Origin of the sequence: Stenotrophomonas sp. SrG (assembly GCF_050031795.1) — a bacterium.
Lineage (GTDB): Bacteria > Pseudomonadota > Gammaproteobacteria > Xanthomonadales > Xanthomonadaceae > Stenotrophomonas > Stenotrophomonas rhizophila_A.
In genome coordinates this window covers 17401-73730 of sequence record NZ_JBNBBE010000016.1, presented here as the reverse complement: position 1 = coordinate 73730, position 56330 = coordinate 17401, and the positions used below count along the sequence as shown (strand labels likewise).

Genomic DNA, 56330 nt, shown 5'->3' with positions numbered 1-56330 from the left:
AGCGGCGGGGCGGTGTTGAGTGGGCCGAGCGCAACCAGGGTGTCGGGGTTGGCGATGATCACGCCGGACTTCTGCAGGGCGATGATGGCCAGGAACAGGCCGATGCCGGCGACGATGGAGGCGCGCAGCGAGGCGGGAATACCGGCCACCAGCCAGGCGCGCACGCCGGTCAGCGACAGCGCCAGGAACACCAGGCCGGAGATGAACACGGCGGCCAATGCCTGCTGCCAGGGCAGGCCGGCGGCACCGACCACGGTGAAGGCGAAGAACGCATTCAAGCCCATGCCCGGCGCCATGCCCACCGGGAAGTTCGCGGCGAACGCCATCACCAGCGAGCCCAGCGCGGCGGCCAGGCAGGTGGCGACGAACACGGCGCCCGGGTCCATGCCGGTGGTGGACAGGATGTCGGGATTGACGAAGACGATGTAGGACATCGTCAGGAACGTAGTCAGCCCGGCCAGCAGTTCGGTCCGCACGGTGGTGCCGTGCTGTTTGAGCTGGAACAGGTTTTCAAGCAGCTTCATGGCGGGGGTCCATGTCTCTTTTGGTTGGATCACAAGCGAAGTCAAAGGCCTTCGTTTGATGCGGCCCTCCCGGATACGGTCGGTGGCCATGGAAAATCAAATGCCGTTTCGATCATTTCCATGCGTGCTGCGTAGGGACACGCCATGCGTATCTGCTCTTCCTGTCCGCACGCGACCAATCTTCGAGGGAGGCCGGCGGGCAGCCCCTGTAGGGACTGTCAAAAACATGGATGTTTTTGCCAAGCCCCCAAGGATGGGTTTACGGCGTGTCCCGTAAGGGGCTGCCCGACTGCCTCCCGGCCCGTAGGACTGGAAACGCTGCCGTTGCCGTTGCCGTTGCTCTAAGAAAGCCCGTCCAGCGCAGCGCGCAACCCAGCCACGGTGTTGGCATCCGTCTGCGTCCAGTCGTTGTCCAGCCCGCGCAGGTCAGCATTGCGATAACGCATCCCGGAGACGCGGACCGCCTTTGCAGACGCGTGCAGTTCACGGCATCCGGTAGCCGTGGCAATGTCCGCGACGTTGCCCGGACCAATACCCGCGCCGGCCATCACGCAAAGGCGCTCACCCGCTTGTGCGACCAGCCTGGCCAGCATGTCGCTGCCCGCTTCCGCGCTGGCCTGGCCACCGGAACTCAGCACCCGCTGGCAGCCCAGCGCGATCACCTGCTCCAACGCGGTCGGCAGGTCACGCGCAGCGTCGAACGCCCGGTGGAAGGTGACGCCCAGCGGCCCCGCGGCGGCGACCAGTTCGCGGCACAGCGCGGCGTCGATGTTGCCGTCGGCATCCAGTGCGCCGATCACCACCCCGTCGCACCCCAACTGCCGGCACTGTGCGATATCGCGCAGCATGATGTCGGTTTCCAGGGCGTCGTAACGGAAGTCGCCCGGGCGCGGGCGGATCAGCACGAACAGCGGAATCCGTAACCGATCCCTCGCCACCGCGATGCTGCCGTGGGACGGCGTGGTGCCGCCCTCGGCCAGGTTGTCGAACAGTTCGATGCGGTCGGCACCGCCCTGCTGCGCCGCCAGGGCCGATGCAACGGAGTTCGAGGCGATCTCGAGGGTGCGCCGCTGCATGCTCAGGTCTGCTCGCTGGTGTATACCGAGGCCGAATCGCGCAGGTCGTCCTGGCGGTCCTTGTCGCATACCGCGTAGACGAAACCGCGATGCAGCGCGTACGCGCCGACCTCGCCATTGCGGTCCATGGCCAGGAAACAGACCTGCAGCGTCCTGCTGGCTTCGGGGCGCTTGCGCACCACCCGTGCGATCGCTTCGCGACAGGCTTCTGCAGGAGAGCGGCCCTGGCGCATCAGTTCCACCACCAGGAACGACGCTGCGTTGCGGATCATTTCCTCGCCTACGCCCGACGCGGTGGCCGCGCCTACCTCGTTGTCCACGTACAGGCCGGCACCGATGATCGGGCTGTCACCCACCCGACCATGCAGCTTCCACGCCATGCCGCTGGTGGTGCAGGCGCCGGCCAGCTGGCCCTGTATGTCCATGGCGAGGATGCCAAGCGTGTCGTGGTTGCTGCTGTCGCCTGGCCGCGTGCGCCGTTCGGCGTTGATCTCGGGGGTGTACTGCGCGGTCTTCAACCACTCCCGCCAGGCTTTTTCCGCAGCCGGAGTGAGCAGTTTTTCGCGCTTGAAGCCCTGCTGCACCGCGAACTGCTGGGCACCCTCGCCTACCAGCATCACGTGCGGGGTGTGTTCCATCACTTTGCGGGCAACCGATACCGGGTGCAGGATCTCGCTCAGCGCCGCCACCGAACCACAGCGGCCGTCGCCGGCCATGATGCTGGCATCCAGGCTCAGCACCCCGTCGCGGTCCGGGTTGCCGCAGCGCCCCACCGTCGGATTGCACAGTTCGCTTTCCGCCCAGCGCGCTCCGGTTTCCACCGCATCCAACGCACTGCCGCCGGTGGACAACACCTTCCACGCGGCCTGGTTGGCGCCTACGCCGAAATCCCAGGTGGACACCACCCGCGCGCGCCCGCTGGCCTGGGCCTGCACGCGCGGAAACGCCATCACGCCTGCGGCCAATGCACCGGCCTGTAGGAACTGTCTACGATCTGTCACTGGTTGCTCTCCCAACGCCGTGAACCAGCCCGGGAGGGCCGGGAAAATGCTTATGCGGCCGCGCAGCGATGTTCGGCGTGCCATACGGCCGCGCCCACCACGCCCAGCTCGCCATGTTCCACCCGCCACACCGGCACCTGCTCCAGCACCCGGCGCATCACGCCCTTGGCCAGGAAACGGGTGCGGAAGTGGCCATCGTCGAGGAAACGGGCCACGTGGCTGGAGATGCCGCCGGCCAGGTACACCGAGCGCGCCCCGAAGATCACCGCCAGGTCCCCGGCCAGGCTGCCCAGCCAACCGCAGAACACCTCCATCGTCTCGACCGCCAGCGCGTCGTCGCCCGCGTGCGCGGCGGCGATCAGGGCTTCCGGCGTGGTCCACTGCGGTTCCACCCCACGAATGCCGCACAGGCAGGGATACAGGTTCATCAGGCCGCTGCCGGACAGGATGCGTTCGTTGTCCACGTGGTCCCAGCGCGCCAGCATCTTCTGCAGCACCTGCAGTTCCAGTGCGGTGCCGGCGCCGAGCGCGGCATGCCCGGCTTCGCTGGCCAGCACCGCGCGTGCACCGGCCTCGAAGCGCAGTGCGCCGCCCAGCCCCGTGCCCGGGCCCAGCACCAGGGCGGGCCAGCGGTTGCCGTCGGCTGGCTCGCCGTTCAACGACACCAGGGTTTCCGCTGCCACGTGCGGAATCGCATAGGCAACGGCTTCGAAATCGTTGATCAGTTCCAGCGTGGCGAGCCCTGCGTCCCGGCGCGTGTCCGCCACCGAGACCGGCCACGGCAGGTTGGTGTTGACCAGGTGGTCGCCTTCCAGCAACCCGGCAATGGCGACCACCGCGGCGGCCGGCGCCAGGTGCTGCGAGGCACGGAACGCGGCGAGGATGGCCGCCAGGCTGGGGAACTCGGCGCAGGCAAAACGACGCAGGTTGCGGATGCGCGGCGCCTGGCCGGGCACCACGTCGGCCAGGGCGAGGCGTGCGTAGGTACCGCCGACATCGGCGACGATCAACGTGTCGCCTTGGGAACCCGGGCGCGGGTGGACCGGATGCGCGTCCGGGAACGGTATTGCAACGCTCACGCGCAGGCCTTGGGTGGATTCGATGTCATTGCCGGGATTTTCAGTGATCGTGTTGGCTTTGCAAAGCCGGGGTTTGCCATACCTGGGCGTATTGCGGTGTGCGTGCTGGACCGTTACGGGTTGGCTACCTGCAGGCGGTAGGTGGTGCTGGCCGTTGCCGTGGGGCCGTCGGCGTGGACGGCGCGAACGTCCACTTTGTGGGCGCCAGCGGCCAGATCCGTCGGCAGCGCGCCGCGCCAGAGGTGCGGCGAGGGCGTGGCTTCGGGCGAGCGGTCGAAACCGCGCAGGCGTTCGGCGGTGTCGTCGGCGACGTTCTCGACCACCAGGCGGGGGTCCGGCTGCTCCACCCGCTTCATGCTCTGCCACGCGCCATCGTCGACGCGATACTCCACGAGCGTGTCGGCCTGGCCCATGAACACGTTGGCGTACACGCCCCAGGCCGGGTATGCGCCCTTGCGCAGCACCTTGGGCGCGTGCAGGGCGATCTGGTAATCATCCGGCGCGCGCGCCACGTAATAGCGCAGGCCGTACTCGCCACCGGGCTTCACCGAGAGCACTGCGTACCCATTCGGGGTGCCGTCGCTCATGGTGGCATCTGGAATGCCGCTGCTGTCTTTCACGCCTGACCAGAACGCACCGCAGGCCGCGCCCACGTTGTACTCATGCAGCGGCTTGCTGCCCTGCCAGCCTTCGGCCGCACCGTGGTAGTAGTGCTGCTGGGTGTGGCTGTGCCCACTGAGGACCAGCACGTTCGGGAAATCCTTGAGCAGGGCGAACAGGCGCGCGCGGTCGGCGTGGCGGAAGGTCTCGCGGCCCGGCGCGGCATCGAACAGCGGAATGTGCATGCCCAGCACCAGCAGGCGGTCACGCGGCACGCTCTTGAGGTAGTTGGCCAGGAAGGTGAACTGGTCCGGGCGCAGGCCGCCGACGTACTTCGGCTTCGCAGCCGGGTCATACACCACGTCATCCAGGAACACGAAGCTGGCGCCGCCCTCCTCCACCGCGTAGGTGTCCGGGCCATAGACCGCGCGCCAGCTGTCCAGCGAATGGCGGTCATCGCCGGCATCCATGTCCAGGTCGTGGTTGCCCGGCACATGGAACCACGGCACCTGCAGCTGTGCGGTGGCCTTGTTGATCTGCGGGTACAGCGACAGATCGTCGTTGACGATGTCGCCCAGCGTGGTGCCCAGCCGCGCCGGATGCTTGCCGATGATCGGTTCGACGATGGCACGATGGTAATAGCCTACGTCCTGGCGGCTGGCAGTCTGCGAATCGGTGAATACCAGCATCTCGAAGCCGGCGCGTGCGGCGTCGGCGTCCTTGACCGGCTCCAGCGCGAAATCCCAGTTGCGCACATTGCCGCCGGTGGCAGCGATGCCGTCGTACTTCAGCCGCGGCGACCCCTGCGGGGCGTAGTGCCGCCAGTAGCTGGGCATGCCGTTGGCGGCGGCCGGGAAGCGGAATTCGTCGGGCTTGATCACGAACACGGTCTGGCCATCGCGGACCGGCAGGCTGTAGCTGCCGTCGGCGGCGGTGCGCACGATCTGCTCACCATTGGAGACCTGCACCCCTGCCAGCGCCGGGTCGGTCGGACCCCGACCGGGCTTGCCGTCGCGCTCCTGGTAGACCTTGCCGGTCACGGTGGCCTCGCTGGCCCAGGCAGGTGCGGACATCAACAGCAGGCAGGCCAGCCAGGCAGCAGTGCGGGTCATCGAGGCGTTCCGTTGGAGGTGGGCGATTGTAAAGCCGCACATCATCCCCTGTGGCCCGTTTCAACGACGTTAAATGGGATGCCGCCTGCTCATCCGGCGTGGCGGGCCACCAGCACGCCAACCGCATCCTGCAGCGACAGCCCACGGGCGCGCAGCAGCACGGTGAGGTGGAACAGCAGGTCCGCCGATTCGCCAAGCAATGCGCCGTCGTCCTGCACCACGCCAGCCAGTGCCGTCTCTACGCCCTCTTCGCCCACTTTCTGCGCGATCCGGCGCAGACCCTGCTCGAACAGGGTGGTGGTGTAGCTGTTGGCCGGGCGCTGCTGTTCGCGTTCGCGCACCAGCGCGTCGAGACGACCGAGGAAGTTGCCGGGCGCCTGTGCGAAGCAGCTCTCGCTGCCGGTATGGCAGGTCGGGCCAGCCGGGCGCGCGCTCACCAGCAGGGTGTCGCGGTCGCAGTCCACGCGCACGGCGACCACCGCCAGCACGTTGCCGGACGATTCGCCCTTGGTCCACAGCCGCTGCTTGCTGCGGCTATAGAAGGTCATGTGCCCGGTTTCCAGGGTCAGCGCCAGCGATTCGGCGTTGGCGTAGCCCAGCATCAGCACCGCGAGCGTGTCGGCGTCCTGCACCACCACGGGCAACAGCCCATCGCCCTTGGCCCAGTCCAGCTGTTCCAGCGACTCACGGGAGGGCAATACTTCAATAGACATCACGAACCTCGATCTGCTGCTCGCGCAGGAACTGCTTGAGCGCGGGAATGGCAATGGCGCCACTGTGGAACACGCTGGCGGCCAGCGCACCGTCAACATCGGCCTGGTCGAACACATCGGCGAAGTGCTGCATGTCGCCGGCACCGCCGGAGGCGATCAGCGGCACGCTGCACAGCGCCCGCGCCTGGCGTAGCTGGGCCACGTCGTAGCCGCGGCGCACTCCGTCGCTGTCCATGCAGTTGAGCACGATCTCGCCGGCGCCACGGCGCTGGGCTTCCACCAGCCAGTCCAGGGTCCGCACCGGCACCGCCTGGGTCTTGTCCGGGTCGCCGCTGAAGCGGCGCACGCGCCACTCGCCATCGGGCTCGCGCACCGAATCGATGCCGACCACCACGCACTGCACGCCGAAAGCATCGGCCAGCTCTTCGATCAGCGCGGGGCGGCCCAGCGCCGGCGAGTTGATCGAGATCTTGTCCGCGCCGGCATACAGCACGCGGCGGGCGGTCTCCACGTCGCTGATGCCACCCGCCACGCAGAACGGAATGTCGATCAGCCGCGCGATGCGCTCGATCCAGCCCACGTCCACCGCGCGCCCTTCCGGGCTGGCGCCGATGTCGTAGAACACCAGCTCGTCGGCGCCCTGGTCGCGGTAGCGCAGCGCCAGTTCGGCGATGTCGCCCATGTCCACGTGGTCGCGGAAGCGCACGCCCTTGACCACGCGGCCATCTCGCACGTCCAAGCACGGAATCAGCCGGCGGCTCAACATGCCAGCGCCTCCTGCAGGGTCATGCGGCCTTCCAGCAGCGCTTTGCCCAGGATCGCCCCGCCGCAGCCGACCGCCTTGGCGTCGGCCACGTCTGCGCCACTGCGTACCCCGCCCGAGGCCTGCACCGCTACGCCAGGCAGCAGGTTGGAGAGATGACGGTAGAGGTCGATGTTGGGGCCGGACAGCATGCCGTCGCGGGCGATATCGGTGCACAGCAGGTGGCGCATGCCGGCCTGGGCATAACGCTGGGCCAGCACGTCCAGGGTCACGTCGGCGGTTTCGGTCCAGCCATGGACCGGCAGCAGCCAGCGGCCGTCGTCGGCCTGGCGCGCGTCCAGTGCGATGGTCAGGCGCTCGGCGCCAAACGCCTGCAGCCAGCCGATCACGGTCTCCGGCTCGCGCACCGACACAGAGCCCACCACCACGCGCGCCGCGCCGGCATCCAGCAGCCGCGCCACGTCGTCGCGGCGACGGATGCCGCCACCAGTCTGCACCTTCAGCCCGCTTTCGCTGGCAATCGCGCTGAGCAGCGGGGCCAAGGTGTAGCCGCCGGCGCGCGCGGCGTCCAGGTCGACCAGGTGCATCCAGCTCGCACCCGCTGCAGCGAACGCCTTCGCGCGCGGCAGCGGATCGTCGCCGTAGGTGGTCTGCTGGGCGTAGTCGCCCTGCAGCAGGCGCACCACGCGCCCCTCACGGATGTCCAACGCGGGATAGACGGTGAAACTCATGCGGGTTCGTTCTCGAGGAAGTTGCGCAGGATCCGCGCGCCGGTAGCGGCGGAACGCTCGGGGTGGAACTGCGCGCCACTGTGGCGGCCGCGCTGCACCACTGCCGCGAACAGGCCGCCGTGGTCGCAGGCGGCCACGGTGTGTTCGTTCAAGGGGGCGGCATAGCTGTGCACGAAGTAGGCGCTGGCGCGGTCGGCCACACCGTCCATCAACGCGGCCTGGCGCAGCGGGAGCAGCCGGTTCCAGCCCATGTGCGGGACGCGGATGCCGGTGGCCGGGTGCAGGTGGCGGACCACGCCCGGCAGCAGGCCCAGGCATTCCACGTTGCCCTCTTCGGAGTGTTCGAACAGCAGCTGCATGCCCAGGCAGATGCCCAGCAGTGGCACCTGCAGCTCACGCAGCGGCTGCACCAGGCCTTGCGCATGCAGGCGTGCCATGCCGTGCGGCGCCGCGCCCACGCCGGGCAGGATCACCCGCGATGCGCCGCGCAGGCCCGCCGCATCGCGCACCAGCTGCACGCGTGCCCCCAGTCGCTCCAGTGCGTAGCGCACCGAGCCGAGATTGGCGCCGCCGGCATCGATGAGGGCAACGTCGGTCACAGCGCCCCCTTGGTGCTGGGCAGCGCCGTGCCTTGCCGCGGCAGCGCCTGGCGCAGTGCGCGGGCCAGCGCCTTGAAGCAGGCCTCCACTTTGTGGTGGTCGTTGTCGCCGCGCACGCTCAGGTGCAGGTTCAAGCCCGAGGCATCGCACAGCGAGCGGAAGAAGTGCGGCACCAGCTCGGTCGGCATGTCGCCTACGCGCTCGCGCTTGAACTCACCTTCGAACACGAAGTATGGGCGGCCGCTGAAGTCCAGCGCGGCGCTGGCCAGGGTTTCGTCCATCGGCAGGGTGAAGCCGTAGCGGCCGATCCCGCGCTTGTCGCCCAGTGCTTCGCGCAGGGCCTGGCCCAGCGCCAGCCCGGTATCTTCGATGGTGTGGTGCTCGTCGATGTGCAGGTCGCCTTCTGCCTGCACGCTCAATGCAAAACCGCCGTGCTTGCCGATCTGCTCCAGCATGTGGTCGAAGAACGGCAGCCCGGTGTGCGTCTGCGGTTCGGCGGTGCGGTCCAGGTCGACCTCGACCCGGATGCGGGTTTCCCTGGTGTTGCGCTGTACGGTGGCGCGGCGTGGCGCGTCGGCAAGTTCATGGGCGATGCCGTTCCAGTCCCACTCACCACCAAACTGTGCGGTGCGCAGCTGGAAGCCACGGATGTTCATGTTCTGCGCGAACTGGATATCGGTCGGGCGGTCACCGACCATGGCCGAGCGCGCCCAGTCGATGCTGCGGTCCTGCAGGTACGGCAGCATCATGCCGATGCCGGGCTTGCGCGTGGGCGCGTTGTCGTGCGGCCAGGTGCCATCGATCAACACGTCACGGAACACGATGCCCTGGCTGGCGAAGATCTGCAGCATCAGGTCGTTGGGGCCGTCGAAGGATGCCTGCGGGTAGCCTTCGCTGCCCAGCCCGTCCTGGTTGCTGACGATCACGAACTGGTAGCCGGCATCGCGCAGCTTCAGCATCGCCGGGATCACATCGCGCACGAAGCGGATCTTTTCGTAGGCGTCGATCTGGAAATCGGCGGGCTCTTCGATCAGGGTGCCGTCGCGGTCGACGAACAGGATGGGGGTCATGCGGCGGCCCTCCGGGCGCTGAGTACCTGGAGCACGCGGTCGTTCTCCTCCGGGCTGCCAACGGTGATGCGCAGTGCATCGTGCAGTTGCGGCGCGGCGCGCTGGTCGCGCACCACCACGCCAGCGGCGAGCAGCGCGTCGAACGCGGCCTGGGCGTCACTGAAACGCACCAGCAGGTAATTGCCCTGCGAGGGGTACACGCGGACCACGCCGGGGGCCTGCTGCAGGGCCGCCGCCAGGCGGCCACGTTCGGCCTTGATCTGGGCCACGCGCGACGCGGTGACTTCAAGCGCGGCCGGTTCCAGCGCGGCCAGGGCCAGCGCAGTGCACGGCGCGGGCACCGGGTACGGGGCCTGGCAACGGCGCAGCGTCTGGATCAACGCGGGGGCGGCGATCAGGCTGCCGATCCGGGCGGCGGCCAAGGCGTGGGCCTTGGACAGGGTGCGCAGCACCGCTACGTTGTCACGGTGCGCCAGCAGACTGGTCGCCGATGCCTGCTCCGCGTACTCGCCGTAGGCCTCATCCACCACCACCAGTGCCCTGCCCTGCAGCGCCCGGGCAACGCGTTCGATGTCGTCCAGCGAGATCGTGCTGCCGGCCGGGTTCGACGGCGTGCACAGGAACACCAGCTTGGCATTCCCTGCCAGGGCGGCGGCGATGATGGCGTCGATATCCGCCTCCAACGCATCCCCGGCATCCCGCAGCGGCACTTCCAGCAGCGGTGCATTCTGCAGGCGCGCGCACACCGCATACATGCCGAACACCGGCGGGGTCACCAGCACGGCGTCGCGGCCGGGTTCGCACAGTGCGCGCACCAGCAGGTCGATGGCTTCATCACTGCCACGGCCGATCAGCAGCTGGTCGGGGGAGCAGCCGTACAGCGCGGCCAGCCGCGTGCGCAGCGCTTCGGGTTGCGGTTCGGGGTAGCGGCGGGCGATGCCCTGCGCGTCGGCAGGATTGGCCCAGGCCGATTCATTGGCGTTGAGCCATACGTCACCCACCAGCGCGCTGCTGCGTGCCGAGGAATACCCGGCGAACGCGCGCAGGTCGCTGCGCACCAGGTCGAGCACGGTACCGGCGCTCATGCGGCCGTCTCCATGCGCAGTGCCACCGCGTTCTCGTGCGCGTCCAGCCCTTCGGCACGCGCCAGCACGCGCGCGCAGTTGCCGATGGCGGCGATGCCGTGTGCGGTGGCGGCCTGCACGCTGATCATGTTCTGGAAGCTGGCAACGCTCACCCCGCTGTAGGCGCGCGCGGCGCCGGCGGTGGGCAGCACGTGGTTGGTGCCGCTGCAGTAATCGCCCAGCGCTTCGGGGGTGTAATCGCCCAGGAACACCGAACCGGCTGCTTCCACCTGCGCCAGCCAGTCGCGCGGTTCGCGCAGCGCCAGGATCAGGTGCTCGGGGGCGTAGCGGTTGCTGATCTGGAAGGCCTGTACCAGCGAATCGACCAGGATCAGGCGCGAGGACTGCAGTGCCTGCGCGGCGATGTCGGCGCGCGAGAGCTGCGCCAGCTGTGCCTGCACCTGCGCCTCGACCCTGGCCAGCATGTCGGCATCATCGGTAAGCAACAGCACCTGCGAATCGGGGCCGTGTTCGGCCTGCGAAAGCAGATCGGCGGCAACGAAGGCGGGGTTGGCGCCGGCATCGGCGATCACCAGGACTTCGGAAGGGCCGGCCGGCATGTCGATCGCCGCCGCGCCATCCTGGGCGACCTGCTGCTTGGCTTCGGTCACGTAGCTGTTGCCCGGACCATACAGCTTGTCGCAGGCAGGTACGCTGGCCGTTCCGTAGGCCATGGCGGCAATCGCCTGCGCACCGCCCAGCTTGAACACGCGGTGCACGCCGGTCAGGCGCGCGGCGACCAGCACGGCCGGATCGGCGCTGCCGTCGCGGCGCGGCGGGGTGCACAGCACCACTTCGCGGCAGCCGGCCAGCTGCGCCGGCACGCCGAGCATCAAGGCGGTGGACGGCAGCGGCGCGCTGCCCGCCGGCACGTACAGGCCGACGCGGCCAATGGGCCGCACCATGCGTTCGCAGCGCACGCCCGGCGCGGTTTCCACCGCATAGCCCTGGCTCATGCCGGCCTTGTGGAACAGGCGGATGCGCTCGGCGGCCTCGGTCATCGCCTGGCGCAGCTCGACCGGTACCGCACGCTCGGCGGCGGCGAACTCCTCATCATTCACTTCAAACGAGGCCGGGGCCACGCCGTCGAAACGCAGGCTGATTTCGCGCAGGGCGGCATCACCATCATCACGCACCGCCGCGATCAGCGCGGCCACCGATTCGCGGGTACGCGCGGCCACGGCCTGCACCGGACGCTGCAGCGCCTGTGCCTGTTCGCTGTCGCTCAACTGGGACCATTGCAGACGATTCATGCCAGCGACCGCTCCACGCTCAATACCATCAACCCCTGGGCGCCTGCGCGCTCCAGCTCTTCCAACCGCTGCCAGGTCAATGCGCCGTGGCACATGGTCTGCAAACGCAGGTGGCCGCCATCATCGGGCAACTGCACCAGCGGGTCGGCATCGGGCAACAGGCGGGCCAGTTCAGACACGCGGTCCAGTTCGGCGCGGAACATCAGCAGCTTGCTGTCCTGCAGCTTCACCACGCCGTCGAGGCGGCGCAGCAGCATGGCCATCAGGCCAGCGCGGGCATCGTCGGGGGTTTTCACCGGGCCGGCCAGCACGGCTTCGCTTTCCAGCAGCGTTTCCACCGGCTTGAGCTGGTTGGCGGCCAAAGTGGCGCCGCTGGAGACAAGGTCGCAGATCAGGTCGGCGGTGCCCAGCCGCGGAGCGATCTCCACCGAACCGGACAGCTCCACCACCTGGGCATCCACGCCGCGCTCGGCCAGCCAGTCGGCCAGGATCGCGGGGTAGCTGGTGGCGATGCGCTTGCCGGCCAGCTGCTGCACGCCCTGCCAGTCCCATTCCTCGGGCACGGCCAGCATCAGCCGGCACTGGCCGAAGTTCAGGCCGCGCAGCGCCTGGTAGGCATCGGGCAGGCCGATGCGGCGGCGGGCGGCGCCCTGCTCGTCCAGTTCATTGCGGCCGACGATGCCGAAATCGCAGACGCCGTCGGCGATCAGGCCGGGGATGTCGTCATCGCGCACCAGCAGCAGGTCCACCGGCAGCGATTCGCCGTAGCAGAACAGCTTGTCGCGGCTCTGCCGCCAGCTCAGCCCGCAGGCGGTCAACAGGCTGCGCGCCGGTTCGGCCAGGCGCCCGCTCTTCTGGATGGCAATACGCAGCCGGTCACGTGCCGGGGCGGTCTGGGTTGCACTCATGGGGGAGGTCTCTACTCGGATTCGGGGGCTGCAGGCGTGGCGGTCGCGGCAATGGCGGCGGCATAGCCGCCGTGGCCATGGTCCAGCGAGCGCGCCACCCGCCCGGTGGTGGTCACGCTGACACCGGTCAATTCATGGATTTCGCGATACGGCACGCCCTGCCGCAGCAGCGGCACTACCTTCCAGCGGTCGGACAGCGCCTCCAACTCGGCCGGGGTGCACAGGTCGCGCAGGAACGCAGTGACCTGCTCGGCGCTGGACAGGCCGGCAAAGGCGACAGCCAGGCTGTCCAGGTCGGCCTGGGGGTCTTTCTCACGGGGGACGGGGCGGATTTTCATCGTATCAATGTAATAGCGTGCTATTACATTAGCGCAAAAGCCGGCTGATGCCAAATCGGCTTGAGCTTCTCGCGTACTGCGTTCAGTTTCAGGCCTTCGTTCCAGTGGGGATCGAGCATCGCGGTCCGTCGCCGGGCGCTGCCCGGCTGGCGATGGATCTGGGCGAACAGCTGGTGGCCTTTGCATGGCCCGAGCTGGGCCGGCGGGTGCGGGTATGCGGGACACGCCGTGAACCCGTCCATGGGGGCTCGTAGAAAACATCCATGTTTTCTACGGTCCCGCATACCCGCCCCCGCCGACCCTCGACGGTGTGTTGGTGGCCATGGAACGTCAAAGGCCGGGTTCGATGTTTTTTCATGCGTTACCGGGCGTTGAGTTGGTAGGGTCGGTCGTAAGACGACTGCCCCGAAGCCATCCACATGCGATAACGCATGACCCAGAAACGAAGACGCTTTCGCTGTAACCCCTGGCCACCAACCACCTGTCGAAGGTGGGACGGGGCGGGTTTGCGGGACTGTCAAAAACATGGATGTTTTTGCCAAGCCTTATCTGTTCGGAATCTGGCAGCGTAGGCGCCGAGAGCCGGCGTGGGCCGCCGTGCAAGCCTGGATCTCGACGATCGCCATGGAGCTTGGCGCCCACGCCGGAATCTCCCTTGATCCGCCCGAACAGTTGCTGGAGCTGACACTCGCAGTGATAAGACTGGGCAAGCGGGGGAGCTCTCGACCCTTCCAGACTATACGGAGTTGGGCGATGAACGGGATCGGGATTGATGTGAGCAAGCAGCAGCTGGACGTTGGTACGACGGACGGTGAAATTCTGCAGGTCAGAAATACCGCCGCTGGCTTTGCTGAATTGGAGGCCTGGCTGAAAGAACACCCGGCGGACCAGATCGTGCTGGAGGCTACCGGTGGCTATGAGCAGCGCGTGCTGGATTTTCTGCACAAGGCCGGTCGTCCGGTGGTCCGCGCCAATGCCTTGCGGGCCCGCAGGCTAGCCCAGGGTATGGGCCACGTGGCCAAGACCGACCGCTTGGATGCCTGCGCACTGGCGAAGATGGCCGTGCTGGTCAAGCTGCACGCCTACCAGCCGCTGGAGCCTTGGCAACAGAGAATGCGGGAATTCGTGCGGGCTCGCCGGCAGGCGATGCAGGCGCTGACCGTCGCGCGACAGCAGCAGGAAATGGTCGGTGATCGTGAATTGCGCCGGCTACTGCAAGCCAACATTACACGCTTGCAGACGCTGGTCGCACGCTTGGGAAAGCAGATCGGCGAACAGGTTGAACAGCAGCCTCAACTGGCCGTAATGAAGTCGATGAAGGGCGTCGGTCCTGCGTTACAGGCGGTGCTGGCCAGCCATCTGCCCGAGCTGGGCAGAATCAGCGGCAAGGCCATCGCCAGCCTGGTCGGCGTGGCCCCGATGTCCCACGACAGCGGCACGATGCGCGGAAAACGAAGTATCCACGGTGGTAGAGCCGAGATCCGCCAAGTGCTCTACATGGCCGCCATGTCGGCCATGCGGCATGAGCCTCGGCTGCGGGATTTCTACCGGTCGCTGCGGGCCCGCGGCAAGGAAGGCAAGGTGGCCATCGTGGCGGTGATGCGGAAGATGCTGGTAATCCTCAACGCCCGCGTGCGTGACGCTGAAAGCGGACCGATCCCCGCCTGAAGCCAGCCAACGGGGCGACATCCAGAGGCTGCCAGCCAGCGGCCGGCACCACCATGCCCGTCTGCCGGAGTGGCCGCCGGCCCTCTCAGCAACACAGTTGCTCCAAGGACGGATTCACGGCGTGTCCCGCAAACCCGCACCGTCCCGCCAAACCAGGGATCGCGTGCAAACAGGCTGTTCGCCTGGATGCATGGAAGCAATGGGCAACGCCTGGCGCACAGTGAAATCCCGCAATCAGACACCCAAAAACAACAACGGCACCCGAAGGTGCCGTTGCCAGACAAGCATCAACCAAACCAGACTCACGCCATCGCGCGCGTCTGCTCCAGCTCCACCTGCAATGCACTGGCCAGCTCATCGCGGGCAACGTCGAACTGCTGCTCGCGCAGCAGATCCTTCACCGCCACCACGCCGCGCGCCAGCTCGTCTTCACCGGCCAGCACCACGAAGCGGATGCCTGCCTTGGCCGCGTACTGGAACTGCTTGCCGATCTTCTTCGGCTCCATCTGCACTTCCGCGTTGATCCCGCCCACGCGCAGGCGACGGGCGATATCCAGCGAATCGGCCAGGCCGTTGTCGTCCATCAGCGCCACCAGCGCGTGCACGCTGCTGTCTTCGATGCCTGCGATCAGCCCCGCCTCGCGCAGCTGCCAGAACAGGCGGGTCAGGCCGATGGAGATGCCCACGCCCGGCAGCTTGGACTTGCTGTAGTGGCTGGCCAGGTCCTCGTAACGGCCGCCCGAACAGATCGACCCGATCTGCGGGTGGTCGGTCAGCGTGGTTTCGTACACCGTGCCGGTGTAGTAATCCAGGCCGCGGGCGATCGAGAAGTTCAGGCAGTACGCGGTTTCCGGCACGCCCAGCGCCTTCACCAGCTGCAGCACCTCGCGCAGCTCGGCCACTCCGAGTTTCAGCGTATCACTGGCAGTGCCGTCGGCGATCAGCGCGTCTAGCTGCGCCAGCGCGTCAGCGTGGCTGCTCGAGCGCACTGCCACGAACGCCAGGATCCGGTCGACCTGCTCGGCCGGGATCGCGAAGCCTTCGCCGGTCAGCGTTTCGCGCACGTAATCCGGGCCGCGCTTGTCGAGCTTGTCGACCTCGCGCAGCACCGCCATCTGGCGCTCGCCGTCGGCCACGCCCAGGCTTTCGAAGAAACCGCGCATCAGCTTGCGGTTGTTCAGCTGGACCGAGAAATCACCGATGCGCAGCTCCGCGAACACCGCATGGATGACCGCCAGCACTTCGGCGTCATAGCGGGTGCTCAGGCTGTCCTTGCCGATCACGTCGATGTCGCACTGGTAGAACTCGCGGAAGCGGCCGCGCTGGGCGCGCTCGCCGCGGTACACCCGCTGCATCTGGTAACGGCGGAACGGGAAGGTCAGGTCGTGTTCGTGCTCGGCCACGTAACGCGCCAGCGGCACGGTCAGGTCGAAGCGCAGCGCCAGCTCCGGCAGGCTCTTGTCACCCGCTTCGGCCGCATTGGCCAACGCGCCGGTCGACTGCACGAAATACACCTGGCGCTCGGTCTCGCCACCGGACTTGGTCAGCAGCACGTCGGACAGCTCGAACACCGGGGTTTCCACCGGCAGGAACCCGAACCGCTCGTAATTGCGGCGGATGACGTCCAGCATGCGCTGGAACGCGATCTGCTCGCGCGGCAGCAGTTCCATGATGCCGGGCGGCGTACGGGGCTTGATCACTTGCGGGACTCCTGCGGGGGAACTTGGGGGAAGAGCGAGCTGCATATTCTAGCCGCAGCCGGGCCGCGCGGCCGTCATCGGCCGCGTCGAACTTGGCCAACGGCCGCATGACGTATCATAGGCAGGCCCCGCTCCCTGGTTCGACATGACCCGGCCCCACTCCGGAACCGCCGTTGCCGCTGTAGAAGATCCCGCACCGGGCTGCTCGCCGCTGCGTGACTGCCTGCACTGCTCGGTGCGCCACCTGGCCGTGTGTTCGGCGCTGTCGCCCGATGAAGTCCAGGCCCTGGAACGGGTCACGGTGTCGCAGCCGCTGCCGCTGGGGGCCACCCTGGTCCGCGCTGGCGAGGCCCGCCAACATGTCTATACCTTGACCGAAGGCGCGCTGCGGCTGGTCCGCACCCTGGCAGATGGCCGCCGCCAGATCAGTGGATTCGTGCTGCCCGGTGATTATCTCGGGCTGACCGGCAGCGACCATCACCGCTACGACATCGAAGCCATTGCCGACAGCCGGGTCTGCCGCGTGGGCCTGGCCCCGATGAAGGACCTGCGCGCACGCTATCCGCACCTGGAGCGCAAGCTGCTGCAGCGCGCCTGCCAGGCGCTGGATGAAGCAGCCGATGCCGCGCTGGCGCTGGGCCGCCTGCAGCCCGCCGAAAAGCTGGCTGATTTCCTGCTGCGGCTGGCCGCGCGTGAAGCGCGGCTGGGCGGGGATGGGTTGCGGGTGATCCTGCCGATGGGGCGCAGCGACATTGCCGACCATCTTGGCCTGACCATGGAAACGGTGAGCCGCACGTTCACCAAGCTGCGGCAGCAGGGCTTGATTGCCCTGCCCCACCTGAACACCGTGGAGATTCTGGACGAAGCCGGGTTGCAGGTCCTCTGCGGCGCGTAGCGCCGGGCCCCGCCCGGCTACACATCCATCAAGCCCCAAGGAATTCGCGCAGCGCTGCGTAATGCGGCGGGCACGGTTCGGCGTGCGCGGGGCGTTCCAGCAGCGCCGCCAGCGCCGGGGGCACCTCAAGGGTGCGGCCGATCAGCGGTTCGACCACCGATTCGAACTTGGCCGGATGTGCGGTTGCGGCGACCGCCCAATCGCCCTGCACGCCTTCGGCGCGAAGTTGTTCCAGCAGCTTCACCGCCGTGGCGGTGTGCGGGCAGAAGACCTCGCCCGCTGCCGCATGGCGCCGGGCGATCAGTTCGCGGATCGCCGCATCGTCAACCGCCTCGACGCGGAACGCCGCGCGCAGTGCATCGTCGTCTTCTTCATACAGCCAGCGCAGCCGCTCGAAGTTGCTGGGCGCGCCGACGTCCATCGCGTTGGCCAGGGTGGCTACGCTGTGCAGCGGCCGGTATCCACCGCCGTGGAAAAAGCGCGGCAGCACGTCGTTGGCATTGGTGGCCAGTGCGATCTGCCCCAGCGGCAGGCCCATCGCGCGGGCAAGTACTGCGGCCATCGCGTTGCCGAGGTTGCCGGTGGGCACCACCAGGTTCAGCACCTCGCCGGTCGCCTCATGGTGGGTCAGCGCCGCGTCGGCGTAGTAGCTCATCTGGGGCAGCCATCGGCCGAGGCTGATGCTGTTGGCCGAGCTCAGAGGAACCTCTGCCTGCAGCTCGCGGTCGCCCAGGGCCTGCTTCACCATCGCCTGGCAGTCGTCGAACGAACCGGCCACGCGCAGGGCGTGGATGTTGTCGCCGAAGCAGCCCAGCTGGTGCGCCTGGCGCGGCGATACCCGGCCATCGGGATACAGCACCACCACGCGGATGCCCGGCTGGCGATGGAACGCCGCCGCGACGGCCGCGCCGGTGTCGCCCGAGGTGGCCACCACGATGGTCAGCGGGCGGGCACGGTCACGCTGTAGCTGGGCCAGGCTGGCCGCAAGGAAACGCGCGCCGAAATCCTTGAACGCGGCGGTCGGCCCATGGAACAACTCCAACACGTGGTCGCCCGGGGTGGCCAGCGCACGCAGCGGTGCCGGGAAATTGAAGGCCTCCGCGCACAACGTGGCCAGGTGCGGCGCAAGCGCGTCGCCGGCGAAGAACGGCGCAAGCACCGCTTCGGCGTTGCGCGCCAGGCTGCCCTGCGCCTGCCAGCGCTGCGGCTGGGGTCGCTGCTGCGGAACATATAGCCCACCATCGGGGGCAAGGCCGGCGGCGATGGCCGCACTCAGGGTGGCTGCAGGTGCGGCGTGACGGGTCGAAACGAATTGCATGGAAGATCCTGGCAGAAGAGTGGAAAGCGCGCTCACAGCAGGCATGCCCCGGGCGCGTCCAACGGCGATACCCAGCCCTGGCTGTCGAAACCTGCAACGGCAAAAGCGGCCTGCACGGCGTGTTGCGCGGCCTGCGCCGCCGCTTGGCTTTCAAACCACGCGAACACGCTGGGGCCGGCCCCCGAAATGCTGGCGCCCAGTGCACCGGCCGCCAACGCAGCGTCGCGCGCCGCGGCAAAGCCCTCGATGAGGCCGGCGCGACGCGGTTCCACCAGCACGTCGCGCAGGCCGGCGCGCACCAGCTCGGCATCTCCGCGGAAGCAGCCGCTCAACACCAGCGCCAGGTTCGCGCTTTGCGTGACGAATTCGGAAAGGTGGTAGCTGCCCTGCAGCGCCGCACGCGCTCGACGGGTTTCCAGGACGGCGTCTGGATGCACCAGCAGGCTGTACCACCCGGCGGGCACCGGGATGCTCACCAGCCGGTCCGCCGTGCTGAGCACCAACCCGCCCAGCAGCATCGGTCCGAGGTTGTCGCCGTGCCGGCCGCCACTGGCCACCGCCTCACCGCTCAGCGCGAACGGATACAACGCCTCGCGCGACAGCGGCGTATCCAGCAGCGCATTGGCCGCCACCAGCGCGGCCACGCACGACGCCGCCGAGCCGCCCATGCCCGAGCCCAGCGCGATGCCCTTGTCGATCTCCAGTTCAAAGCCGAACGGCAACCCAAGCGCGTCGATCATCGCCAGCAGCGCCGCCCCTGCGGTGTTGTCGGCCGCCACCAGCGGCAGATCCACCGTGGTGCCGCGGATCGCGAGGATCCGCACGCCCGGCGCGTCAGTGCGGCGCACGGTCACGGTGTCGCCCACCCCCGCGATGACATGGCCGAGGATGTCGAACCCCACCGCGACATTGCCCACCGATGCCGGTGAGAACGCGCGCGCCTCCAGCACGTTGCTTGGACTCACAGGCGCGCTCCTTCACCCGCCGCGACCCGCAGCACATCGGCAAACACGCCCGCAGCGGTCACTTCCGGACCCGCACCGGGGCCCTGCACCACCAGCGGGTTCTCGCAGTAGCGACGCGTGGTGAACTGCACCACATTGTCGGTCAGGCGCAGGTTGGCAAACGCATGGCCAACCGGCAGCTCCACCAGCCCCACCTGCGCCCCATCCGCCGACAGCCGCGCCACGTAACGCAGCACCGCACCGCGTGCACGCGCCTGCTCCAGCCGTTCGGCGAACACGCTGTCCACCGATGCCAGCCCGCTCATGAAGTCGTCCACGCTGGCCTGGCGCAGGGCTTCGGGCACAAGGCTTTCCACGCTGACCTGTTCCAGGCTCAGTTCACGGCCGGCCTCACGCGCGAGGATGACCAGCTTGCGCGCCACATCCACGCCGGACAGATCGTCGCGCGGGTCCGGTTCGGTGTAGCCCATGCCGCGCGCCTGCGCGACCAGTTCGGAGAACGGCACCTGACCGTCGTACTTGTTGAACAGCCAGGCCAGCGTGCCGGAGAAGATGCCATCGACGGCCAGCACTTCATCACCGGTATCAACCAGGTCGCGCAACGTGGTGATCACCGGGAGCCCCGCGCCGACTGTCGCTTCGTAGCGGAACCGCGCGCCGGTGGCAGCGGCCGCCTCCCGGATGGCGTGGTAGCGCTGCAACGGGCCGGCACCGGCCTGCTTGTTGGGAGTGACCACGTGGATGCCGGCCGCCAGCCAGCCGGCATAGCGGTCGGCGACATCGGCACTGCCGCTGCAGTCGACGATCAAGGCATGCGGCAGGTGCGCCGACAGCAGGTGCTCGGTGAACTGGTCCAGGTCTGTCGCCTGGGCCTGCCCGGCGAGCGCAGCGCGCCAGTCGCCCTGCACGCCCCGTGCATCCAGGTGCATGCGGCTGCGCGATGCCACCGCACGCACGCGAAGGTCCACGTTGGCGCGCGTCAGCAGGGTGGGCTGCGCGACCAGCAACTGGTCAAGCAATGCCGCGCCCACATTGCCGGGGCCAATCACGCCGACCGAGAAGGTCTGCGGCGACAGCCAGAACCCGGCGTGCGCCGCGCGCAGCGCCTTGGTCGCGTGGCGGCTGTCCACCGCCACCGAGATGTTGCGTTCGGAGGAGCCCTGCGCGATGGCGAGGATGTTCACCTGCGCGCGTCCCAGCGATTCGAACAGGCGCGCGGCCACGCCTGGCTGCCCGGCCATGCCATCGCCCACCGCCGCCAGCACGCTGACATTGTCGGTGAGCTGCACGCGCTGCACCTGGCCCAGGCTGAGTTCGTGCGCGAACGCCTGCAGGAGCGCATCGCGCGCCCGCTGCGCCTCGGCCTGGCGCACCACGCAGCAGATGGAATGTTCCGACGAGCCCTGTGAAATCATCACCACCGACACGTGCGCGTTGCGCAGCGCGGCGAACACACGCTCGGCCGTGCCGGGCACGCCGATCAGGCCGGTGCCTTCCAGGTTGAGCAGCGCCAGCTCCGGGCTCAGGGTGAGGCCCTTGATCGGGCCGGAACTGGTGCGTTCGGCGGTGATCCGGGTACCGGGATGGTCCGGATGGAAGGTATTGCGGATGATGATCGGCAGGCCGCGTTCGATAGCGGGCGACATGGTCTGCGGGTGCACCACCTTCGCGCCGAAATACGCCAGTTCGCAGGCCTCGTCGTAGCTCAGCGCTTCCAGCTGCACGGCTTCGGGCACCACCCGCGGGTCGGCCGAAAGCACGCCGTCCACATCGGTCCAGATATGCAGCTCATCGGCGTTGAAGAGAGCGGCAAAGATCGCACCGGAGTAGTCACTGCCGTTGCGCCCCAGGGTGGTCACCCGGTCGCGGCGGTCGCGGGCCACGAACCCGGTGGCCACCACGCGCGCCGCCGGGTGCGCGTCACGCCACACCGCCAGACGCTGCGCGCTCTGCACCCAGTCCACGTCCACGCCGAGTTCGCCACGGTCCACCACCAGCACCTCGCGCGCATCCAGCACGGCGCAGTCCTCGCCGATGCTGCGCAGGTAGTGGCCCAGCAGATGCGCCGAATACACCTCACCCAGGCCCTGCACGCGGTCCAGTACCTCGCTGGGCAGCTCACCGATCACTGCCAGCGCGCCCAGCACCTCGGCCAGATGGTCGAAGCGCGCATCCAGCCATTCCACCGTGTCGCCTGCATGCTCGCCCAGCAGCGCAACGGCGGCACCGCGATGGCGGGCGCGCAGTGCATGCCAGTCGTCGCGCCACTGCGGCGCGTTGTCGGAAGCGGCACCGGCCAGCGCGATCAGCGCGTCGGTCACGCCCTTCATCGCCGATACCACGGTGACCTGCACCGCTTCGTCACGGGCCAGCAGCAGCTGGGCCACGTGGCGGTAGCGGTCGGCGTCGGCCACGGAGGTGCCGCCGAACTTGTGCACGACCGTCGAGGTGGCCGCGCGCAGCGGCGCGGAGGAGGCAGGCGATGCAGCGGCATCGGGTGAAGCGGCGACAGAAGACATGCTGACCTCGATTCGAGGCCCCGCGTCATTCAGGCTGAAGGAGATCCCCCGCAACCTGATCTGGTGCGGGGCCGTTGTTTTCGGAAATTACGCGAAGACGACGGGCCGCACCAGGCGAGTGGTGACGGTGGTAATGGTGGTGGTACCGGTGGCCAGGGCACCGCTGCGCACGCCGCCTGTGAGGGCGGTCGAGCGAAGCGTGACGGTGGCGGCGGTAATGACCATGGACCAAGAAAACTACGCCGACCGGGTGCTTGTCAAGTGTTGCACCGCAAAAAGTCAAACGCGACGAACAGCAGACATCGTCGGCCAAAAAGTTGCGAATGTGACCATCCAGGCCGCGCAACGGAATCAGCCGGCGTGTTCGGCCACCGCCCGTGGCGGCCGGTGTGCGTGCGCGCACAACAGCACCCCGGAGACCAGGCAGACGATCGCGAGTGATTCCATCAGGGTCGGCCAGCGCCGCTGCCAGCCGAATCCGTACAGCAGCGCGAACAGCGTCTCGAACACGATCATCTGCCCGGTCAGGGTCAGCGGCAGGTTGCGGCTGGCCCGGTTCCAACAGGCGTTGCCGAACACCGAGGCAACCACGGCCACGCCCGCGCTGATGACCCAGAACCACATCCAGTCGACTGGCGCGTGCGCGGGGCTTGGGACGACGAACGCGCTGGGCACCAGCAGCAGCGCCAGCGCACCGGTGGCCACGCCGGTCAACAAGGACCAGTCGTGGCCGGAAATGTCCGGGCGCCGCGCCAGCCAGCGGCTGTTGCCGATGGAATACAGCGCCCACGAAAACAGCGCACCAAACGCGCACAGCAGGCCCAGCAGGCGCTGGTTGGCCGAGCCCTGCGCATGCTCGGACTGCAGCGCCTCATAGCCCACCAGGCCTACCCCGAACAGGCACAGGGTCAGTGCGGGCGCAAGCTGGCGCAGCGGCACCGCGCCCTGCTCGCGCACCCCAGCCAACGTGACCACTACGGGAATCAGCCCGACGATCAGCGACGCCGCCGCCCCGCCCGCCCACTGGACCGCATGGGCCAGCAGCACGAAGTACACCAGGTTGCCGGCAAGGCTCAGCCACAGGAGACCACGCCATTCGGCCATGCCGATCCACTCGCGCAGCTCACGCCAGCGGGGCGCCAGCAGCACCACGGCAATCAGTCCATAGACCAGATAGCGCCCGGCCGACAGCTGCACGGCGCTGAAATGGCTGAGCACCGCCGGCGCCAGGAACACCACGCCCCACAGCGCCCCGGCAGCGACGCCATTGGCGATACCCACACCCATCGAACGATTCATCAGCAGCCATGCGCCCGGCAGTAAAGAGACCGCGCCAGTGTAGGTGCCACGCGGCGGACCATCTTGACCCAGACTACTGCGAGTGCCGGAAGCGACGGCGGTAATCGGCCGGGGTCATGCCCCACTCCCGGCGCAGTGCGCGGGTCAATGCGCTCTGCTCGGAATAACCGGCGTGCTGGGCGATGTCGGCAATGGACGCATCACTCGCAGCCAGCTGCCCGCGCGCCCAACGCAATCGGCTGGCGCTCAACCAGGCCTGTGGGCTGAGCCCGAAGGCCTGGCGGAACACGGCATGCAACCGGCTGCTGCTGACCCCGACCTCACTGGCGATGCGCTCCACCGGCCACGCCTGTCCGGGTGCGCGTTCCATGCGCGCACAGACCGCCTGCAGCCGTGTTGCACTGCCGGCCAGCGAAAACGCCTGCAGCAGTCCGGGCAATTCGCATCGGACCGTGTCGTCGTTGACCCGTTCGTGTGCGGCGTCCGCCACCCGCTGCGCCATCGCGCGCACCTGCACTGGCAAGGCGAGCACGGGCTGGCGATGCAGGCGTTCGAGCGTATCGTCGTCGAACATCTCCGCCGGGCAGTCCACGATCAGGAAGCGGTCGTCATCACCGGCGGCCTGGGCATGCCCGGCCATGGGCGCCACGAAGGCGCCCTGCAGGGGGTCCAAGCGTGCGCAATGTCCTTCCAGCTCGAACGCCAGTTCACCCCGCACCGGCACCACCCACTGCGCGAACGCGTGATGGTCCACGCTGGACGAGCGGCCATAGCGGCGAAGGTTGAACGTGGGTGAAGACATTGTGAGCGCAGGCGTGACTGAGGATCCAAGTCTGCGCGCGGTTCTCAAAACCTGCAACGCGTCACGGCAAGGGGCCAATACCCCAGTGGTATAACGGGGCCGTAGTCATGGGAAGTACCGTCGCGCCGTACAGGGAGTACCCGATGCCGTTTCTGACCCTGAGCCATGCACCGCACCTGTTGCCCGTTGTTGCACGCTGGTATTTCGACACCTGGGGCCACCGCGTGCCCGGTTGGACGCTGGAAGACGAACAGCAGCGGCTGGAAGTGTTCCTGCACGACAACGAGCTCCCCATGCTGCTGATGGCAACGGACAACGAGGTGCCCGTTGCTGCCGCGCAGCTCAAATTCCATGAACGCACTGAACGCCCCGAGCGGCTGCACTGGCTGGGTGGCGTTTACGTGTGTCCGTCGCATCGTGGCCATGCGCTCGCCAGCGACCTGATCGCGGCACTGATGCAGAAAGCGCAGGGCTACGGCGTGCGCGAAGTGTTCCTGCAGACCGAGCACGATGATGGTGGCCTGTATGCGCAGCTGGGCTGGGAGCCACTGGAGCGGCAGACACATCGCACAGGCGTGCCGGTGCGCATCATGCGCCGGGTACTGCCCCTCGCCCGCCAGGCGAGATAGCCTGGCTCAGCGGAAGCGCACCGGCTGTGGTGCCGGGCGATCGGCAAGCGAGCCCATGGTGAAGGTGTAACCCGCCTTTTCCAGCAGCTCGCGCATGCGCAGCTCGGCCCGCTTCGGGTAGGCCAGCGAAGTGGGCGCATGCAGCGCATAAGCGGTCGAGCGCCCGTCCGTATCGCGGGTCACCGACGACTGGTTCGTCTCGCACGCGTTAGACCACAGGTCCTTGAGAACGCCAGGACCGATGGACTGGTTATTGCCAAGACGAAGCGTGAGCCAACGCATGTGTTCCATGAGCAATTCCGCCGGTAACTGTGATCGAGTATGCACCATATCCGACGGGGCCGTACGCGGGTGTGTGGAGTCGCTTGACCGGCTGATACGCAGACGCCCCGGCTGAACCGGGGCGTCTGCAGACAGGAGGGGCGACCGGGGTCGCCGCGGCCCGTTAGTGCTTCATGGCGTGCTTGCGGTTACGCATCACGTCGTGGGTTTCCTGGACCAGCGGCAGCAGGCGGCTGACTTCCGCGCGGGCGGCCGGCGGGGTATCGCTGTCGGTCAGGGTGTCCTTAAACGCCTTCAGCAGGCGGTCTTCGGATTCCTCGAGCTCGGCAACGTAACCGTACTGGGTATCGCCCAGCGTGGCGCGGACCTTGCCGTAGAACTGCTGCATGGAGCCCACCACGGTGCCATGCTCGGCCGGCTTGGCGCCGGTGGCGGCAACCGTGCTGCTCAGCGAGGTGACAATCTGCGACTTGACGCCAGCAATCTTGGTAAACAGCGCGGACAGCTCAGCATCTTTTACCTTGTCGGCCGCTTCGGTGTAGAAGTCCTGGCCATCGCGGGCAATCTCGATGATGTCGTTGAGGGTATGCGCGGTCTTGGATTCGGTGCTCACTGATTTCTACTCCTGAAAGAATTTCGTGTTGACCCGTGTCGGGGTGAGTCCACTTTTCCGCAACTGCAATGAAGTCGGCGTGACCTTTGCGCCCTTGGACAATGCGGCGTTAAGTGTTGTCTGCGCCATGGAAAGCTGGCGTCGTCAGCACGTGTTCGCACCGAGACAGCGCCATCACGTTGGCGTGCAACCGATCCTCGCCACAACAAAAAAAACGCCGCATTGAATGCGGCGTTTCGGCGACAAGCGTGTCATTCCTGGCGGGAAGGAACCGGTGCCTCCAGCGGCGGCTCCGCCGGTGGAGGATCGCCTTCGGGCGGCGCTTCGCTGGGTGGCTCGGTGACCGGCGGCTCGCGCAGAGGCGGCTCTTCCATCGGCGGCTCCGGTGCAGCAGGAGACGGCTCGGGCGCAGGAACCTGAGCAACGGGTTGCCACGGAAATTCGAGACGGTTGTCCAAGGTCGACATGGGGGTTCCTTCGGTGGCGTCGAAGCAACCCTGACAGGTGGTTCGTCAATGGACAGCGAGGGAAGCGTGCAGACAGCGTCCTGCGGGACGTGATGGTGACCCCGGCCCGATTCGAACGGGCGACCTTCCCCTTAGGAGGGGGACGCTCTATCCAGCTGAGCTACGGGGCCATGTGCCGGCCAGGCGTGCAGCCTGGCTGCAGGCTGCATGCACCTTGCGTGCATGCAGCGGTGAAGGATACCGGTATTCAGCGGCAGGACCAAGGCCGATGGCGCCGCGCGGGTACGCCCGGGTCAGCGGATTTCCAGCTCCGCGAAGCCCTTGACCAGCTCGTCCACGGCCTTGATCTGGGCCAGGAACGGTTCAAGCGCGCTCAGCGGCAGGGCGCTGGGGCCGTCGCAACGGGCGTGGTCCGGATCGCGGTGCGCTTCCAGGAACAGGCCGGCAAGGCCCAGCGCCATGCCCGAACGGGCCAGTTCGGCCACCTGGCGGCGGCGGCCACCGGAGGCTTCGCTGCCGGCATCGCGGCGCTGCAGGCTGTGGGTGACGTCGAAGATCGCCGGCAGGCCCCCGGTGGATTCGATCATTTCGCGGAAGCCGAGCATGTCCACGACCAGGTTGTCGTAGCCGAACTGCGAACCGCGTTCGCACAGGATGATGTTCTCATTCCCCGCTTCGCGGATCTTGGACACGATGTGCTTGATCTGCGTGGGGCTGAGGAACTGCGGCTTCTTGATGTTCACGGCACGGCCGGTCTGGGCGATGGCCACCACCAGGTCGGTCTGGCGCGCCAGGAACGCCGGAATCTGCAGCACGTCGACCACGTCGGCCACCGGGGCGGCCTGGGCGACTTCATGCACGTCGGTGATCACCGGCACGCCGAGCTGGCGCTTCACTTCCTCGAAGATGCGCAACCCTTCGTCCAGGCCCACGCCACGGTAGGAATGGATCGAAGAGCGGTTGGCCTTGTCGAACGAGGCCTTGAACACGTACGGGATGCCCAGCTTGGCCGTGACCTTGGTGAAGTGTTCGGCCGCGTGCAGGGTCGAATCGAGGTCTTCGAGCACATTCAGGCCGCCAAACAGCACGAACGGGAGACGGTTCCCGACGACCACGCCTTCTGCAACGGTAACGTTCATTCAGATTCCTGGGGGGCGAACAGTGGTGTCCATTCTAGCGGCCGCCGCGACCGGGCGGGCGGCGCCGTGTGGCGCTGCGGCAATGCCGGCTGGGCGCTCCTGATAGAATGGCGGGTCTGCACGCCGCACCCCCCACCCTGCCAGCGGCTGCGCCCTTTTCGATCCGCAACAGGAGTTTGCATGTCCTCTGACCTGCTCAAGGCGCTCGGCCTCGACGCGACCAACGCTGGCACCTACCTCGGGAACGGCGAGTGGTCGTCGGCCACCAGCGCGGGCGTGATCACCTCGGTCAACCCGACCACCGGCGAGGCCATCGCCCAGGTGCACGCCACCACCGACGCCGACTACGAAACCATCGTGGCCCGTGCCCAGGAAGCCTTCAAGGTGTGGCGCACCACCCCGGCCCCGCGCCGTGGCGAAGCCGTGCGCCTGTGCGGCGAAGCACTGCGCGCCAACAAGGATGCGCTGGGTTCGCTGGTTGCGCTGGAAATGGGCAAGAGCAAGCCGGAAGGCGACGGCGAAGTGCAGGAGATGATCGACATCGCCGACTTCGCCGTAGGCCAGAGCCGCATGCTGTACGGCTACACCATGCATTCCGAGCGCCCCGGTCACCGCATGTACGAGCAGTACCAGCCGCTGGGCCTGGTCGGCATCATCAGCGCGTTCAACTTCCCGGTCGCCGTGTGGGCATGGAACTCGTTCCTGGCCGCAATCTGCGGTGATGTGTGCCTGTGGAAGCCGTCCAACAAGACCCCGCTGACCGCCATCGCGTCCATGCGCATCTGCAACGAAGCGCTGCGTGGCGCCGGCTTCCCGGACATCTTCTTCCTGGTCAACGACGCCGGCACCGAGCTGTCGCAGAAGCTGGTGGCCGACAAGCGCGTGCCGCTGATCAGCTTCACCGGTTCGACCCAGGTCGGCCGCCAGGTCGCCGAAAAGGTTGCCCACCGCCTGGGACGCTGCCTGCTGGAACTGGGCGGCAACAACGCCATCATCCTGGATGAGAGCGCGGACCTGAAGCTGGCCATCCCGGGCATCGTATTCGGTGCGGTCGGCACTGCCGGCCAGCGCTGCACCACCACGCGCCGCCTGATCGTGCACGAATCGATCTACGACAACGTGCTGGCCACGCTGGTCAAGGCGTACAAGCAGGTGGAGGGCAAGATCGGCGATCCGACCGATGCGGCCAACCTGATGGGCCCGCTCAACAGCGACAGCGCCGTGCAGCAGTTCCTGGCCTCGATCGAAAAGGCCAAGGCCAGCGGCGGCACCATCGAAACCGGCGGTACCCGCATCGACCGCGCCGGCAACTTCGTGCTGCCGGCCATTGTCACCGGGCTGAAGAACAGCGACGAAGTGGTGCAGCACGAAACCTTCGCGCCGATCCTGTACGTGATGAAGTACAGCACCCTGGACGAAGCCATCGACATGCAGAACGGCGTGCCGCAGGGCCTGTCTTCGTCGATCTTCACCCAGAACCTGAAGGTGGCCGAGCGTTTCCTGTCGGCAGCCGGTTCGGACTGTGGCATCGCCAACGTCAACATCGGCACCTCCGGTGCGGAAATCGGCGGCGCGTTCGGCGGCGAGAAGGACACCGGCGGTGGCCGTGAGTCCGGTTCGGATGCATGGAAGGTCTACATGCGCCGCCAGACCAACACCATCAACTACTCCGATTCGCTGCCGCTGGCCCAGGGCATCAAGTTCGACCTGTGATGGTTGAATGCCCCCGCCTGGATTACACCGGCCGCCGCGTACTGGTGGCCGGTGGCAGCAAAGGCATCGGCCGCGCGATGGCGCTGGCCTTTGCCGCTGCCGGTGCCCGTGTCTCGGTGTGCGCCCGCGGCGGACCCGGCCTGGCTGCACTGCGCGATGACGCCGCTGCCCAGGGACTGTCGCTGCACACCGCGGTGGCCGATCTTTCACGCCTGGCCGATATCGAGCACTGGCTGGCCAGTGCCGCCGATGCCCTCGGCGGTATCGATGTGCTGATCAACAACGCCACCGGCTACGGCATGACCGACGATGAAGCCGGCTGGGAAGCCAGCCTCGGCGTCGACCTGATGTCGGCGGTGCGTGCCTCCCGCCTCGCCCTGCCCTGGCTGAAGCAGTCGGCCGAGGCCTGCATCCTCAACCTGGCCTCGATCGCCGCCCAGCAGCCGCGCCCCGGCGCCGCCCCGTATGGCGCCGCCAAGGCCGCACTGATGCACTACACCACCTCGCAGGCGCTGGCGCTGGCCCCGCACCGGATCCGGGTGAACGCCATTGCCCCGGGCTCGATCGAGTTCGAGGACGGGCTGTGGGCACGCCGGCGCGAGCAGGACCCCGACCTCTACCACGGCACCCTGGCCAGGATCCCGTTCGGCCGCTTCGGGCAGCCACAGGAAATCGCCGATGCCGCCCTGTTCCTGTGCTCGCCGATGGCGCGCTGGATCACCGGGCATACCTTGAATGTCGATGGCGGCCAGGTCCTGATGGGATAAACCCGTCGCTGGCCCTATGATTCCCTTGTCCCACCTTCCCCCAGGAGCCGCATGAGCCTCCCGCCCCGCCAAACCAGCGCCATGGCCCTGATCAGCCTGATCGCCGGCATCCTCGGCTGGACCGCCCTTCCCTTCCTGGGCAGCGTGGTCGCCATCGTCACCGGGCACATGGCCCGCGCCGAAATCCGCCGCCGCCCGCTGGAACTGGAAGGCGATGGCCTGGCCTTGGCCGGCCTGATCATGGGCTGGGTGGTGGTGATCGGCAGCCTGTTGGCGCTGCTGGCCATCGTGCTGTTCTTCGGCGGGCTGGCCTGGTTCGTCTCCCTGCAATCGTGAGGTGCCCATGAGCGGATCGGACGCAACCGAACGTTTCAGCAACCGCGTGGCGGATTACGTCCGCTACCGTCCCGACTACCCACCGGCGCTGCTGGACTGGGTGCATGGCGAGATGGGCGTGCCCACCGAAACCCTGGTCGCCGACATCGGCGCCGGCACCGGCATCTCCACACGCCTCTTCCTGGCCACCGGGCATCCGGTGATCGCGGTGGAACCCAACGCGCCGATGCGCGAGGCGGCCGAGAAGCTGCTGGTCGCCGAGTACCTGCGCCTGAAGCTGGTGGACGGCACCGCCGAAGCCACCACGCTGGCCGACGACAGCGTCGGCCTGGTCGCAGCGGCGCAGGCCTTCCACTGGTTCGACACCGATGCGGTGCGCACGGAATGGAAGCGCATCCTGCACCCGCAGGGCCTTGCGCTGGTGTTCTGGAACTCGCGCCTGCTAGACGCCTCGCCGTTCCTGGTCGGCTACGAACAGCTGCTGCTGGAGTTCGGCACCGATTACACCCAGGTGGCCGAACGCTACCAGGACGACGATGCCATGCGCGCGTGGTTCGGCCCGGGCCTGCGCGGCACCGCCCGGTTCCCGAACGCGCAGTACATGGATGCCGACGGCCTGCGCGGCCGCCTGCTGTCGTCGTCCTATGCCCCGCCGCCGGGCCACCCGCGCCACGCCCCAATGCTGGACGCGCTGCAGCAGCTGTTCGATGCGCACGCGGTCGATGGCAAAATCGCTTTTGAATACCAAACCCGTGCCTTCATCGGCACGCTGGACTGACTGGACGCCATGTACTCGCTTGCCCGACCCTTCCTGTTTTCCCTGGACGCCGAACGCGCCCATGGCCTGGGCCTGAGTGCGCTGGACCTCGCCTACCGCACCGGCACCACGCCGCTGCTGGCACGCCGCCCGGCCCCGTTGCCGACCAATGTGTTCGGGCTGAACTTCCCCAACCCGGTCGGCCTGGGCGCCGGCCTGGACAAGAACGGCGAGCACATCGACGCGCTGTTCGCGCTGGGCTTCGGGTTCGTGGAAATCGGCACCATCACGCCGCGTCCGCAGGAAGGCAATCCCAAGCCGCGCCTGTTCCGGCTGCCCGCCCACCAGGCGATCATCAACCGCATGGGGTTCAACAACCTCGGCGTGGATGCACTGGTGCGCAATGTTGAACGCGCGCAGCGCCGCAGCGGCCTGCTTGGCATCAACATCGGCAAGAACAAGGACACTCCCAACGAGCAGGCGTTCGACGATTACCAGCACTGCCTGCAGAAGGTGTACCCGCTGGCCGATTACATCACCGTCAACATCTCTTCGCCCAACACCGCCGGCCTGCGTGAACTGCAGGAAGAAACCGCGCTGCGCCAGCTGGTCTCGCAGCTGCGCGAAAGCCAGGAAGCGCTGGCGGCCAAGCATGGCAAGCGCGTTCCGATGCTGGTCAAGGTCGCCCCGGACCTGAGCGACCGCGACATCGATGCCGCAGCGCGCGTGCTCGGCGAATTGAAGGTGGACGGAGTGATCGCCACCAACACCACCATTGACCGCAGTTCGGTTGCCGCCGACCGGCATGCCAGCGAAGCCGGCGGCCTGTCCGGCGCGCCGCTGCTGGGCCAGTCCACCCTGGTGCTGCGCCGCCTGCGCGCGCGCCTGCCCGAATCCACCCCGTTGATCGGCGTCGGCGGCATCCTGTCCGGTGCCGATGCCGTGGCCAAGATGGCTGCTGGCGCCGCGCTGGTGCAGTGCTACAGCGGCCTGATCTTCCGCGGCCCGGCGCTGGTGCACGACTGCGTAGAGGCGATCCGCCGACGCCGCGAAGCACCGAGCCGTGGCGCGGTGGCCCCCCTATGAGTACTGCAATGCCTGCCTGGTCACTGACCGAAAACGCCTCCCTGAAGGCGCTCAACACCTTCCACGTCGACGCGGTTGCCGAGCAGCTGCTGGAGCTGCACGACGCGGCCCTGCTGCCCGACGTGCTGGCCCTGCCCCAGGTCGCCGGCCACCCGCTGCTGGTACTGGGCAGCGGCAGCAACGTGCTGATCGCCGACGACGTGCCCGGCACCGTACTGGTATTCGCCAACCGCTCGATCGAAGTGCTGGAACACCGCGCCGACCACACCGTGGTGCGTGCCGGCGCCGGCGTGAACTGGCATGGGCTGGTGATGTGGTCGCTGCAGAACGGCCTGTCCGGGCTGGAGAACCTGGCGCTGATTCCCGGCACGGCCGGTGCGGCCCCGATCCAGAACATCGGCGCCTATGGCGTGCAGGTCGATGAGTTCATCCAGGCGGTGGAAGCATGGGACCGCCAGAACAACGAATGGGTGCGGCTGGATGCCGACGCGTGCGCCTTCAGCTACCGCGACAGCGTCTTCAAGCACGATGCGGACCGCTACCTGATCAGCGCCATCGAACTGCGCCTGCCCCTGTTGCATGCCCTGCGCCTGGGCTATGCAGGCATTGCCGAGGAAATGCAGGCGATGGGCGTGGAGCTGCCGGTGGCCGCCGACGTGGCCAATGCGGTGATCGCCATCCGCCGGCGCAAGCTGCCCGACCCGGATGTGCTGGGCAATGCCGGCAGCTTCTTCAAGAACCCGGTGCTGCCGCTGGAACAGGTGGAGGTGCTGCTGCAGCACTTCCCCGGCCTGCCGGTGTACCCGGCCGACCAGGACGACCGGCGCAAGCTCTCGGCCGCCTGGATGATCGAAGCCTGCGGCTGGAAGGGCTTCCGCGAAGGCGATGCCGGCGTGGCGCCCCAGCATGCCTTGGTGCTGGTCAACCACGGCAATGCCACCGGTGCCGAACTGCTCGCGCTGGCGCGGCGCATTTCCGCCTCGGTGCTGGAGAAATTCGGCGTTCCCATCGAACCGGAGCCGCGCCTGATCGGCGCGCAGTGGTGACCGTCCAGCTTGCCCTTCCCGCGCCGACACCGATGCGTGCGGCGCTGCTGATGCTGGGCAGTACCCTGGCCTTCGGGTTGATGGCCGTGGCGATCCGCTATGCCACCCGCTACGTGCCCACCCAGGAAGTGGCGTTCTTCCGCAACGCGTTCGGCCTGCTGGCGCTGCTGCCGTTCCTGTTGCGCCCGGGCAGCTCGCCGTTCCGCACGACACAGTTGCCCCGCTATTTCGTGCGCAGCCTGATCGGGCTGGCCTCGATGCTCTGTGCGTTCTGGGCCATCGGCCACCTGCCGATGTCGCAGGCGATCTCGCTGTCGTACTCCACGCCCCTGTTCGTCACCATCGCAGCCGTGCTGTTCCTTGGCGAGAAGGTACGCGCGCGCCGTTGGGCGGCCGTGGTCTGTGGCTTCATCGGGGTCCTGATCATCGTTCGCCCCGGTGCCGCCACCTTCAGCCCGGGCGTGCTGGTGGCGGTGCTGGCCGCCGTGCTCAGTTCGCTGGTCGCCATCCAGATCAAGCAGCTGACCCGCGTGGACGGGGCCGATACCGTGGTGTTCTACACCTACGTGTTCTGGGTACCGCTGTCGCTGGTGCCTGCCCTGTTCGGCTGGGTCTGGCCCAGCGGCGTTGCGTGGGCCTGGCTGGCCGCTACCGGCGTGCTGGGCACGTTGGGCCAGCTGTTGTGGACCCGCGCGTTGCGGTTGGGCGAAGTCTCGGCGCTGACACCGATCAGCTTCATGCAGCTGCCGCTGGTCAGCCTGCTGGGCTGGCTGCTGTTCAATGAAACGCTGGACCGCTGGACCGTCATCGGGGCGGGCATCATTCTTGCCGCCAATGCCTACATCGCGCACCGCGAGGCGGTACTGGTGCGGCGCGCGGCATCCGAAGCCGCCACGGCCGGCGCCAAGCCGGGCGAGTAAGCACGGTCGACGACCCGCGCTACGCCACGGCAGCCCAACTGCGGGCAGCCGCATCGATCACGTTGCCCGGCGCGAACTGCTCCTCCATGAAACGCAACGCCTGGCGGCGCTGGCTGGGCGGACGCGAGGCCGCACCCGGCTCCAGCAGCAGGTCGTGGAACTCCTGCAGGTCGTGCAGGATCCGCCAGTGGCGGTAGTACGCCAGCCGGACCGGATCCAACGCCACCGCGCCATAGCCTTCGCGGAACCGCGGCGGATCATCGCGTCCCCAGCGCCCGCCCACGCCTGCGCCGACGAACATCAGGTCGCGCTCGCGCGGCGCCAGCACCATGTCGTCCCAGTCGATCAGGTGCAGCCCACCATCGGCGCGCAGCAACAGGTTGCCGGCGTGCAGGTCGCCATGGCACAACCCCCGTGACCAGCGCTGCCCGCCAAGGCGCTCACGCAGCGCCATGCAGTGCTGCCAGACCTCGGCCACGCGGGCCTGCCGCTGCCGCCAGACCCGCCGGTAATCCTCCGCCAGGGCATCGGGAATGGGCCAACGCTCATCACCGCGCTGCAGCCACGACCCCACCCGCTCCACCGCCGTGTCATCGTCGAAACCCGGTTGCGCAAGACCGGATGCCAACCGGGCCGGCAACGCGGTGTCGTGCACCTGGCGCAATACCTGGCCCAGCCGGTGCCACTGCGCCTGCGACAGGGCCACTTCGAACCCCGACTCGCCCTCCACATAGGCAAACAGCGTCCACTGCAGGCCCTCGGCGTACGTGGCCGGGGCACCATCAAGCGCGGGCTGCGGGGCCACCACCTCGTCCAGGCCGAGCGCGCAGCGCAAATGCTGCATGACCTCCCACACGGCATCGGCCACGGCATAGCGGCGGCACTTCAACCACCAGCGCGTGCCGTCATCGGAGGTCACCTGGTACACCGTGGCGCCCGCATCGGCACCCGCCGGCCGCTGCACGACATGGCTGACCTGCAGGCCGTAGGCCTGGGCCAGCACGGCGCCGATCTGCGACGAAGACAAATCCTGTGGATGCAGCATCAACTCCGCCGTGGCGCACGAACATCGCACCACTATCCCAGAATCGCGTCGATACACACAGGGAAATGCGTCACGAAGAGACGTAATTTCTCATTCGTTATCTTGATATGGGAGTCATACCGCCGCGCCCGCCGCCAGCGCCTGCAGTTCGCGCTGCAGCAGTGCCTGCACTTCTTCACGCTGGAACTGGGTAACGAACACCGGCACCGCAAATACGTAGGGCAGCCCATCGGCGTCACGGCGGACCACATACGCCAGCTGCAACCGTGCCAGGGCGTGGCGGACCTGCTCCGGATCGACCCGCGCACCCGCCGCATCGAATGCAGCCAACAGTTCCACCAGGGTGATGCCACGCTCGCCGCTGCCGACCAGCTGCGCACCGGCGACCTGGTACACCACGATGCGGTCGATACGGCACGCCAGGGGATCGGGACTCAGCCGCGCCCAGCCGGCCAATGCATCGAACATCGGCTCGCTCACCAGCGCCGCGTGTACCTGCGTTGCATCCAGTACGCGCTGGCCACGGTCCAGCTGGCCCAGCAGCTGTTGGCAGGCAATGGCGACCAGGTTGGCGCGGCGACCACACGCCGCCACCAGCCGCTGCGGCAGGTCCGGGCTGGCAAAGTGCACGCCCAGGCGCGCCATCGGTTCGGTCGCCAAGGCCACGCAGGCGTCCTGTTCCAGCCCGCCGATATGGATCACCTCGCCGAAGTTGCGCAGCGGCGATGCGAAATCCAGGGTGACCGCTTCGTACAGGTCCCAGAACCCGGCCAGCATGAAGTGGCAGCGTCCCTCTTCGCTCAGCGCGCGCAGCGCCGCCAGCTGCGGGTAACCCTGTGCCGCTTCCGCGCGCAGGAACAGGTCGGTCTCGTCGATCAGCAGCAGCAGGCCGCGCCCCGCTGCCCGCGCGGACAACTCGGCGACCAGCGCATCGATCCCGGTGTCCTCGGCCAGTCCCAGTTCCAGCGCCAGCCGCATTGTCAGCCGATGATCGCGCAGCGACAGGTACACACAGTGCACGCGCGGGTGGCCGACAAAGCGTCGCTCGATGGCCTTCATCAAACTTGTCTTGCCCAGCTGCCGACCGCCCACCAACAGGTAGTTGCCGGGCTCGCGGTTGAGCACGCGCGCCAGCAGCAACTCGCGTCCAAAGAAGGCCGCCGGACGGGTGATGCCGCCGTGGGTCTGGTAGGGCGAGATGCGGGTCACCCGGAGCTGCCGGGCCAGCAGCCCGACCAGCGCGTCCAGCGCGCCCGGCTGCAGCAGCCAGCGGGTCTGGGCGGCCTGGCCAAGGCACACGCACAGGTTGGCCGGATCCTCGGCGTACGCATCCAGTTCGGCCTCGACCGCCAGCGATGGGCTCACCACCAGCACCACGTCCTGCCCGTTGGGCATGGCGCGCAACTGCTGCACGATGGCATCGGCCGCCAACGCCGGATCGGGCTGGTACAGCCACAGCCGTTCCAGGGCCAACGGCAGCTTGTCCGGCAGGGTCCATTCGCGCACCAGGCCGGTGAGCGACCAGCCCGTTGCCGGCGCATCGATCGCACCGATGCGCGCGGCCAGCTGCAATGCGCGTGTGCTTGGCGTGGCCTGCAGGTGGCGCAGCGCGTCGCGCCAGCGCACCGTGGCGATCCCGGCACCGGCCAGGACGCGATCTCTGAGCCGCAGCCATCCCAATTGGCGGTCGATGGCGGGCAATGCCTGCAACGGCTGGGCAAGCAGCCGGTGTGGCTCGCGCACGATGTCGGCCACCGCCGGTCGCACCCAGTACCAGAGCATGCTAAGCCCGGCCAGGCCCAGCACCGACAGCCCCAGCACCACCGACAGCCACTGCACGATGCCCCACGGTGCCTGTGCCCGGCAGTTGGCCGGCAACCAGCGTGACGGTGGCGCAGGATCGCCAGGGCGGCAACGCCAGTACTGGGTGCGCGGCTCCAGCGTCTGCTCGATCACCGCACCGCGCAGTCCGCTGTTGGCCGGGAAGCGGTCGGTGAAGCGCAGGCGCAGCACGAACGGCTGCGGCAGTTCGGCAACCACCAGCGTTTCTTCCGGATCATGCACGCCCGGCACGTGCACCTGCTGCGGCCAGCTTTCATGCTGCAGCCAATACGACAACGCCTCTTCGCGAAGGAACATCATGTCGATGTTCGCCCGCTGCATGAGCATCAGGCTTTCGCCGTCGCGCTGCATGCGCAGCAGCTGCACCGGGTTGAGCCAGGGCACGAACAGGTAGCTGCCGACGAACCAGGTCAGGCCGGCCACCAGCAGCAGCCACCACCAGCGCAGTACCGGCTGCCGGCGCGGTGGCCTGCTCATGCGGTCTGCACCTGCATGCCATCGATCACCTGCCGCACGGCGCGGCGGATCGCCTCGCAGCGCCATTCCAGGCAGTGCCCCTGCGGGTGCGGGCGCGCGGTCAGCAGGTTGTTCCAGTACAGGTGGCGAAGCAGCGGATCGGCCAGGTACGGCCGCGCCGGCGCCACCACCGGCTGTGCCAGCCAGCCCTGCACGGCGGCACGCGCCGCGTCATCCCGCAACAGCGGTACCAGCGCTTCCCACAGGCGCGGATGGCTGGACAGCGTATCGGTGACCGCCTCATCGTCGACAGTAGTGTCAACGAGCAACGTCAACGCCGCCTGCGCCAACAGCGGATGCCCGCCGGACAACCGGAGCGCGCGCGACAGCGTGTCATCGCCAATGCCAGGGGCACTGCGCCGCATGTCCTCGATTCCCAGCTCCGGCCAGCTCTCGCTGGCCGCGATGTTGAGCAGCGAAAGATCGCCGCCCTGGTACTTCAGGTCGGCCAGCGCGGCCCCGCCACAGATCAGCAGGTGCAGCTTGCCGCTGTACATTTCGCTGAGGCTGCGCAGGATGCCGGCCAGAACGTCGCGTGGCCCGGACTCCCCCTGCTCGAACCGGCTCACCAGGCAGAACAGCGGACCGGGCTGCTGCAGCCGACGCGCCAGCGCCATCTCGAAACTGGCGTCCGAGCCAACGCCGTCCAGCCCGCACTGCGCGGCCAGCAAGGCAAAGTAGTCCTGGTCGCCCTCGCCGGAGCGGAACGGCGGCTGCAGGTGCAGCACGCGCGCCTGCCCATAGCGCGTGGCTGCTTCAGCGAGAATCGCCGCGCGCTCCGGGGGCTGTCCCCAATGGGCCTGGGTCAACAGCAGGCTCACCGGATACGGACGCAGCAACTGCAGCCGGTCGAACAACCGGGTGACGGTGGGTGGCACTGAAACGGCGGGATCGGCGTGCTCCTCCCGTGCCGATACCGGCTCCACCGGGAATTCCGGCTCGAACCCCACCGACTGCAGCAATGCATTGCATTCGGTTTCGGTCAGGCGCAGGTAATTGGCGCAGGCCAGGACCCGGTCGCGGTGCCGGCGGCTGGGCCGCGAGGTGCCGGCCCGCCAGTTGTTGACCGCCTCGCGGCTGATGCCGATCTCGGCGGCCACGCCGCCGGCACTGGCCCGGATCCGCCGCATGTGTCGAGACAGCAGGTCCGCGAACTCAGGGGCAGGCATGGGAAACGACCAGAACGGAAGAGAGTCGCACACCCTACCGTGACCGTATGGACTGTCAACCATGCCTGCGCTCCCCTGCCTGCCGCCGGCTCAGACCGCAGGAAGCGCAGGGGCCTGGCGCACGAACAGCTTGCGCGTCACCAGCAGGTGCACCACGAAGGCCAGGATCGCCAGCATGCCCAGCGCCACGATCACCCGGCCCAGTACCGAACCCAGCCCTTTCTGGCCTTCGAGCCGATCAAGCCGGTCGAACTGCGCGGGGTTGCTGCGTGCGTAAGCCACGTCGACCTGCGGCGCTTCGCCCAGGTACGGCGTGGCGTTGTCCTCGGAGGTGGAGAAGTGGCCGGTGTACTCAACGCCATCAACGCTGAAGTCGTAGCGGAAGTGGTACTGGTAGGACACCCGCCCCTTGCGGCGCTTTTCCTCGATGTGGTCGACCTGTACCGGTGCCTGTACGGTCACCGCATCCTTGAGGATGGCTTCAGCCTGGCGGTGTCCGCTCAGGGCCGACCAGGCAAAGAACACTGCAAGGAAGGCGTAGCCGATGCTGCACAGCCAGCGCGAGGCGCGGGACAGGCGGGCATGCGAGGTGTCTGAAACTGGAATGCTGATCATCTGGTTTTCCCCTTGATGGTTCGACTGCGTCGACAGCCGGGTGGCTGTGACTTCGTGAACCAGTCTGGGGAAAGCGCGGCCATGCTTGAATCAGCAGCCCGTCAAGTCGCGGCCTGCACCACTTGACGATTCGTCAAGGCAGGCAGGCGCTCAGTTCGCTCCGGCAGGATTCGACCGGGAAAGCCGCATCCCTTCCCTGGCGACATTCACTTCAAGCGCTGCCCGGGCAACCTCCACAAGGCCCGCGGTCAGCGCATAGCCACCGCGTGCCTGCAGCCAGGCCAGGACATCGGCCAGGTGCCAGATCGAGGTGCTGCCGTCGTGTACGGGGAGGGGAAAACTGTCTGGATGGGACAGCATCAGCTTCCGCATGTTCTGCCGCGACACCCCGACCAGGGCGGCGACGTCGGTGAGGCCGACCAGATCGGGCGTCACCTCGATCAGGGTCGCGCCTGGCAGGGCACGCCGCACATCGTCAAGCGCACTGCGCACCGCAGCGTCAGCATTCCCCGCCTCACGCGTGAACTCCAGCGCGATACGGCCTGGCAATCCTGTACCGACCAAGGCGTCATCGCACCCCTGCTCCCCAAGCAGTTCAACCAGCGCCTGCAGGTCGCCATGGGCGTCTGGCAACTGGTACTTCAGGGTGAAGATGTACTCCATGATCCTGCTCCTCGGACGTTGATCACCTGCGCTTCGCGCAGTTGTTTACGACGCGACGCAATGCTTCTGCGTGGTTGCCTGGATTCTTCGGCGTACTCCAGATGCTGGAAATGCAGAATTCACCACAGCGGCAGTCCTTGTCGTTGAAGGGGCAGTAGATGCGCCCCCATGCATGGCTCCCGCCAACTACTACCCGCCAACCCATCGCCTCGGCGTGCGCGATGGCAGCTTCTACTTCCCGCTTTGGATGTTTCGGTCTTGCCATCGGACGGCTCCAGTGTGGCGGTGCGGGCAGTAGTTGTCAACTGACAACCATCACCCTCTTCCGTGAACAGGTGTCCTGATCGTGCTTTGCTGGTCCGACTCCTTCCACCGCCATGTGAAGAATGTGTGGAGTACCGCACCTTTACGCGGGTCCTGATATTGCATCGCGTCGTGTAAACGATTACAGCGCCTGCTAGCTTGGCGCTGCCTCATTGGCGAGGCATATCAGGCAAGGACTTTTTGATGGGTTTGCACATCGCTCGTCGCGCCGCGCTGCTTCCGGTACTCGGCCTGGCCTTCGCTTCGGCCAGCCTGGCCCAGGACCTCCCTGACCGTGGTCAGTGGCGTGCCAGCAGTTCCTCCCAGCAAGTCCCGGCCATGGCGGTCAGCCACCTCATCGACGGCAACCCCAAAACCGTCACCGGGGGAGCGTTCAGCCCGGGCCACTGGTTCCAGGTGGATCTGGGAAAACCCAGCACGCTCAGCGGCGCGCGCCTCACCTGGGACGTCTCAAACCCGGAGGGCTACAGCCTGCAGACCTCGCTGGATGGAACGCAGTGGCAGACCGCTTACACCATGCGCGACTCGCTCGGCGGCATCGAAACCCTCTACTTCACGCCGCGCCAGGCCCGCTACCTGCGGCTGGCCAGTCCTGAGCGGACCTCGGACTGGGGCGTGTCCATCTTCGAACTCGAGCCGCTGGACCAGCGCGCGACAGCACGCATGCCCGGATTGGACGCGACCCAGGCAGCGGCCGTGTGGCAAGGCGGAAGCGCCGTGGCCATCCCCGCCGGAAAAGACGGCAGCCACGTATTGGAGATCGCTCTGCCGAGGGCCCTCTCCACCACCGGGTTGGCAGTGGACTGGGCAGGCGCGCACGGCGGCGCGCGCCTTCAGGTACAGGATGCACAGGGCCGCTGGAGCGAACTCGCGCATGACCCGCAGGCCGGCAGCCGGCAGCAGAGCTGGCTGGCCGGCACCGCGCCGGTAACAGCACAGGCGCTGCGCCTGCAGGTGCAGGGTGATGCGCCGAAGATCGCGCGCCTGCGCCTGCTCGGTCCGGCGGCAGTGATGACGCCGATGAAGCGCTACCAGAACGCGGCCAACGGTGCGCAGCGGGCCCTGTTCCCGGCCTCCCTGCACCTGCAGCAGACCTACTGGACGGCGGTGGGCGTGCACGGCGGCCTGCAGAAATCGATCTTCGACGAGTACGGCAACATCGAGGCGTTCAAGGGCGCACCGTTGGTACAGCCGATCTGGCGCAATGCCGATGGCACCGCCGCCGGCGCCGCCGACCAGCCAGTGCAGCACGCGCTGCGCGACGGTTGGAAGCCGATGCCGTCGGTGACATGGAAACCGCAACCCGGCCTGGAATTGAACAGCGAGGCCTTCGCCGTGGAGCTGGGCGGGCAACCGGTCACGCTGGTGCGCCACCGCCTGCGCAACGTGGGCACTGCGCCCATCGCCGGCAGCTTGTCGCTGGTGACGCGCCCGATGCAGATGAATCCGCCGTGGCAGAACGGAGGCCTCTCGCCGATCCGTTCGGTGGCCATCGACGGCACCACGGTGCGGGTCAACGGGCGCTCACTGCTGCATTCGCTGACGCCGGTGGATGCGTCAGGCGTGGCGCCGTTCGGCCCCGATGGCAGTACCGAGATCACCGCTGCGGTGGCGCAGGGCGATCTGCCCAAGGCGCAACAGACCGATGACTCGGATGGCCTGGCAGCGGCCGCCCTCGCCTACCGCATCGACCTCGCCCCGGGTGCCACCCAGTCGGTCGTGGTCGCGTTCCCGCTGGGTACCGCGGCTGCCAACGGCGACGGCGCGCTTCCGGAGCCGCCGCCGATCGCATTCGGCGTCAAGAGCCGCGATCCCGATGCGATTTTCGACAGCCTTGCCACCCGCGTTTCCGGAGATTGGCAGACGCGCCTGGGCCAGGTCGGCCTGCGCCTGCCCGACCCGTCACTGGTGGACATGCTGCGCGCCCAAGCGGCGTACATGCTGATCAACCAGACCGGCCCGGCGATGCAACCGGGGCCGCGCAACTACAACCGCTCCTTCATCCGCGACGGCATGGCCACCTCGGTAGTGCTGCTGCGCATGGGCGAATCACGGATCGCGCGCGACTACCTGGCTTGGTACACCGAACATGGCATGCACGCCAACGGCCTGGTTTCGCCGATCCTCAACAACGACGGCAGCGTCAACACCGGCTTCGGTTCGGACATCGAATACGACAGCCAGGGCCAATACGTTGCGTTGGTAGCCGATGTCGCGCGTCTGGACGGTGGCGCGGAATCGGTGCGCGCCTACCTGCCGAAGGTGAAAGCAGCCCTGCGCTTCCTGCAGGAGCTGCGCGAGCGCACGCTGGTGCCCGGCTACATGGCCAGCCAGCCCGCGCCGGAGCGGTTCGCCGGCATCCTGGCACCGTCGATCAGTCACGAAGGCTACCCCTCGCCGACCCACAGTTACTGGGACGACTACTGGGGCCTGAAGGGCTGGCATGACGGCGCGTGGCTGGCCGAATCGCTGGGTGATCACGAAACCGCCGCGTGGGCGCGCGAACAGTACCGCTTGCTGCACGACGCGCTGGCCGCTTCGATCCGCGCCACCATGGCGTGGAAGGGCATCGACTTCATCCCCTCCTCCGCCGACCTGGGTGATGGCGACCCTACCGGCGTTTCAATCGCGCTGGACCCCACCGGGGCGCAGGACGTGCTGCCCAAGCAGGCCCTGCGCACCACCTTCGCGCGCTATCTGGAAGACGTGCGCAAGCGCAACCAGCCCGACGCGCTGTATGCCTACACCCCCTACGAAATCCGCAACGTGCTCAGCTACGTGCACCTGGACCAGCCCGACGCCGCAGACGAACTGCTGCAGGGCCTGCTGCGCGACCGCCGGCCGCTGGAATGGCAGGTGCTGGCGGAAGTCGTCCACTCACGGCTGCGCTTCCCGCGCTACCTGGGTGACATGCCGCACACGTGGATCGGTGCCGAGTACGGGCGCACGTTGTTCGGCATGTTGATGCGCGAAGACGACGATGCGCTGTCGCTGCTGCCGGGTACGCCGCCGTCGTGGCTGGTGGGCGACGGGTTGGCCGTGGAGCGGTTGCCAACGGCGTTCGGGACGCTGCAGATGGATGCGGTGCAGCGTGGGAACACGCTCAAGGTGACGTTGGGCAAGGGCCTGCGGAACGACGCCGCGGTCCGGGTGTGGTGGCCTTCGCGCACGCGGCCCACTCAGGTGCGGGTGGATGGGCGGGATGTGCAGGACTTTGATGCGAAAGGGGTTCTGTTCAGCAAGCCGTTCCGGACGCTGGAAGCGGTCTGGTAGAGCCGGGCCCTGCCCGGCTGCACGTCACTCCATGCGCCTGTTGCGCGCATGGATCATCCAGCCCTGCGCGGTGATGCCGATGAGGAACACGACAAAGCAACCCAGCAGGGTCTGCAGCACTACAGGCGCCATCGGTGCGGCGGCCAGCGGATGCGACACCGGCAGGCGGGTCAGCGATTCATTGACGGCAGGCACCAACCCGAGCAGGAAACTGAAGGACAGCGCGAACGCGGACAGGTACGGTCGCAGTCGCCCAAGGAAGCCGATCCGGTTCACCAGCACCCCGCCGAACGCCACCAGCAGCACCACGATGCCGAAGGCGTGACCGGGGTTGAGACCACCGGTGCTGGAGACGGTAAACGAGGTCGCCACAGCAAGCACCAGGCCGACCAGATAGAGCTTTCCGGCCCCGGTGGCGGGGTCGATTTTCCGATGGCGCACGAAGCCATAGATGCCGGCGAGCACTGGGATGAGACTGATGGCAGTGTGCAGTACACCGAGTGTCGAAAGCGGATGGGTCATGGGAGTAATCCTCAAGTATACCTACTAGTAGGTAGGTGCGTTAGTCATGAAAAAGCCCGCACAAAGCGGGCTTACGAAAAACAGTTCAACGCTGTGCAGTCACCCGCGCAACCGACAGCCGCGCCAGGGCGGCGAACGTCTGCGCATCACCCAACCCACGCGCGGCGAGCATCGCCCCATGCACGGAGGCCATGAATGCCTTGGCCTCATCCGACGGTGCGCCCTGCAGCTGGAACTGCCCCTGCGCTACCCCCTTCTCCAAGGTGGCGGTCAGCCAGCCACTGAGATCCTCGAAATGCCCGCGCACTTCTTCTGCGATTTCCGGCGGAATCATCGGCGACTCCGCCGCCAGCATGGCGCAGATGCAGAACGAGGCCGTGCCACCTGCGATGCAGCTGGACCAGTAGTCGACGTACGCATTGAGCTCTTTCAGCGGATCACCCAGCTGCCGGTCCAACATGGCCAGGCCTTCACGGGCCTCGGCGCGGTACAGCACCACCACAGTGCGAACCAGCTCGGCCTTACTGGGGAAATGATGATGGATGCTGGCCTTGCTGATGTTCACCCTGGCCGAGATATCGGCATAGCTGAAGCCGTTGTAGCCACCCGCCTCCAGCAACGTGCGGGCGTGGGCGACGATTTCAGCGGCTTTGGGGGAGAGGTCAGGCTGCATGTCGCCACTCTACTAGTAGGTAGAGCTTGGGTCAACATCCTGAGTTGGAGCAGCGAAGCGCACGTCCAGCGACTACGAGAAAAAAAAAGGGCGCCTTTCGGCGCCCTTCCCATTCAACTCATTCCCACTCGATCGTTGCCGGCGGCTTGCCGGAAATGTCGTAGACCACGCGCGAGACGCCACGCAGCTCATTGATGATCCGGTTGCTCACCGTGCCCAGGAAGTCATAAGGCAGGTGCGCCCAGTGCGCGGTCATGAAGTCGATGGTTTCCACCGCGCGCAGCGCGATCACCCACTCATACGCGCGGGCATCGCCCACCACGCCGACCGACTTCACCGGCAGGAACACCGCGAAGGCCTGGCTGGTCTTGTCGTACAGGTCGGCCTTACGCAGCTCATCGATGAAGATCGCATCGGCCTTGGCCAGCAGCTCGGCGTACTCACGCTTCACTTCGCCCAGGATGCGCACGCCCAGGCCCGGGCCCGGGAACGGATGGCGGTAGACCATGCTGCGCGGCAGGCCGAGTTCGACGCCGAGGCGGCGCACTTCGTCCTTGAACAACTCGCGCAGCGGTTCCACCAGGCCCAGCTTCATGTGCTCGGGCAGGCCGCCGACGTTGTGGTGGCTCTTGATCACGTGGGCCTTGCCGGTCTTGCTGCCGGCCGACTCGATCACGTCGGGGTAGATGGTGCCCTGCGCCAGCCACTTGGCGTTGCTGAGCTTGTTGGACTCTTCATCGAAGATGTCCACGAACAGGTTGCCGATGATCTTGCGCTTGGCTTCCGGGTCGCTCACGCCTTCCAGCTTGCTGAAGTAGCGGTCCGCTGCATTCACGCGGATCACCTTGACGCCCATGTGCTCGGCGAACATCGCCATCACCTGGTCGCCTTCCTGCCAGCGCAGCAGGCCGGTGTCGACGAACACGCAGGTCAGCTTGTCGCCGATCGCCTTGTGCAGCAGCGCGGCAACCACCGACGAATCGACGCCGCCGGACAGGCCCAGGATCACTTCGTCATCGCCCACCTGCTCGCGCACGCGCGCGATCTGGTCGTCGATGATGTTGGCCGCGGTCCACAGGGTCTGGCAGCCGCATACGTCCACCACGAAGCGGCGCAGCAGCGCCTGGCCCTGCAGGGTGTGGGTCACTTCCGGGTGGAACTGCACGCCGTACCACCGCTTTTCCTCGTTGGCCATCGCGGCCACCGGAATGCGATCGGTGGTGGCGGTGATGGTGAAGCCCGGGGGCGCCACCGAGACGTGGTCGCCGTGGCTCATCCACACGTTCAACTTCGGCTCGCCGCCATGGTCGCTCAGGCCCTTGAACAGCGCGTCCGGGTGCACGACGTTGACTTCGGCATGGCCGAACTCGCGCTGGTCGGCCGCTTCGGTAGCGCCGCCGAGCTGTGCGGCCAGGGTCTGCATGCCATAGCAGATGCCGAAGATCGGCAGCCCGCTGTCGAACACTTCCTGCGGCGCGGCCGGCGCGCCCGGCAGCGTGGTGGATTCGGGGCCGCCAGACAGGACGATGCCCTTGGCGCCGAACGCGGCGATGTCCGCCGGGTTGTGGTCCCACGCCCAGATTTCGCAGTACACGCCGAGCTCGCGGATGCGGCGCGCGATCAGCTGGGTGTACTGCGCGCCGAAATCGAGGATGAGGATCTTGTCGTTATGGATGTTGGTCATGGCGCCCGGCAATGCTGGATGGAAAACGGAGAAACGAAAATCAGGCAACGAATGGCAGATAGAGAAAGAGGAACGGGAATCAGCTTCCTCGTTCCTCTTCGCTCATGCCGCGTCAGGCGCGGTAGTTCGGCGGCTCTTTGGTGATCTGCACGTCATGGACGTGGCTCTCACGTTGGCCGGCGCCGCTGATCTTGACGAACTTCGGCTTGCTGCGCATGTCTTCGATGGTGCCGCAGCCCACGTAGCCCATGGTGGCGCGCAGGCCGCCCATCAGCTGGTGGATGATGCCGCCGACCGGGCCGCGATACGGCACGCGGCCTTCGATGCCTTCGGGCACCAGCTTGTCGGCACTGGAAGCATCCTGGAAGTAGCGGTCCTTGGACCCCTTCTCCATCGCCGCCAGCGAACCCATGCCGCGGTAGCTCTTGTACGAACGGCCCTGGAACAGCTCGGTTTCACCGGGCGATTCCTCGGTACCGGCCAGCAGGCCGCCGATCATGATGGTCGATGCACCGGCGGCCAGCGCCTTGCCGATGTCGCCGGAGTAGCGGATGCCACCGTCGGCGATCAGCGGGATGCGGTCCTGCAGCGCTTCGGCCACCAGGTCGATGGCGGTGATCTGCGGCACGCCGACACCGGCGACCACGCGGGTGGTGCAGATCGAGCCCGGGCCGATGCCGACCTTGACCGCGTCCGCGCCGCTGTCCAGCAGCGCCAGTGCGGCTTCGCCGGTGCAGATGTTGCCACCCACGACCTGCACCTGCGGGAAGTGCTTCTTGACCCAGCTGACGCGGTCCAGCACGCCCTGCGAATGGCCGTGCGCGGTGTCCACCACCAGCACGTCCACGCCGGCAGCGACCAGCGCTTCGACGCGGCGATCGGTATCGCCGCCGACGCCCACCGCGGCACCCACCAGCAGGCGCGTGGCGACGTCCTTGGCGGCGTTGGGGTAATCGGTGTTCTTCTGGATGTCCTTGACGGTGATCAGGCCGCGCAGGGCGAAATCATCGTTGACCACCAGGATCTTTTCGATGCGATTGCGATGCAGCAGCTGCAGCACTTCCTCGGATGCGGCGCCTTCCTTGACCGTGATCAGGCGATCCTTCTTGGTCATGATGTGGCGGACCGGATCGTCCAGCTCGGTTTCAAAGCGCATGTCGCGGTGGGTCACGATGCCCACCAGCTGGCCGCCATCCACCACCGGCACGCCGGAGATGTTGCGCGCCTGGGTCAGCGCCAGCACGTCGCGGATGGTGGTTTCCGGGCCGACCGTGATCGGGTCGCGGATGACACCCGCTTCGAACTTCTTGACCTTGGCCACTTCGGCGGCCTGCTGGTCCACGCTCAGGTTCTTGTGGATGATGCCCATGCCGCCGAGCTGGGCCATGGCGATGGCCAGGCGTGCTTCGGTGACGGTATCCATGGCAGCCGACAGGATCGGAAGCTTCAGCCGCAGGTCGCGCGTCAGGCGCGTTTCCAGGGTGACATCCTTGGGCAGGATGATGGAATGGGCGGGGACGAGCGAGACGTCGTCGTAAGTCAGTGCTTCAGCCTGGATGCGCAGCATCGGCATACCCGAGATGTGGGGAAGCGCGACATTTTACCCTGATTTCGCCCCGTTGGGCAGGGGGCGGATGCGACGCTGTGTCGCGCCGGCGCAGCGCGTTCATGCAGCGGTTCGGCGGCCGGGCCGCACGACCAACGGTCGTGCGCTACTGGTAGGTGACGACCGTTGGTCGCCACGGTGTCCCGGCGTCAGGATGCTTCGGCGGCTTCTATCGTGTTCTGCATCAGCGTAGCGACGGTCATCGGCCCTACCCCGCCCGGCACCGGGGTGATCCAGCTGGCCCGTGCGGCCGCCGCCTCGAAGCCCACGTCGCCGACCAGGCGGCCATCGTCCAGGCGGTTGATGCCCACGTCGATGACCACCGCGCCCGGCTTGACCCACTCGCCCGGCACGATGCCGGGGCGGCCCACCGCCACCACCAGGATGTCGGCATTGCGCACCGACTGCTCCAGCACGTCCTTGGGGGTGAACTTGTGGCAGCTGGTGACGGTGCAGCCGGCGATCAGCAGCTCCAGGCCCATCGGCCGGCCCACGTGGTTGCTCACGCCCACGATGGTGGCGTTGCGGCCGCGCACCGGCTGGTCGGTATGGCCCAGAAGCGTGGTGATGCCACGCGGGGTGCACGGGCGCAGGCCGAATTCGCGCAAGGCCAGGTGGCCGACGTTCTCCGGATGGAAGCCGTCCACGTCCTTGCGCGGGTCGATGCGGTGGATCAGGCGGCTGGCGTCGGGGATCCCCGGCAGCGGCAGCTGGACCAGGATGCCGTGGATCTTCGGGTCGGCATTGAGCTGGTCGATCAGGGTCAGCAGCTCGGCTTCACCGGTGCCGGCCGGCAGGTCGTAATCGAACGCCTCGATCCCAACCTTTTCGGCGGCACGGCGCTTGTTGCGCACATACACGGTCGAGGCCGGATCGCCGCCCACCAGCACCACGGCCAGCCCCGGCCGGCTGCCACCGGCGGCCAGGCGGGCATCTACGCGCACCTTCAGGCTGTCCAGCAGGTCTTCGGCGATGCGGCGTCCGTCCAGGATGCGGGCGGAATGACGGGGGGCGGAATCGTTCATCGAATGCGGGGCGTGCGGCGGCGGGGACGGTATTGTCCCCTATTCCTCTTCTTCCGGCACTTCGTCGGCGTTGAGGGTGCGTGCCTTGCGCTTGGGCGCGGTGAACGGGGTCGGCGTGGGCACGCCCGGCAGCGCGCTGCCGAACACCATGTGCGCACCGGCACGCAGGTCGCCGCCGGCCATTTCCAGCTCGAAGCGCTCGGCGTCGCGTTCGCGGATCTGCTCGGCGATGTCGCGTGCGTCGTCCTCGTCGGCGCCCAGCTCGACCAGCGCGGCCTGGCCGAACATCAGCGCGGATTCGAAGGTTTCGCGGATCTGGAAGTCCACCCCGGCGTGGATCAGGCGCAGCGAGTGCTCACGATCGAACGAACGCACCAGCAGCTTGGCCTGCGGGAACTCGTGCGCGACCAGTTCGACGATGCGGTCCGCATCCTGTGCGTTGTTGACGCACACCGCGATTGCGCGCGCGGTGGCCGCGCCCGATGCATGCAGCACGTCCAGGCGGGTGCCGTCGCCGTAGTAGATCTTGAAGCCGAAGCGCTCGGCGTTGTGGATCATGTCCACGTCGTTGTCGATGATGGTCACGTCCACGTCGCGGGCCAGCAGCGACTGGCTGGCCACCTGGCCGAAGCGGCCGAAGCCGATCATCAGCACGCTGCCGGACATGCCCTCGGCGGTGTCCACGCCTTCCAGCGAGACTTCCCGCGCTGGCATCAGCTTGTCGTGCAGCAGCACGAACAGCGGGGTGAGCGCCATCGACAGCACCACGATGGCGGTGAGGTTGGCGTTGACCTCGATACCGATGACACCGGCAGCAGCGGCCGCCGAGAACAGCACGAAGGCGAATTCGCCGCCCTGTGCCATCACCACGCCACGATCCAGCGCCTGCCGGTGGTCGCTGCCCAGGATGCGCGCAACAACATAGATGCACACCGCCTTGGCAAGCATCAGCGCCAGCACGCCGGACACGATCAGCGGCCAGTTGTTGGCCACCACGGTCAGGTCCAGCGCCATGCCCACGCTGAGGAAGAACAGCCCGAGCAGGATGCCGCGGAACGGTTCGATGTCGGCTTCGATCTGGTGGCGGAAGGTGGATTCGCTGAGCAGCACGCCGGCCAGGAACGCGCCCATTGCCATCGACAGCCCGCCCAGCTGCATCAGCAGTGCCGCGCCCAGCACCACCAGCAATGCGGCGGCGGTCATCACCTCGCGCGCCTTGGCGGCGGCCAGGATGCGGAACAGCGGGTTGAGCAGGAAGCGGCCGACCAGCACCAGCCCGATGATCGCGCCGGCGGCGATGGCCACGCTGATCCAGCGCGAGCCGGTACCGGCATCGGCCTGCACCGGCGCCATGAAGGCGACCACCGCCAGCAGCGGCACGATCAGCAGGTCCTCGAACAACAGGATCGAGACGATCTTCTGCCCGGACGGCAGCGCGATATCCCCGCGCTCGGCCAGCAGCTGCATCACTACGGCGGTGGAGGTCAGCACGAAACCGGCCGCACCGATGAAGGCCACCGGCAGCGGGAAGCCGAACAGCATGCACACACCGGTGAGCACCGCACCGCAAACCACGATCTGCAGCGTGCCCAGTCCGAAGATTTCCCTGCGCAGGCTCCACAGGTGCGAAGGCCGCATTTCCAGTCCGATCACGAACAGGAACATCACCACGCCCAGTTCGGCCGTATGCAGGATCGCCTGCGGATCGGAGAACCAGCCGAAGCCGAACGGACCGATCGCCAGCCCGGCCGCGAAATAGCCCAGCACCGAGCCCAATCCCAGCCGGCGGAACAACGGCACCATCACCACTGCCGCACCCAGCAGGGCGACTACTTTCACCAGTTCACTGGCACCTGCTTCCACCGCCATGCGGTTTGTTCCTTGCAACTCCGATCAGCCATCACGATAGGACAAGTTGATGCAGGGACATAGCACGCAGGTGCGCAAGATCGTGCCGGGAATGGAACGATCGGTCAGCAAATCGCCATATCGTCCTACGGACCTGCGCAGAATGCGGCGTAGTCGATGTAACCCGGGAACGCCTGCCCGGGCGCACACAGTGGGCAGGCGGGGTCCGGCCCGAGGCGGATCTCGCGGAACCGCATGCCCAGCGCGTCGAAGGTCAGCAGGCGCCCCACCAGCGGCTCACCGATCCCGAGCAGCAGCTTGAGCACTTCCGTGGCCTGCAGCAGGCCGACCATGCCCGGCAGCACGCCCAGCACCCCGGCCTCGGCACAGTTGGGCGCGAACTCCGGCGGCGGCGGCTCGGGGAACAGGCAGCGGTAGCACGGCGCCTGTCCGCGATGGCGGCCGGCGTCGAATACCGACACCTGGCCGGTGAAACGCTCCACCGCGCCGTAGACCAGCGGAATCGCGTGCTGGATGCAGGCGTCGTTGAGCAGGTAGCGCAGCGGGAAGTTGTCCGACCCGTCCAGCACCACGTCCACGCCGTCGAGCAGCGCGTCGATGTTGTCCGAGGTGACCCGCGCCTGCACCGCTTCCACGTCCAGCCGGGGGTTGAGCGCCAGCAGCCGCGCGCGGGCCGACTGCACCTTGGGTTCGCCGATGCTGGCGTCGGTATGCAGGATCTGCCGCTGCAGGTTGCTGCGCTCCACCACGTCGTCGTCGGCGATGCGCAGTTGCCCTACCCCGGCGGCGGCGAGGTAGAACGCGGCCGGCGAGCCAAGCCCGCCCGCGCCAAGCAGCAGTACCCGGGCGCCGAGCAGCGCCTGCTGGCCGGCAACGCCGACCTGCGGCAGCAGCAGGTGGCGTGAGTAGCGTTCGTTGAAATCGCGCTCGCCGTCGCTCTGCAGCGGCTGCACGAGTGGCAGCCCGGCAGCACGCCAGGCAGTGGTGCCGCCGTGGACGGACGCGATGTGGGTGTAGCCGAGATCGAGCAGGGCCTGCGCGGCGTCCATGGAGCGCTTGCCGCTCTGGCAGATCAGCAGGATCTCGCGGTCAAGCGCCGGGAGCTGCGTGCTGGCTTCGCGCAGGAGATCGCCCTGCGCGATTCCCCTTGCGCCCTCGGCCATGCCGGTAGCGCGCTCGTGCGGTTCACGCACGTCGATCAGCAGCGCGCCGTGGAGGGTGCGTTGGCGGGCGTGCTCGGGGCTGAGTTCGGGTACTGCGGTCATGGCCCATTATGGGCGGGTTGGGTCCGCCTGGGACACGCGTGGCGTGTCGTTACCGTGGGATGGCGCCCCGGTGTGCCGGGACGCCATGGGCTTCAGCGACCCTTGACGTGCTTGATCAGGCGCTTCTTCTTGGCAATCTGGCGTTCGCTCAGCACGTTCTTCTTGCCTTCGTACGGGTTGGCACCCTCGCGGAAGATGAACTGTACCGGCGTGCCGATCAGCTTGAAGCGCTTGCGGAAGAAGTTTTCCAGGTAGCGCTTGTACGACTCCGGCAGCTCCTTCAGGCGCGTGCCATGCACGATGAAGGTCGGCGGATTGGAGCCGCCCGGGTGCACGTAACGCAGCTTGGACACGTGACCACGGATCGCCGGCGGCGGGTTGGTCTCGTAGGCGATTTCCAGCGCCTTGTTGACTTCGCTGGTGCTGAACTCGTGGGTCGCCGACGCATGCGCCTGGTGGATCGCACGGAACAGCTCGCGCAGGCCCGAGCCGTGCTTGGCCGAGATGCGCACCGTTTCAGCCCACGGCACGAAGCCGAGCTTGCGCGAGACCAGCGCTTCGGCCTGTTCGCGCTGGTAATCGGTCAGGCCATCCCACTTGTTGATCGCTACCACCAACGCGCGGCCGGCATCCAGCACCGCGCCCAGCACGGTAGCGTCCTGGTCGGTCACGCCTTCGCTGGCGTCCAGCATCAGCACCGCCACCTGGCATTGCTCGATGGCCTGCAGGGTCTTGATGACGCTGAACTTTTCCACCACCTCTTCAACCCGGCCGCGGCGACGCAGGCCGGCGGTGTCGATCAGGCGGTATTCGCGGCCGTCACGCTCCAGGTCCACCGCGATCGAGTCGCGGGTGGTGCCGGGCACTTCCGAGGCGATCATCCGTTCTTCGCCGAGAATGCGGTTGACCAGGGTCGACTTGCCCACGTTGGGGCGGCCGACGAAGGCAATGCGCATCCGGTTCGGATCGTTGTCCATCTCCTCGCCGCTGCCCTCTTCGGGCAGGCGCTGGACCACTTCTTCAAGCAGGTCGTCCAGGCCCTGGCGGTGGGCAGCGGACACGGTCAGCATTTCGCTGAACCCGTAGCGGGCGAATTCCGCGCGCACGGTGTCTTCGTTGGTGCCGTCGATCTTGTTGATCAACAGCAGGGTCGGCCGCGACAGCTTGCGCAGCCACGACAGGATCTCGTCATCCAGCGCGGAGGTCCCGTCACGGGCATCCACCACGAACAGGATCAGATCGGCTTCGCCGGCGGCAGCACGTGCCTGGTCGGCGGTTGCGCCGGCCAGGCCTTCGTCATCCTCCGAGATACCGCCCGTGTCGACGACGAGGAACGGGTTGTCCTCGTCCAGACGGCAAACACCATAGTTGCGGTCCCGGGTGACGCCGGGCTGGTCATGGACCAGGGCGTCACGGGTACGGGTCAGCGCATTGAAGATGGTGGACTTGCCGACGTTCGGCCGTCCAACCAGGGCGACCAAGGGCAGCATCGCGGTAACTCCTTATTGTGCCAACCGGAATGCGGTCAGCTTTCCATCAACGTTCTGCACCAGCAGAATCCCATCGGCGACCACCGGCTGCGCCAGCAGGGCATCGCCGCCACTCTTGGCGCGCGCGGCCAGTTCACCATTGTCTGTCCGCAACCAGTGCAGATAACCCTTGTAGTCACCCACCACAACGTAATCGCCGTGGATGGCCGGCCCGGTCAACGAGCGGCGGGCCAGGCCGGTCTGCGACCACATGGCGCTGCCGCTGGCCTTGTCCAGGCCGAACACGCCGCCCTTGTTGTCGGTGACGATCACATTGCCCGAGGTCAGGGCCACGCCACCGGCGCCGCCATGGTCACGTGCCCACAGCGGGCGGCCGGTCGGGCCTTCGATCGCCATGGTCTGGTTCTTGAAGCTGCTCACGAACAGGGTGTTGCCTTCCAGCACCGGCGCGCCGTCCACATCGGACATCCGCTCCAGCTCGGTGCGGCCTTCACCGTTGGAGACCATCTGGTCCCACACGGTACGGCCGTCCTGCATGCCCAGCGCGGCCACGCTGCCGTCATCGTTGCCGATGAACAGCACGCCCGGGCCGGCCACCACCGGCGCGTTGCCGCGCACGGTCAGCATGGGCAGCTCACGCGGGTTGAACCACTTCTGGGTGCCGTTGCCGGCATCGAAGGCGGTCACCCGGCCATCGTTGCTGCGCACGAACACGATGCCCTGGGCGATCGCCGGCGCGGCGATCACTTCGCCCGGCACCTTGGCGCGCCACTTTTCGCTGCCGTCGTTGGCGTCCAGCGCGATGACCTGGCCATCCAGCGTACCGATCACCACCAGTCCTTCGCCGACGCCCGGGCCACCGGACAGACGCAGCTTGGGCTGCTTCTTGACCTTGGCCGGCTCGTAGGTCCAGACCGTCTTGCCGGTCTGCAGGTCCAGCGCATGCACGCCGCCGGTAATCGCGGCCGCGTACACGCGGCCATCGGCCACGACCGGGCCCTGGCGCACGCCGATGCGCTTCTCGCCCTTGCCCAGGTTGGTGCTCCAGATCCGGTCGACCTTGGCGGTCGGCTCGAACTTGACCAGCTCTGCCGGTTCCAGCGCCTTCTTGGCCTCCGCGTCCTTGCCGGCGAACCAGCCCTTGACGGTGGTGCAGCCGGACAATGCCACGCCCATCAACACCAGGGTGGCTACGCGCTTGATCATGACCATCTGCTTCATTACACCGACTCCGCAGGCTCGGTGACGGTGCCACCGGCATCCATCACTTTGGTTTCCAGCACGCGCCGCTGGGGCGCTGCCACATCCAGCGTCTTGAGCGCCTTCTCATACTGCCCGCGGGCTTCGTCACGCTTGCCCAGCGCCATCAAGGCGTCGCCATGGATTTCCAGGCTCGCACTGTCGGTGGCACTGCCCAGCAGCGTGATGGCTTCATCGTTCTTGCCGGTGGCGATCAGCAGGCGCGCAATGCGCTGGTCGATCGCCGCCTTGTATTCCGGGTCGGCCTTGATGGCACGAAGCGTGGCCAGGGCCTCCTCGTTCTTGCCTGCATCGACCTGCGCCTTGGCCAGCTGCAGCGCTGCCAGGTCGCCGTAGACCTGGACCTTGCCGGCTTCCAGCGTCTTCACGCCCTTGGCCGCTTCGTCCAGCTTCTTGTCCTCCAGCTGCTTGAGCACCACCTGGTACTCACCGTGGGCACCCGCCAGGTGGCTGCCCTGTTCTTTCTGCCACCACTGCCAGCCGGCGATGCCGCCGATGGCAATCGCCACGCCGGCGATGATGCTGACACCATTCTTCCGCAGCCAGCTGCGGACGCGTTCACTTTGTTCGTGCTCGTCGAGCAGGTCGTCGATCGCCATGCGTACTCTCGCCCCTGCCCGTCAGGAGGGACTGTTTGAATTGGATTGTCGAAATGAATCGGGAAACGCGGCTCAGTGTGAAACCGGAGCCACGGAGCCGTCAGAGGATACCGTAAAGCGTGCCACGTTGGCTCGCTGGTAGGGCGAAAGGTCGATGATGGTGCCGGCCTGCTGAACCTCCACCGCCGACGCATTGCCGAGCACCATGCGGGCCACCTGACCCGGGCTGAAGGCGCGGGTTTCACCTGATTTGATCAGGGCTTTCTCGACGGTGCTGCCGTCGGGCGCGACGATATCCACCCAGCTGTCGCCCTTGAACTGCAGGCTGAGCGCACCGGCCGGCGCCGGCGCCGGCGCGGCGGCCGTGGGACGGGGCACCGGGGTCAACGAGGCCAGGTAGGGGGCCGACGGCGCGGTCGACGGCGCAGGCGTCACCACGGGCGCCGCCTGGGCAGCCGGCGCGGTGCCTGCCACCGGTACGGCGGCGGGAATCACATCCAGCGAAGCAGTATTGGGGGTAGTCGAGGCACTGTCGAAGTGGCCGCGGGTGGCGAACCACACCGGCACGGCCAGCACCGCGGTGATGCCGACATACAGGGCACGGCGGCCGAGGCTCTCGGCGATACGGCGGGCCCGCGGGGTATGGGTGTGGCTGACCAGCTGCGGCGGCACCACCGGCCCGATGTGGGCCTGGTCCAGCACATCGCCCAGGTCGACCTTGAGCAGGCGCGCATAGCTTTTGAGCTGGCCGCGGACGAACACCGGCGCACCAAGGCGGTCCCACTGCTCGGCTTCCAGTGACTTCACCACCTGCACCGGCATGCGCAACTGCTGCCCCACTGCTTCGAGCGTCAGTCCTGCCGCTTCCCGCGCCTGCCGGAGACGTGCTCCACAGCCGGCTGCGGTGTCAAAAGCGTTCACAGTCTGGTCATCAATCACAATGCTTCAACCCCGGGAATTAGGAGCCGCATCCTGCGGAAATTCGTCGCGAATTCGCTGCAGATAACGACCGGATGCCACTGTGTCGCCAAGCTGCGCCTCGATTTGAGAGGCAAGTTGTAACACGGAACGTGTGGCA

The 56330-nt window shown here is 67.4% G+C and carries 53 protein-coding genes, 1 tRNA gene and 1 pseudogene (1 of these 55 running past the window's edge); 12 read left to right on the top strand and 43 right to left on the bottom strand.

Going from position 1 to position 56330, the window contains the following annotated elements; genetic code table 11:
* The 14 genes from ACQG3P_RS15475 to ACQG3P_RS15410 all read right to left on the bottom strand — a co-directional run.
* Positions 1–524 carry the beginning of an NCS2 family permease gene (locus ACQG3P_RS15475; protein ID WP_068849181.1) on the bottom strand. Its footprint begins 793 nt before the window's first position, so the window shows 524 of its 1317 coding nt (coding positions 1–524); its start codon is at positions 522–524; the stop codon falls past the left edge of the window.
* A 341-nt stretch (positions 525–865) separates the two neighbouring features.
* Positions 866–1600: a copper homeostasis protein CutC gene (locus ACQG3P_RS15470; protein WP_426805558.1), complete on the bottom strand. Its 735-nt coding sequence runs from the start codon at positions 1598–1600 to the stop codon at positions 866–868.
* A gap of 2 nt (positions 1601–1602) precedes the next feature.
* Entirely contained in the window at positions 1603–2601 is a 999-nt protein-coding gene (locus ACQG3P_RS15465; protein ID WP_426805557.1) for a N(4)-(beta-N-acetylglucosaminyl)-L-asparaginase, read from the bottom strand.
* Positions 2602–2651: 50 nt separating this feature from the next.
* Positions 2652–3668: a glucokinase gene (locus ACQG3P_RS15460; RefSeq protein WP_426805564.1), complete on the bottom strand. Its 1017-nt coding sequence runs from the start codon at positions 3666–3668 to the stop codon at positions 2652–2654.
* Positions 3669–3793: 125 nt separating this feature from the next.
* Positions 3794–5392: a calcineurin-like phosphoesterase C-terminal domain-containing protein gene (locus tag ACQG3P_RS15455; protein ID WP_426805556.1), complete on the bottom strand. Its 1599-nt coding sequence runs from the start codon at positions 5390–5392 to the stop codon at positions 3794–3796.
* 89 nt (positions 5393–5481) lie between these two features.
* The gene (gene hisIE, locus ACQG3P_RS15450; RefSeq protein ID WP_093534487.1) at positions 5482–6105 is read right to left on the bottom strand and encodes a bifunctional phosphoribosyl-AMP cyclohydrolase/phosphoribosyl-ATP diphosphatase HisIE; all 624 of its coding nucleotides are present in this window, start codon (positions 6103–6105) and stop codon (positions 5482–5484) included.
* The gene (hisF, locus tag ACQG3P_RS15445; protein WP_093534485.1) at positions 6095–6871 is read right to left on the bottom strand and encodes an imidazole glycerol phosphate synthase subunit HisF; all 777 of its coding nucleotides are present in this window, start codon (positions 6869–6871) and stop codon (positions 6095–6097) included. The genes hisIE and hisF overlap by 11 nt, the downstream gene beginning before the upstream one ends.
* The gene (hisA, locus tag ACQG3P_RS15440; protein ID WP_095363858.1) at positions 6865–7599 is read right to left on the bottom strand and encodes a 1-(5-phosphoribosyl)-5-[(5-phosphoribosylamino)methylideneamino]imidazole-4-carboxamide isomerase; all 735 of its coding nucleotides are present in this window, start codon (positions 7597–7599) and stop codon (positions 6865–6867) included. The genes hisF and hisA overlap by 7 nt, the downstream gene beginning before the upstream one ends.
* Positions 7596–8198, bottom strand: a complete 603-nt coding sequence (gene hisH, locus ACQG3P_RS15435) for an imidazole glycerol phosphate synthase subunit HisH (RefSeq protein ID WP_093534481.1) — start codon at positions 8196–8198, stop codon at positions 7596–7598. Before hisH ends, hisA begins: the two co-directional genes overlap by 4 nt.
* Positions 8195–9268: a bifunctional histidinol-phosphatase/imidazoleglycerol-phosphate dehydratase HisB gene (hisB, locus tag ACQG3P_RS15430; protein ID WP_210132416.1), complete on the bottom strand. Its 1074-nt coding sequence runs from the start codon at positions 9266–9268 to the stop codon at positions 8195–8197. Before hisB ends, hisH begins: the two co-directional genes overlap by 4 nt.
* On the bottom strand, positions 9265–10353 hold the full coding sequence (gene hisC, locus ACQG3P_RS15425) for a histidinol-phosphate transaminase (RefSeq protein ID WP_426805555.1): 1089 nt from the start codon (positions 10351–10353) through the stop codon (positions 9265–9267). Before hisC ends, hisB begins: the two co-directional genes overlap by 4 nt.
* A complete protein-coding gene (gene hisD / locus ACQG3P_RS15420) occupies positions 10350–11645 on the bottom strand; it encodes a histidinol dehydrogenase (protein ID WP_426805554.1) in 1296 nt (431 codons plus the stop codon). Before hisD ends, hisC begins: the two co-directional genes overlap by 4 nt.
* A complete protein-coding gene (hisG, locus tag ACQG3P_RS15415) occupies positions 11642–12553 on the bottom strand; it encodes an ATP phosphoribosyltransferase (RefSeq protein ID WP_093534473.1) in 912 nt (303 codons plus the stop codon). Before hisG ends, hisD begins: the two co-directional genes overlap by 4 nt.
* Positions 12554–12564: 11 nt before the next feature.
* Positions 12565–12891, bottom strand: a complete 327-nt coding sequence (locus tag ACQG3P_RS15410) for a YerC/YecD family TrpR-related protein (protein ID WP_426805553.1) — start codon at positions 12889–12891, stop codon at positions 12565–12567.
* Between the two features lie 753 nt (positions 12892–13644).
* On the opposite strand from ACQG3P_RS15410, the gene ACQG3P_RS15405 reads away from it, so the two are divergent.
* Positions 13645–14559: an IS110 family transposase gene (locus ACQG3P_RS15405; protein WP_426805563.1), complete on the top strand. Its 915-nt coding sequence runs from the start codon at positions 13645–13647 to the stop codon at positions 14557–14559.
* A gap of 302 nt (positions 14560–14861) precedes the next feature.
* Here ACQG3P_RS15405 and hisS read toward each other — a convergent pair whose 3' ends face one another.
* Positions 14862–16259 (bottom strand): histidine--tRNA ligase, encoded by a 1398-nt coding sequence (gene hisS, locus ACQG3P_RS15400; RefSeq protein WP_426805552.1) that lies wholly within the window; start codon positions 16257–16259, stop codon positions 14862–14864.
* 145 nt (positions 16260–16404) lie between these two features.
* Between hisS and ACQG3P_RS15395 the strand changes: the two genes are divergently transcribed.
* On the top strand, positions 16405–17154 hold the full coding sequence (locus ACQG3P_RS15395; protein ID WP_426805551.1) for a Crp/Fnr family transcriptional regulator: 750 nt from the start codon (positions 16405–16407) through the stop codon (positions 17152–17154).
* A gap of 28 nt (positions 17155–17182) precedes the next feature.
* On the opposite strand, the gene thrC is transcribed toward ACQG3P_RS15395, so the two are convergent.
* The 6 genes from thrC to ACQG3P_RS15365 all read right to left on the bottom strand — a co-directional run bounded on the left by thrC (position 17183) and on the right by ACQG3P_RS15365 (position 24057).
* Positions 17183–18472: a threonine synthase gene (thrC, locus tag ACQG3P_RS15390; protein WP_426805550.1), complete on the bottom strand. Its 1290-nt coding sequence runs from the start codon at positions 18470–18472 to the stop codon at positions 17183–17185.
* A gap of 32 nt (positions 18473–18504) precedes the next feature.
* Positions 18505–19419, bottom strand: coding sequence for a homoserine kinase (locus tag ACQG3P_RS15385; RefSeq protein WP_426805562.1), 915 nt, complete (start codon positions 19417–19419; stop codon positions 18505–18507).
* A gap of 14 nt (positions 19420–19433) precedes the next feature.
* Entirely contained in the window at positions 19434–21956 is a 2523-nt protein-coding gene (gene thrA / locus ACQG3P_RS15380) for a bifunctional aspartate kinase/homoserine dehydrogenase I (RefSeq protein ID WP_426805549.1), read from the bottom strand.
* An 87-nt stretch (positions 21957–22043) separates the two neighbouring features.
* Complete coding sequence (locus ACQG3P_RS15375) at positions 22044–22181, bottom strand: hypothetical protein (protein WP_179197367.1); 138 nt, start codon at positions 22179–22181, stop codon at positions 22044–22046.
* Between the two features lie 126 nt (positions 22182–22307).
* Positions 22308–23255, bottom strand: coding sequence for a DMT family transporter (locus ACQG3P_RS15370; RefSeq protein WP_426805548.1), 948 nt, complete (start codon positions 23253–23255; stop codon positions 22308–22310).
* Between the two features lie 73 nt (positions 23256–23328).
* Entirely contained in the window at positions 23329–24057 is a 729-nt protein-coding gene (locus ACQG3P_RS15365; RefSeq protein ID WP_426805547.1) for a helix-turn-helix domain-containing protein, read from the bottom strand.
* Between the two features lie 143 nt (positions 24058–24200).
* On the opposite strand from ACQG3P_RS15365, the gene ACQG3P_RS15360 reads away from it, so the two are divergent.
* Positions 24201–24686 (top strand): GNAT family N-acetyltransferase, encoded by a 486-nt coding sequence (locus tag ACQG3P_RS15360; protein WP_184123805.1) that lies wholly within the window; start codon positions 24201–24203, stop codon positions 24684–24686.
* 6 nt (positions 24687–24692) lie between these two features.
* Here ACQG3P_RS15360 and ACQG3P_RS15355 read toward each other — a convergent pair whose 3' ends face one another.
* Positions 24693–24977, bottom strand: a complete 285-nt coding sequence (locus ACQG3P_RS15355; RefSeq protein ID WP_068851393.1) for a hypothetical protein — start codon at positions 24975–24977, stop codon at positions 24693–24695.
* 154 nt (positions 24978–25131) lie between these two features.
* Positions 25132–25581: a PA2169 family four-helix-bundle protein gene (locus tag ACQG3P_RS15350; protein WP_093534455.1), complete on the bottom strand. Its 450-nt coding sequence runs from the start codon at positions 25579–25581 to the stop codon at positions 25132–25134.
* Positions 25582–25606: 25 nt separating this feature from the next.
* Between ACQG3P_RS15350 and ACQG3P_RS15345 the strand changes: the two genes are divergently transcribed.
* On the top strand, positions 25607–25807 hold the full coding sequence (locus ACQG3P_RS15345) for a hypothetical protein (protein ID WP_426805546.1): 201 nt from the start codon (positions 25607–25609) through the stop codon (positions 25805–25807).
* A gap of 25 nt (positions 25808–25832) precedes the next feature.
* Here ACQG3P_RS15345 and ACQG3P_RS15340 read toward each other — a convergent pair whose 3' ends face one another.
* The 3 genes from ACQG3P_RS15340 to kdsA all read right to left on the bottom strand — a co-directional run bounded on the left by ACQG3P_RS15340 (position 25833) and on the right by kdsA (position 27187).
* Positions 25833–25955: a hypothetical protein gene (locus tag ACQG3P_RS15340; RefSeq protein WP_255220500.1), complete on the bottom strand. Its 123-nt coding sequence runs from the start codon at positions 25953–25955 to the stop codon at positions 25833–25835.
* A gap of 186 nt (positions 25956–26141) precedes the next feature.
* Positions 26142–26218, bottom strand: a tRNA-Arg gene (locus ACQG3P_RS15335).
* A 123-nt stretch (positions 26219–26341) separates the two neighbouring features.
* The gene (gene kdsA / locus ACQG3P_RS15330; RefSeq protein ID WP_068851383.1) at positions 26342–27187 is read right to left on the bottom strand and encodes a 3-deoxy-8-phosphooctulonate synthase; all 846 of its coding nucleotides are present in this window, start codon (positions 27185–27187) and stop codon (positions 26342–26344) included.
* Positions 27188–27367: 180 nt separating this feature from the next.
* On the opposite strand from kdsA, the gene amaB reads away from it, so the two are divergent.
* The 7 genes from amaB to ACQG3P_RS15295 are packed head-to-tail and all read left to right on the top strand — an operon-like array spanning position 27368 to position 33812.
* Entirely contained in the window at positions 27368–28900 is a 1533-nt protein-coding gene (amaB, locus tag ACQG3P_RS15325; protein ID WP_095364601.1) for an L-piperidine-6-carboxylate dehydrogenase, read from the top strand.
* Entirely contained in the window at positions 28900–29667 is a 768-nt protein-coding gene (locus ACQG3P_RS15320; protein WP_426805545.1) for an SDR family NAD(P)-dependent oxidoreductase, read from the top strand. The genes amaB and ACQG3P_RS15320 overlap by 1 nt, the downstream gene beginning before the upstream one ends.
* A gap of 51 nt (positions 29668–29718) precedes the next feature.
* Positions 29719–30003: a DUF4190 domain-containing protein gene (locus ACQG3P_RS15315; protein WP_068851376.1), complete on the top strand. Its 285-nt coding sequence runs from the start codon at positions 29719–29721 to the stop codon at positions 30001–30003.
* A 7-nt stretch (positions 30004–30010) separates the two neighbouring features.
* Positions 30011–30781: a class I SAM-dependent methyltransferase gene (locus tag ACQG3P_RS15310; protein WP_426805544.1), complete on the top strand. Its 771-nt coding sequence runs from the start codon at positions 30011–30013 to the stop codon at positions 30779–30781.
* A 9-nt stretch (positions 30782–30790) separates the two neighbouring features.
* Complete coding sequence (locus ACQG3P_RS15305) at positions 30791–31846, top strand: quinone-dependent dihydroorotate dehydrogenase (protein WP_093534445.1); 1056 nt, start codon at positions 30791–30793, stop codon at positions 31844–31846.
* On the top strand, positions 31843–32892 hold the full coding sequence (gene murB, locus ACQG3P_RS15300) for a UDP-N-acetylmuramate dehydrogenase (protein ID WP_093534443.1): 1050 nt from the start codon (positions 31843–31845) through the stop codon (positions 32890–32892). Before ACQG3P_RS15305 ends, murB begins: the two co-directional genes overlap by 4 nt.
* A 32-nt stretch (positions 32893–32924) precedes the next feature.
* Positions 32925–33812: a DMT family transporter gene (locus ACQG3P_RS15295; protein WP_068851364.1), complete on the top strand. Its 888-nt coding sequence runs from the start codon at positions 32925–32927 to the stop codon at positions 33810–33812.
* A 19-nt stretch (positions 33813–33831) separates the two neighbouring features.
* Here the strand turns inward: ACQG3P_RS15295 and ACQG3P_RS15290 are convergent, their stop codons facing one another.
* The 5 genes from ACQG3P_RS15290 to ACQG3P_RS15270 all read right to left on the bottom strand — a co-directional run bounded on the left by ACQG3P_RS15290 (position 33832) and on the right by ACQG3P_RS15270 (position 39662).
* Positions 33832–34857 carry a phosphotransferase enzyme family protein gene (locus ACQG3P_RS15290; RefSeq protein ID WP_426805543.1) on the bottom strand — a complete coding sequence of 342 codons (1026 nt, stop codon included), beginning with the start codon at positions 34855–34857 and terminating at the stop codon, positions 33832–33834.
* A gap of 114 nt (positions 34858–34971) precedes the next feature.
* On the bottom strand, positions 34972–37176 hold the full coding sequence (locus ACQG3P_RS15285) for a hypothetical protein (RefSeq protein WP_426805542.1): 2205 nt from the start codon (positions 37174–37176) through the stop codon (positions 34972–34974).
* The gene (locus ACQG3P_RS15280; protein ID WP_426805541.1) at positions 37173–38384 is read right to left on the bottom strand and encodes a helix-turn-helix domain-containing protein; all 1212 of its coding nucleotides are present in this window, start codon (positions 38382–38384) and stop codon (positions 37173–37175) included. The genes ACQG3P_RS15285 and ACQG3P_RS15280 overlap by 4 nt, the downstream gene beginning before the upstream one ends.
* A gap of 90 nt (positions 38385–38474) precedes the next feature.
* The gene (locus ACQG3P_RS15275; protein WP_426805540.1) at positions 38475–38999 is read right to left on the bottom strand and encodes a hypothetical protein; all 525 of its coding nucleotides are present in this window, start codon (positions 38997–38999) and stop codon (positions 38475–38477) included.
* Between the two features lie 150 nt (positions 39000–39149).
* Positions 39150–39662 carry a helix-turn-helix transcriptional regulator gene (locus ACQG3P_RS15270; RefSeq protein WP_426805539.1) on the bottom strand — a complete coding sequence of 171 codons (513 nt, stop codon included), beginning with the start codon at positions 39660–39662 and terminating at the stop codon, positions 39150–39152.
* A 507-nt stretch (positions 39663–40169) separates the two neighbouring features.
* Between ACQG3P_RS15270 and ACQG3P_RS15265 the strand changes: the two genes are divergently transcribed.
* Positions 40170–43259 (top strand): discoidin domain-containing protein, encoded by a 3090-nt coding sequence (locus ACQG3P_RS15265; RefSeq protein WP_426805538.1) that lies wholly within the window; start codon positions 40170–40172, stop codon positions 43257–43259.
* 24 nt (positions 43260–43283) lie between these two features.
* Here ACQG3P_RS15265 and ACQG3P_RS15260 read toward each other — a convergent pair whose 3' ends face one another.
* The 12 genes and pseudogenes from ACQG3P_RS15260 to ACQG3P_RS15205 all read right to left on the bottom strand — a co-directional run.
* Positions 43284–43781, bottom strand: coding sequence for a hypothetical protein (locus tag ACQG3P_RS15260; protein WP_426805537.1), 498 nt, complete (start codon positions 43779–43781; stop codon positions 43284–43286).
* An 85-nt stretch (positions 43782–43866) separates the two neighbouring features.
* Entirely contained in the window at positions 43867–44454 is a 588-nt protein-coding gene (locus ACQG3P_RS15255; RefSeq protein ID WP_426805536.1) for a TetR/AcrR family transcriptional regulator, read from the bottom strand.
* A 118-nt stretch (positions 44455–44572) separates the two neighbouring features.
* Positions 44573–46138 carry a glutamine-hydrolyzing GMP synthase gene (gene guaA, locus ACQG3P_RS15250; RefSeq protein ID WP_426805535.1) on the bottom strand — a complete coding sequence of 522 codons (1566 nt, stop codon included), beginning with the start codon at positions 46136–46138 and terminating at the stop codon, positions 44573–44575.
* 112 nt (positions 46139–46250) lie between these two features.
* Entirely contained in the window at positions 46251–47705 is a 1455-nt protein-coding gene (gene guaB / locus ACQG3P_RS15245) for an IMP dehydrogenase (protein ID WP_068854633.1), read from the bottom strand.
* A gap of 188 nt (positions 47706–47893) precedes the next feature.
* Positions 47894–48769 carry a bifunctional methylenetetrahydrofolate dehydrogenase/methenyltetrahydrofolate cyclohydrolase FolD gene (gene folD, locus ACQG3P_RS15240; RefSeq protein ID WP_068851333.1) on the bottom strand — a complete coding sequence of 292 codons (876 nt, stop codon included), beginning with the start codon at positions 48767–48769 and terminating at the stop codon, positions 47894–47896.
* Positions 48770–48808: 39 nt separating this feature from the next.
* Positions 48809–50638 carry a monovalent cation:proton antiporter-2 (CPA2) family protein gene (locus ACQG3P_RS15235; protein WP_426805534.1) on the bottom strand — a complete coding sequence of 610 codons (1830 nt, stop codon included), beginning with the start codon at positions 50636–50638 and terminating at the stop codon, positions 48809–48811.
* Positions 50639–50763: 125 nt separating this feature from the next.
* Positions 50764–51903 carry a molybdopterin-synthase adenylyltransferase MoeB gene (moeB, locus tag ACQG3P_RS15230; RefSeq protein ID WP_426805533.1) on the bottom strand — a complete coding sequence of 380 codons (1140 nt, stop codon included), beginning with the start codon at positions 51901–51903 and terminating at the stop codon, positions 50764–50766.
* Between the two features lie 92 nt (positions 51904–51995).
* Positions 51996–53393 (bottom strand): ribosome biogenesis GTPase Der, encoded by a 1398-nt coding sequence (der, locus tag ACQG3P_RS15225; protein ID WP_068851324.1) that lies wholly within the window; start codon positions 53391–53393, stop codon positions 51996–51998.
* Positions 53394–53405: 12 nt separating this feature from the next.
* Positions 53406–54614: an outer membrane protein assembly factor BamB gene (gene bamB / locus ACQG3P_RS15220; protein WP_095364619.1), complete on the bottom strand. Its 1209-nt coding sequence runs from the start codon at positions 54612–54614 to the stop codon at positions 53406–53408.
* Entirely contained in the window at positions 54614–55252 is a 639-nt protein-coding gene (locus ACQG3P_RS15215) for a YfgM family protein (RefSeq protein ID WP_217538386.1), read from the bottom strand. The genes bamB and ACQG3P_RS15215 overlap by 1 nt, the downstream gene beginning before the upstream one ends.
* Positions 55253–55324: 72 nt before the next feature.
* Positions 55325–56191, bottom strand: coding sequence for a helix-turn-helix domain-containing protein (locus tag ACQG3P_RS15210; protein WP_095364620.1), 867 nt, complete (start codon positions 56189–56191; stop codon positions 55325–55327).
* Positions 56192–56197: 6 nt separating this feature from the next.
* Positions 56198–56330 (bottom strand): annotated as a pseudogene (locus ACQG3P_RS15205) (type IV pilus biogenesis/stability protein PilW); the annotation flags it as partial.

What these genes read in the sequence shown, in the direction of transcription:
- ACQG3P_RS15470 (WP_426805558.1), bottom strand. Translation starts at nt 1,600, where the DNA reads ATGCAGCGGCGCACCCTCGAGATCGCCTCGAACTCCGTTGCATCGGCC.
- ACQG3P_RS15455 (WP_426805556.1), bottom strand. Translation starts at nt 5,392, where the DNA reads ATGACCCGCACTGCTGCCTGGCTGGCCTGCCTGCTGTTGATGTCCGCA.
- hisIE (WP_093534487.1), bottom strand. Translation starts at nt 6,105, where the DNA reads ATGTCTATTGAAGTATTGCCCTCCCGTGAGTCGCTGGAACAGCTGGAC.
- hisF (WP_093534485.1), bottom strand. Translation starts at nt 6,871, where the DNA reads ATGTTGAGCCGCCGGCTGATTCCGTGCTTGGACGTGCGAGATGGCCGC.
- hisA (WP_095363858.1), bottom strand. Translation starts at nt 7,599, where the DNA reads ATGAGTTTCACCGTCTATCCCGCGTTGGACATCCGTGAGGGGCGCGTG.
- hisB (WP_210132416.1), bottom strand. Translation starts at nt 9,268, where the DNA reads ATGACCCCCATCCTGTTCGTCGACCGCGACGGCACCCTGATCGAAGAG.
- hisC (WP_426805555.1), bottom strand. Translation starts at nt 10,353, where the DNA reads ATGAGCGCCGGTACCGTGCTCGACCTGGTGCGCAGCGACCTGCGCGCG.
- hisD (WP_426805554.1), bottom strand. Translation starts at nt 11,645, where the DNA reads ATGAATCGTCTGCAATGGTCCCAGTTGAGCGACAGCGAACAGGCACAG.
- hisG (WP_093534473.1), bottom strand. Translation starts at nt 12,553, where the DNA reads ATGAGTGCAACCCAGACCGCCCCGGCACGTGACCGGCTGCGTATTGCC.
- ACQG3P_RS15410 (WP_426805553.1), bottom strand. Translation starts at nt 12,891, where the DNA reads ATGAAAATCCGCCCCGTCCCCCGTGAGAAAGACCCCCAGGCCGACCTG.
- ACQG3P_RS15405 (WP_426805563.1), top strand. Translation starts at nt 13,645, where the DNA reads ATGAACGGGATCGGGATTGATGTGAGCAAGCAGCAGCTGGACGTTGGT.
- ACQG3P_RS15395 (WP_426805551.1), top strand. Translation starts at nt 16,405, where the DNA reads ATGACCCGGCCCCACTCCGGAACCGCCGTTGCCGCTGTAGAAGATCCC.
- thrC (WP_426805550.1), bottom strand. Translation starts at nt 18,472, where the DNA reads ATGCAATTCGTTTCGACCCGTCACGCCGCACCTGCAGCCACCCTGAGT.
- thrA (WP_426805549.1), bottom strand. Translation starts at nt 21,956, where the DNA reads ATGTCTTCTGTCGCCGCTTCACCCGATGCCGCTGCATCGCCTGCCTCC.
- ACQG3P_RS15375 (WP_179197367.1), bottom strand. Translation starts at nt 22,181, where the DNA reads ATGGTCATTACCGCCGCCACCGTCACGCTTCGCTCGACCGCCCTCACA.
- ACQG3P_RS15370 (WP_426805548.1), bottom strand. Translation starts at nt 23,255, where the DNA reads ATGAATCGTTCGATGGGTGTGGGTATCGCCAATGGCGTCGCTGCCGGG.
- ACQG3P_RS15365 (WP_426805547.1), bottom strand. Translation starts at nt 24,057, where the DNA reads ATGTCTTCACCCACGTTCAACCTTCGCCGCTATGGCCGCTCGTCCAGC.
- ACQG3P_RS15360 (WP_184123805.1), top strand. Translation starts at nt 24,201, where the DNA reads ATGCCGTTTCTGACCCTGAGCCATGCACCGCACCTGTTGCCCGTTGTT.
- ACQG3P_RS15355 (WP_068851393.1), bottom strand. Translation starts at nt 24,977, where the DNA reads ATGGAACACATGCGTTGGCTCACGCTTCGTCTTGGCAATAACCAGTCC.
- ACQG3P_RS15340 (WP_255220500.1), bottom strand. Translation starts at nt 25,955, where the DNA reads ATGGAAGAGCCGCCTCTGCGCGAGCCGCCGGTCACCGAGCCACCCAGC.
- kdsA (WP_068851383.1), bottom strand. Translation starts at nt 27,187, where the DNA reads ATGAACGTTACCGTTGCAGAAGGCGTGGTCGTCGGGAACCGTCTCCCG.
- amaB (WP_095364601.1), top strand. Translation starts at nt 27,368, where the DNA reads ATGTCCTCTGACCTGCTCAAGGCGCTCGGCCTCGACGCGACCAACGCT.
- ACQG3P_RS15320 (WP_426805545.1), top strand. Translation starts at nt 28,900, where the DNA reads ATGGTTGAATGCCCCCGCCTGGATTACACCGGCCGCCGCGTACTGGTG.
- ACQG3P_RS15315 (WP_068851376.1), top strand. Translation starts at nt 29,719, where the DNA reads ATGAGCCTCCCGCCCCGCCAAACCAGCGCCATGGCCCTGATCAGCCTG.
- ACQG3P_RS15310 (WP_426805544.1), top strand. Translation starts at nt 30,011, where the DNA reads ATGAGCGGATCGGACGCAACCGAACGTTTCAGCAACCGCGTGGCGGAT.
- ACQG3P_RS15305 (WP_093534445.1), top strand. Translation starts at nt 30,791, where the DNA reads ATGTACTCGCTTGCCCGACCCTTCCTGTTTTCCCTGGACGCCGAACGC.
- murB (WP_093534443.1), top strand. Translation starts at nt 31,843, where the DNA reads ATGAGTACTGCAATGCCTGCCTGGTCACTGACCGAAAACGCCTCCCTG.
- ACQG3P_RS15295 (WP_068851364.1), top strand. Translation starts at nt 32,925, where the DNA reads ATGCGTGCGGCGCTGCTGATGCTGGGCAGTACCCTGGCCTTCGGGTTG.
- ACQG3P_RS15290 (WP_426805543.1), bottom strand. Translation starts at nt 34,857, where the DNA reads ATGCTGCATCCACAGGATTTGTCTTCGTCGCAGATCGGCGCCGTGCTG.
- ACQG3P_RS15285 (WP_426805542.1), bottom strand. Translation starts at nt 37,176, where the DNA reads ATGAGCAGGCCACCGCGCCGGCAGCCGGTACTGCGCTGGTGGTGGCTG.
- ACQG3P_RS15280 (WP_426805541.1), bottom strand. Translation starts at nt 38,384, where the DNA reads ATGCCTGCCCCTGAGTTCGCGGACCTGCTGTCTCGACACATGCGGCGG.
- ACQG3P_RS15275 (WP_426805540.1), bottom strand. Translation starts at nt 38,999, where the DNA reads ATGATCAGCATTCCAGTTTCAGACACCTCGCATGCCCGCCTGTCCCGC.
- ACQG3P_RS15270 (WP_426805539.1), bottom strand. Translation starts at nt 39,662, where the DNA reads ATGGAGTACATCTTCACCCTGAAGTACCAGTTGCCAGACGCCCATGGC.
- ACQG3P_RS15265 (WP_426805538.1), top strand. Translation starts at nt 40,170, where the DNA reads ATGGGTTTGCACATCGCTCGTCGCGCCGCGCTGCTTCCGGTACTCGGC.
- ACQG3P_RS15260 (WP_426805537.1), bottom strand. Translation starts at nt 43,781, where the DNA reads ATGACCCATCCGCTTTCGACACTCGGTGTACTGCACACTGCCATCAGT.
- ACQG3P_RS15255 (WP_426805536.1), bottom strand. Translation starts at nt 44,454, where the DNA reads ATGCAGCCTGACCTCTCCCCCAAAGCCGCTGAAATCGTCGCCCACGCC.
- guaA (WP_426805535.1), bottom strand. Translation starts at nt 46,138, where the DNA reads ATGACCAACATCCATAACGACAAGATCCTCATCCTCGATTTCGGCGCG.
- guaB (WP_068854633.1), bottom strand. Translation starts at nt 47,705, where the DNA reads ATGCTGCGCATCCAGGCTGAAGCACTGACTTACGACGACGTCTCGCTC.
- folD (WP_068851333.1), bottom strand. Translation starts at nt 48,769, where the DNA reads ATGAACGATTCCGCCCCCCGTCATTCCGCCCGCATCCTGGACGGACGC.
- ACQG3P_RS15235 (WP_426805534.1), bottom strand. Translation starts at nt 50,638, where the DNA reads ATGGCGGTGGAAGCAGGTGCCAGTGAACTGGTGAAAGTAGTCGCCCTG.
- moeB (WP_426805533.1), bottom strand. Translation starts at nt 51,903, where the DNA reads ATGACCGCAGTACCCGAACTCAGCCCCGAGCACGCCCGCCAACGCACC.
- der (WP_068851324.1), bottom strand. Translation starts at nt 53,393, where the DNA reads ATGCTGCCCTTGGTCGCCCTGGTTGGACGGCCGAACGTCGGCAAGTCC.
- bamB (WP_095364619.1), bottom strand. Translation starts at nt 54,614, where the DNA reads ATGAAGCAGATGGTCATGATCAAGCGCGTAGCCACCCTGGTGTTGATG.
- ACQG3P_RS15215 (WP_217538386.1), bottom strand. Translation starts at nt 55,252, where the DNA reads ATGGCGATCGACGACCTGCTCGACGAGCACGAACAAAGTGAACGCGTC.